This is a genomic window from Lacinutrix salivirga (assembly GCF_053604675.1).
Genome location: NZ_JBSHNP010000120.1, coordinates 1 through 57671 on the forward strand (window position 1 = coordinate 1; position 57671 = coordinate 57671).

65 protein-coding genes (1 of these 65 running past the window's edge) are annotated in these 57671 nt (G+C 32.6%); 43 read left to right on the forward strand and 22 right to left on the reverse strand.

The genetic code is table 11. The features are described from left to right. Nucleotides 1-203: 203 nt before the first annotated feature. The 3 genes from ACVC5O_RS10640 to ACVC5O_RS10650 form a co-directional block, all read right to left on the reverse strand. Nucleotides 204-1640: a SusD/RagB family nutrient-binding outer membrane lipoprotein gene (locus tag ACVC5O_RS10640; protein ID WP_452221466.1), complete on the reverse strand. Its 1437-nt coding sequence runs from the start codon at nt 1638-1640 to the stop codon at nt 204-206. An 11-nt stretch (nt 1641-1651) separates the two neighbouring features. Continuing rightward, nucleotides 1652-4879 (reverse strand): SusC/RagA family TonB-linked outer membrane protein, encoded by a 3228-nt coding sequence (locus ACVC5O_RS10645; RefSeq protein WP_452221467.1) that lies wholly within the window; start codon nt 4877-4879, stop codon nt 1652-1654. A 120-nt stretch (nt 4880-4999) separates the two neighbouring features. Further along, complete coding sequence (locus ACVC5O_RS10650; RefSeq protein ID WP_452221468.1) at nt 5000-6694, reverse strand: POTRA domain-containing protein; 1695 nt, start codon at nt 6692-6694, stop codon at nt 5000-5002. A gap of 178 nt (nt 6695-6872) precedes the next feature. On the opposite strand from ACVC5O_RS10650, the gene rpsL reads away from it, so the two are divergent. The 39 genes from rpsL to ACVC5O_RS10845 all read left to right on the forward strand — a co-directional run bounded on the left by rpsL (nt 6873) and on the right by ACVC5O_RS10845 (nt 32659). Next, on the forward strand, nt 6873-7247 hold the full coding sequence (gene rpsL / locus ACVC5O_RS10655; RefSeq protein WP_452221469.1) for a 30S ribosomal protein S12: 375 nt from the start codon (nt 6873-6875) through the stop codon (nt 7245-7247). A 49-nt stretch (nt 7248-7296) separates the two neighbouring features. Further along, entirely contained in the window at nt 7297-7773 is a 477-nt protein-coding gene (gene rpsG / locus ACVC5O_RS10660) for a 30S ribosomal protein S7 (protein ID WP_452221470.1), read from the forward strand. A 6-nt stretch (nt 7774-7779) separates the two neighbouring features. Beyond that, complete coding sequence (gene fusA / locus ACVC5O_RS10665) at nt 7780-9906, forward strand: elongation factor G (RefSeq protein WP_452221471.1); 2127 nt, start codon at nt 7780-7782, stop codon at nt 9904-9906. An 11-nt stretch (nt 9907-9917) separates the two neighbouring features. Continuing rightward, the gene (gene rpsJ, locus ACVC5O_RS10670) at nt 9918-10223 is read left to right on the forward strand and encodes a 30S ribosomal protein S10 (protein ID WP_010181931.1); all 306 of its coding nucleotides are present in this window, start codon (nt 9918-9920) and stop codon (nt 10221-10223) included. Nucleotides 10224-10347: 124 nt separating this feature from the next. After that, nucleotides 10348-10965 carry a 50S ribosomal protein L3 gene (gene rplC, locus ACVC5O_RS10675; RefSeq protein ID WP_452221472.1) on the forward strand — a complete coding sequence of 206 codons (618 nt, stop codon included), beginning with the start codon at nt 10348-10350 and terminating at the stop codon, nt 10963-10965. Beyond that, nucleotides 10965-11594: a 50S ribosomal protein L4 gene (gene rplD, locus ACVC5O_RS10680; RefSeq protein ID WP_452221473.1), complete on the forward strand. Its 630-nt coding sequence runs from the start codon at nt 10965-10967 to the stop codon at nt 11592-11594. The genes rplC and rplD overlap by 1 nt, the downstream gene beginning before the upstream one ends. A 7-nt stretch (nt 11595-11601) precedes the next feature. Continuing rightward, nucleotides 11602-11892, forward strand: a complete 291-nt coding sequence (gene rplW / locus ACVC5O_RS10685; protein ID WP_452221474.1) for a 50S ribosomal protein L23 — start codon at nt 11602-11604, stop codon at nt 11890-11892. Nucleotides 11893-11903: 11 nt separating this feature from the next. Then, a complete protein-coding gene (gene rplB / locus ACVC5O_RS10690; protein WP_452221475.1) occupies nt 11904-12728 on the forward strand; it encodes a 50S ribosomal protein L2 in 825 nt (274 codons plus the stop codon). A 3-nt stretch (nt 12729-12731) separates the two neighbouring features. Beyond that, nucleotides 12732-13010, forward strand: coding sequence for a 30S ribosomal protein S19 (gene rpsS, locus ACVC5O_RS10695; RefSeq protein ID WP_013869040.1), 279 nt, complete (start codon nt 12732-12734; stop codon nt 13008-13010). A gap of 6 nt (nt 13011-13016) precedes the next feature. After that, nucleotides 13017-13424 (forward strand): 50S ribosomal protein L22, encoded by a 408-nt coding sequence (rplV, locus tag ACVC5O_RS10700; protein ID WP_452221476.1) that lies wholly within the window; start codon nt 13017-13019, stop codon nt 13422-13424. A 7-nt stretch (nt 13425-13431) separates the two neighbouring features. Further along, a complete protein-coding gene (gene rpsC / locus ACVC5O_RS10705) occupies nt 13432-14151 on the forward strand; it encodes a 30S ribosomal protein S3 (protein ID WP_452221477.1) in 720 nt (239 codons plus the stop codon). 20 nt (nt 14152-14171) lie between these two features. Then, on the forward strand, nt 14172-14591 hold the full coding sequence (rplP, locus tag ACVC5O_RS10710; protein ID WP_452221478.1) for a 50S ribosomal protein L16: 420 nt from the start codon (nt 14172-14174) through the stop codon (nt 14589-14591). Nucleotides 14592-14603: 12 nt separating this feature from the next. Next, on the forward strand, nt 14604-14795 hold the full coding sequence (rpmC, locus tag ACVC5O_RS10715) for a 50S ribosomal protein L29 (protein ID WP_452221529.1): 192 nt from the start codon (nt 14604-14606) through the stop codon (nt 14793-14795). Nucleotides 14796-14807: 12 nt separating this feature from the next. Then, on the forward strand, nt 14808-15065 hold the full coding sequence (gene rpsQ, locus ACVC5O_RS10720) for a 30S ribosomal protein S17 (protein WP_013869035.1): 258 nt from the start codon (nt 14808-14810) through the stop codon (nt 15063-15065). Nucleotides 15066-15067: 2 nt separating this feature from the next. Continuing rightward, a complete protein-coding gene (rplN, locus tag ACVC5O_RS10725) occupies nt 15068-15436 on the forward strand; it encodes a 50S ribosomal protein L14 (protein ID WP_013869034.1) in 369 nt (122 codons plus the stop codon). A gap of 12 nt (nt 15437-15448) precedes the next feature. Continuing rightward, a complete protein-coding gene (gene rplX / locus ACVC5O_RS10730) occupies nt 15449-15760 on the forward strand; it encodes a 50S ribosomal protein L24 (protein ID WP_452221479.1) in 312 nt (103 codons plus the stop codon). Between the two features lie 2 nt (nt 15761-15762). Continuing rightward, on the forward strand, nt 15763-16314 hold the full coding sequence (gene rplE, locus ACVC5O_RS10735) for a 50S ribosomal protein L5 (protein WP_452221480.1): 552 nt from the start codon (nt 15763-15765) through the stop codon (nt 16312-16314). Between the two features lie 3 nt (nt 16315-16317). After that, entirely contained in the window at nt 16318-16587 is a 270-nt protein-coding gene (gene rpsN / locus ACVC5O_RS10740; RefSeq protein WP_452221481.1) for a 30S ribosomal protein S14, read from the forward strand. 66 nt (nt 16588-16653) lie between these two features. Continuing rightward, nucleotides 16654-17052: a 30S ribosomal protein S8 gene (rpsH, locus tag ACVC5O_RS10745; RefSeq protein ID WP_452221482.1), complete on the forward strand. Its 399-nt coding sequence runs from the start codon at nt 16654-16656 to the stop codon at nt 17050-17052. A 17-nt stretch (nt 17053-17069) separates the two neighbouring features. Beyond that, nucleotides 17070-17612 (forward strand): 50S ribosomal protein L6, encoded by a 543-nt coding sequence (rplF, locus tag ACVC5O_RS10750; protein ID WP_452221483.1) that lies wholly within the window; start codon nt 17070-17072, stop codon nt 17610-17612. Nucleotides 17613-17623: 11 nt separating this feature from the next. After that, complete coding sequence (gene rplR, locus ACVC5O_RS10755) at nt 17624-17980, forward strand: 50S ribosomal protein L18 (protein WP_452221484.1); 357 nt, start codon at nt 17624-17626, stop codon at nt 17978-17980. 6 nt (nt 17981-17986) lie between these two features. Then, nucleotides 17987-18511, forward strand: a complete 525-nt coding sequence (gene rpsE / locus ACVC5O_RS10760; protein WP_452221485.1) for a 30S ribosomal protein S5 — start codon at nt 17987-17989, stop codon at nt 18509-18511. Nucleotides 18512-18522: 11 nt separating this feature from the next. After that, nucleotides 18523-18705 (forward strand): 50S ribosomal protein L30, encoded by a 183-nt coding sequence (gene rpmD / locus ACVC5O_RS10765; protein ID WP_452221486.1) that lies wholly within the window; start codon nt 18523-18525, stop codon nt 18703-18705. Between the two features lie 15 nt (nt 18706-18720). Continuing rightward, nucleotides 18721-19173 carry a 50S ribosomal protein L15 gene (rplO, locus tag ACVC5O_RS10770; protein WP_452221487.1) on the forward strand — a complete coding sequence of 151 codons (453 nt, stop codon included), beginning with the start codon at nt 18721-18723 and terminating at the stop codon, nt 19171-19173. Between the two features lie 13 nt (nt 19174-19186). Continuing rightward, nucleotides 19187-20545, forward strand: coding sequence for a preprotein translocase subunit SecY (gene secY, locus ACVC5O_RS10775; RefSeq protein WP_452221488.1), 1359 nt, complete (start codon nt 19187-19189; stop codon nt 20543-20545). Nucleotides 20546-20593: 48 nt separating this feature from the next. Beyond that, the gene (gene infA, locus ACVC5O_RS10780) at nt 20594-20809 is read left to right on the forward strand and encodes a translation initiation factor IF-1 (protein WP_007094967.1); all 216 of its coding nucleotides are present in this window, start codon (nt 20594-20596) and stop codon (nt 20807-20809) included. 56 nt (nt 20810-20865) lie between these two features. Beyond that, nucleotides 20866-20982, forward strand: a complete 117-nt coding sequence (gene ykgO / locus ACVC5O_RS10785; protein ID WP_013305171.1) for a type B 50S ribosomal protein L36 — start codon at nt 20866-20868, stop codon at nt 20980-20982. 2 nt (nt 20983-20984) lie between these two features. Continuing rightward, nucleotides 20985-21359 (forward strand): 30S ribosomal protein S13, encoded by a 375-nt coding sequence (gene rpsM, locus ACVC5O_RS10790; protein ID WP_452221489.1) that lies wholly within the window; start codon nt 20985-20987, stop codon nt 21357-21359. A gap of 99 nt (nt 21360-21458) precedes the next feature. After that, on the forward strand, nt 21459-21842 hold the full coding sequence (gene rpsK, locus ACVC5O_RS10795; protein WP_452221490.1) for a 30S ribosomal protein S11: 384 nt from the start codon (nt 21459-21461) through the stop codon (nt 21840-21842). A gap of 172 nt (nt 21843-22014) precedes the next feature. Beyond that, nucleotides 22015-22620 (forward strand): 30S ribosomal protein S4, encoded by a 606-nt coding sequence (gene rpsD / locus ACVC5O_RS10800; RefSeq protein ID WP_452221491.1) that lies wholly within the window; start codon nt 22015-22017, stop codon nt 22618-22620. A gap of 93 nt (nt 22621-22713) precedes the next feature. After that, complete coding sequence (locus ACVC5O_RS10805; protein ID WP_452221492.1) at nt 22714-23706, forward strand: DNA-directed RNA polymerase subunit alpha; 993 nt, start codon at nt 22714-22716, stop codon at nt 23704-23706. A 163-nt stretch (nt 23707-23869) separates the two neighbouring features. Beyond that, on the forward strand, nt 23870-24340 hold the full coding sequence (gene rplQ / locus ACVC5O_RS10810) for a 50S ribosomal protein L17 (RefSeq protein WP_452221493.1): 471 nt from the start codon (nt 23870-23872) through the stop codon (nt 24338-24340). Between the two features lie 95 nt (nt 24341-24435). Further along, a complete protein-coding gene (gene carA / locus ACVC5O_RS10815) occupies nt 24436-25539 on the forward strand; it encodes a glutamine-hydrolyzing carbamoyl-phosphate synthase small subunit (protein WP_452221494.1) in 1104 nt (367 codons plus the stop codon). Nucleotides 25540-25689: 150 nt separating this feature from the next. Next, on the forward strand, nt 25690-26985 hold the full coding sequence (gene eno, locus ACVC5O_RS10820) for a phosphopyruvate hydratase (protein ID WP_452221495.1): 1296 nt from the start codon (nt 25690-25692) through the stop codon (nt 26983-26985). Between the two features lie 184 nt (nt 26986-27169). Further along, entirely contained in the window at nt 27170-28456 is a 1287-nt protein-coding gene (locus ACVC5O_RS10825) for a citrate synthase (protein ID WP_452221496.1), read from the forward strand. A gap of 65 nt (nt 28457-28521) precedes the next feature. After that, a complete protein-coding gene (locus ACVC5O_RS10830) occupies nt 28522-29436 on the forward strand; it encodes a dimethylarginine dimethylaminohydrolase family protein (protein WP_452221497.1) in 915 nt (304 codons plus the stop codon). A gap of 11 nt (nt 29437-29447) precedes the next feature. After that, complete coding sequence (locus ACVC5O_RS10835) at nt 29448-30047, forward strand: SprT-like domain-containing protein (RefSeq protein ID WP_452221498.1); 600 nt, start codon at nt 29448-29450, stop codon at nt 30045-30047. A 36-nt stretch (nt 30048-30083) separates the two neighbouring features. Beyond that, nucleotides 30084-31163, forward strand: coding sequence for a mannose-1-phosphate guanylyltransferase (locus ACVC5O_RS10840; protein ID WP_452221499.1), 1080 nt, complete (start codon nt 30084-30086; stop codon nt 31161-31163). Between the two features lie 2 nt (nt 31164-31165). Next, nucleotides 31166-32659 carry a DUF389 domain-containing protein gene (locus ACVC5O_RS10845; RefSeq protein ID WP_452221500.1) on the forward strand — a complete coding sequence of 498 codons (1494 nt, stop codon included), beginning with the start codon at nt 31166-31168 and terminating at the stop codon, nt 32657-32659. Nucleotide 32660: 1 nt separating this feature from the next. On the opposite strand, the gene ACVC5O_RS10850 is transcribed toward ACVC5O_RS10845, so the two are convergent. Both ACVC5O_RS10850 and ACVC5O_RS10855 read right to left on the reverse strand, forming a co-directional pair. Then, on the reverse strand, nt 32661-33428 hold the full coding sequence (locus tag ACVC5O_RS10850) for an ABC transporter ATP-binding protein (protein WP_452221501.1): 768 nt from the start codon (nt 33426-33428) through the stop codon (nt 32661-32663). Continuing rightward, nucleotides 33428-34165 (reverse strand): MlaE family ABC transporter permease, encoded by a 738-nt coding sequence (locus ACVC5O_RS10855; RefSeq protein ID WP_452221502.1) that lies wholly within the window; start codon nt 34163-34165, stop codon nt 33428-33430. Before ACVC5O_RS10855 ends, ACVC5O_RS10850 begins: the two co-directional genes overlap by 1 nt. Nucleotides 34166-34273: 108 nt before the next feature. Here ACVC5O_RS10855 and pafA point away from each other — a divergent pair, with 108 nt between their 5' ends. Further along, nucleotides 34274-35938 carry an alkaline phosphatase PafA gene (pafA, locus tag ACVC5O_RS10860; RefSeq protein ID WP_452221503.1) on the forward strand — a complete coding sequence of 555 codons (1665 nt, stop codon included), beginning with the start codon at nt 34274-34276 and terminating at the stop codon, nt 35936-35938. Between the two features lie 8 nt (nt 35939-35946). On the opposite strand, the gene ACVC5O_RS10865 is transcribed toward pafA, so the two are convergent. The 6 genes from ACVC5O_RS10865 to rsfS form a co-directional block, all read right to left on the reverse strand. Next, nucleotides 35947-36213: an acyl-CoA-binding protein gene (locus ACVC5O_RS10865; RefSeq protein ID WP_452221504.1), complete on the reverse strand. Its 267-nt coding sequence runs from the start codon at nt 36211-36213 to the stop codon at nt 35947-35949. Continuing rightward, entirely contained in the window at nt 36213-36863 is a 651-nt protein-coding gene (locus ACVC5O_RS10870) for a phosphatidylserine decarboxylase family protein (RefSeq protein ID WP_452221505.1), read from the reverse strand. Before ACVC5O_RS10870 ends, ACVC5O_RS10865 begins: the two co-directional genes overlap by 1 nt. Beyond that, on the reverse strand, nt 36853-37674 hold the full coding sequence (locus ACVC5O_RS10875) for a phosphatidate cytidylyltransferase (protein ID WP_452221506.1): 822 nt from the start codon (nt 37672-37674) through the stop codon (nt 36853-36855). Before ACVC5O_RS10875 ends, ACVC5O_RS10870 begins: the two co-directional genes overlap by 11 nt. A gap of 4 nt (nt 37675-37678) precedes the next feature. Beyond that, entirely contained in the window at nt 37679-38287 is a 609-nt protein-coding gene (locus ACVC5O_RS10880) for an LUD domain-containing protein (protein WP_452221507.1), read from the reverse strand. Between the two features lie 108 nt (nt 38288-38395). Further along, complete coding sequence (gene ftsH, locus ACVC5O_RS10885; RefSeq protein WP_452221508.1) at nt 38396-40360, reverse strand: ATP-dependent zinc metalloprotease FtsH; 1965 nt, start codon at nt 40358-40360, stop codon at nt 38396-38398. Nucleotides 40361-40370: 10 nt separating this feature from the next. Beyond that, nucleotides 40371-40742, reverse strand: coding sequence for a ribosome silencing factor (gene rsfS / locus ACVC5O_RS10890; protein WP_452221509.1), 372 nt, complete (start codon nt 40740-40742; stop codon nt 40371-40373). 94 nt (nt 40743-40836) lie between these two features. Here rsfS and ACVC5O_RS10895 point away from each other — a divergent pair, with 94 nt between their 5' ends. Further along, complete coding sequence (locus tag ACVC5O_RS10895; protein ID WP_452221510.1) at nt 40837-41568, forward strand: biotin--[acetyl-CoA-carboxylase] ligase; 732 nt, start codon at nt 40837-40839, stop codon at nt 41566-41568. On the opposite strand, the gene ACVC5O_RS10900 is transcribed toward ACVC5O_RS10895, so the two are convergent. Both ACVC5O_RS10900 and pyrE read right to left on the reverse strand, forming a co-directional pair. Further along, on the reverse strand, nt 41552-41959 hold the full coding sequence (locus tag ACVC5O_RS10900) for an SRPBCC family protein (protein ID WP_452221511.1): 408 nt from the start codon (nt 41957-41959) through the stop codon (nt 41552-41554). The genes ACVC5O_RS10895 and ACVC5O_RS10900 overlap by 17 nt on opposite strands. 25 nt (nt 41960-41984) lie before the next feature. Further along, a complete protein-coding gene (gene pyrE / locus ACVC5O_RS10905; protein ID WP_452221530.1) occupies nt 41985-42629 on the reverse strand; it encodes an orotate phosphoribosyltransferase in 645 nt (214 codons plus the stop codon). A gap of 124 nt (nt 42630-42753) precedes the next feature. On the opposite strand from pyrE, the gene ACVC5O_RS10910 reads away from it, so the two are divergent. After that, on the forward strand, nt 42754-43335 hold the full coding sequence (locus tag ACVC5O_RS10910; protein ID WP_452221512.1) for an NUDIX hydrolase: 582 nt from the start codon (nt 42754-42756) through the stop codon (nt 43333-43335). 217 nt (nt 43336-43552) lie between these two features. Here the strand turns inward: ACVC5O_RS10910 and ACVC5O_RS10915 are convergent, their stop codons facing one another. From ACVC5O_RS10915 to ACVC5O_RS10940, 6 genes are all read right to left on the reverse strand, one after another. After that, nucleotides 43553-44029 (reverse strand): YybH family protein, encoded by a 477-nt coding sequence (locus ACVC5O_RS10915; protein ID WP_452221513.1) that lies wholly within the window; start codon nt 44027-44029, stop codon nt 43553-43555. Nucleotides 44030-44071: 42 nt separating this feature from the next. Continuing rightward, entirely contained in the window at nt 44072-44611 is a 540-nt protein-coding gene (locus ACVC5O_RS10920; RefSeq protein ID WP_452221514.1) for a nuclear transport factor 2 family protein, read from the reverse strand. 198 nt (nt 44612-44809) lie between these two features. After that, complete coding sequence (locus tag ACVC5O_RS10925; RefSeq protein ID WP_452221515.1) at nt 44810-47677, reverse strand: ATP-binding protein; 2868 nt, start codon at nt 47675-47677, stop codon at nt 44810-44812. 186 nt (nt 47678-47863) lie between these two features. Further along, nucleotides 47864-48697, reverse strand: a complete 834-nt coding sequence (locus tag ACVC5O_RS10930) for a hypothetical protein (RefSeq protein ID WP_452221516.1) — start codon at nt 48695-48697, stop codon at nt 47864-47866. A gap of 86 nt (nt 48698-48783) precedes the next feature. Further along, nucleotides 48784-50640, reverse strand: a complete 1857-nt coding sequence (locus tag ACVC5O_RS10935; RefSeq protein ID WP_452221517.1) for a M1 family metallopeptidase — start codon at nt 50638-50640, stop codon at nt 48784-48786. A gap of 59 nt (nt 50641-50699) precedes the next feature. Further along, nucleotides 50700-52430: a M14 family metallopeptidase gene (locus ACVC5O_RS10940; protein ID WP_452221518.1), complete on the reverse strand. Its 1731-nt coding sequence runs from the start codon at nt 52428-52430 to the stop codon at nt 50700-50702. Between the two features lie 95 nt (nt 52431-52525). On the opposite strand from ACVC5O_RS10940, the gene ACVC5O_RS10945 reads away from it, so the two are divergent. Continuing rightward, nucleotides 52526-54139: a SulP family inorganic anion transporter gene (locus ACVC5O_RS10945; RefSeq protein WP_452221519.1), complete on the forward strand. Its 1614-nt coding sequence runs from the start codon at nt 52526-52528 to the stop codon at nt 54137-54139. Nucleotides 54140-54145: 6 nt separating this feature from the next. Here the strand turns inward: ACVC5O_RS10945 and ACVC5O_RS10950 are convergent, their stop codons facing one another. From ACVC5O_RS10950 to ACVC5O_RS10960, 3 genes are all read right to left on the reverse strand, one after another. Continuing rightward, nucleotides 54146-56254 carry a glycoside hydrolase family 9 protein gene (locus tag ACVC5O_RS10950; RefSeq protein ID WP_452221520.1) on the reverse strand — a complete coding sequence of 703 codons (2109 nt, stop codon included), beginning with the start codon at nt 56252-56254 and terminating at the stop codon, nt 54146-54148. Nucleotides 56255-56340: 86 nt separating this feature from the next. Next, the gene (gene coaD / locus ACVC5O_RS10955) at nt 56341-56796 is read right to left on the reverse strand and encodes a pantetheine-phosphate adenylyltransferase (protein ID WP_452221521.1); all 456 of its coding nucleotides are present in this window, start codon (nt 56794-56796) and stop codon (nt 56341-56343) included. Between the two features lie 3 nt (nt 56797-56799). Next, nucleotides 56800-57671: the 3' portion of a tetratricopeptide repeat protein gene (locus tag ACVC5O_RS10960; RefSeq protein WP_452221522.1), read on the reverse strand. It continues 4 nt past the right edge of the window; the window shows 872 of its 876 coding nt (coding positions 5-876); its start codon lies beyond the right edge, outside the window — the gene reads right to left on this strand; its stop codon occupies nt 56800-56802.

Here is a 57671-nt window from a genome sequence, read left to right on the forward strand (position 1 = left end):
GTGTAATTGCCTTTTTCCACCTCTGATACAAGGGCTAATTTAAAGCCTAAATTATAATCGCGTTGGGTACGTTTTACTCTTTTGGTTTCTTTGTTTTTCATAATAAGTCGATTTTGTGTCAACTTATTTCAGGACGTGACATCCTTACAAAAAAAGCCTCACAATGAGTTGTGAGGCTTTTATTTTTATTTCTTGATTTGAATTTAGTTCATATCCCAAAATAATTTTGTGGTTTGCAAGTCACCTCCAATTGCAGTTGAAGCTGCGTTCCAATTTGTTTCATTTAAATTTTGTTCATTTACAGGATATGTATATCTCGTAGGAACAGGGTTTCCTGAAACAGCAGGCAGGTTAAATGTTGGAGCATCGTATTTTCTCCAAACTGTCCAACCTTCAAATCCTCTATTATACATAGCTAACCAAAATTGAGTTCCAATTTTTTGTCTCCAATCTCCAGCAGCAGTAGCATAAGCCACAGCAGGATCTGCTAAATAAGTAGCTACATCAGAAGCGCCCCAATAATCAAAAGACGCAGTTATACCATTTTCATAGTGTTGTGCTGCTGTTCCTCCAACAGACCAAGTTCTGTGGGCTGCTTCGGCTAAGTAAAAAGAGACTTCAGCAAAATCCATTAATACACCTGGTAATTCTGGACTGTGTATATCAGATCCATCATCATAACCAGCGATATGAGAATAGTTTCCAAAAGTATTATTATCTCCATAAATTCCTCCATCATAAATTCCAGCTCCTAAATTTTCATCAAAATACTCAGATCTTCTTGGATCATCTAAAGTATTCATAACATCTACTAGAGTATTTGCAGGAACAAAATCCGTACGATTAGATTGTACTAAATCTAACCATAATGGGTTTGTATTTGGCGTAACACTTTCGTAAACTAATAATGCATTATCTGCATTAGAAGAAAATACACCAGCACTAAATGCTGATTCTACTATTCCTTGTGCCATACCTGTATTGAAATCAGACATGCGGATTCCTAATCTTAATTTAACCGAGTTTCCAAATTTACTCCAAGCTCCCATGTCTCCACCATAAATGGCATCTGCACTAGAAAATCCGGAACCCGTAAGGTTAGGAATTGCAGCGTTTATTCTTTCAATTAAGTCTAAATAAATTGTAGCCGCATCGTCATAAGCTGGTAATGTTATGTCAGTTAATGCTTCAGCATAAGGGATATCTCCAAAAGAATCTACCATTTGCTGCCAAGCATAAACACTTAACACTTCAATTTGAGCTATTCTTGCATCTTTTTCAGGTTGTGTTAAAGTTCCGTCAGCGTTTACAACTTCTTTAGCGGTTTTAAAATCTAATAACACATCTCTATACATTTCAGACCAGTGATTTTCAGGTATATTACGTCCAGTAAAATCATAATTGGATTCGTCTGTATAGGTTGTTTCTGTCCAATATTGTCCAAGTAAACGATAAATATTTCTATTTACATTTGTGCTAGTTATTTGATCAACTAAACTTTTGGTTGCTGCATTGTATAAAAAATCAGCATCCACTTGAGTAGGACTCTTTGGATCTCTGTTAAGGTTTTCGTATTGCTCATCTGTTTGACAAGAGAACAATATTCCTAACGATAAAATCGTGATAAATATTTTTTTCATTTTTTTCATTTTTAGAACTGTAGTTTTAATGTTGCTCCTATTTCTCTAATAGAAGGATAAGCTCCAGATTGGTATCCTTGGATATTACCAGAACTTAAACCAGCTTCTGGATCTGAATACGGAGTACTTTTGTCTATTATCCAAAGGTTTCTTCCGATAATTGAAATTGTAGCTCCTGTAAATGGACTTCTATCTAAAATCTTATCGTTAAATGTATATGTAAGACTTACTTCTCTTAATTTAACAAATCCTGCATCATATACGTGTTGGCTGTTAGCGGATCTTACATAACCCCACGGATTAGCGTAGTTACTTGCACTAGCTCTTACTGTATTAGGTGTTCCATTTGCTTGTACTCCTGGTAAAATTACACCTCCACTAGTCGCGTCGTTTGTTACAGGGTTTCTAACCGGGTTTCCTAAATCATTTGTGCCTGCGGTAAAATCATAAACACCTGTTGCGTAACCATACCAAGTATCTAAAGAGAATACATCTCCTCCTTTTTGTATATCTATTAAGAAGCTTAGGTTTAAGTTTTTGTATGTAAAACTATTATTTATACCTGCAGTCCAATCTGGATTGATATCTCCAATAATTTGATTATTATTAGGAGTCGTTTCATAGTAGCCATTAGATTGTACAATAGGTTGCCCGTTTTCATGATAAACAAGGTCTGTACCTCTAATAGTACCAAATGGTTGTCCTGGAGTTGCATTTAAAGAAACACCACCTTGAAAAGATCCTAGTTGTAAGTTGTCAATACCTTTATCTAAAGAGATTACTAAGCTTTCGTTTTTAGCCCAGTTTAAATTTACGTCCCATTTAAAATCATCTGTTTTTAAAGGCGTAGCATTTATTGAGACTTCAAACCCTTTATTTGAAATTTCACCAGCATTTAATAAAAAGCTACTGTACCCAGTTGCATTAGATACCGGAACAGATGTAATTTGATTAATGTTTAAAGCATCATAATAAGATACATCAAATCCAAAACGTCTGTTAAACATTTGCATCTCTAATCCAATCTCCCAGTTTTCTTGTCTTTCTGGCTTTAAATTTAAATTATTTTTAGCTCCAGGGTTAGAAGCAATTCCTGTACCGTAAAAAGGAGTACCAATATCATAGGTGTTAAATACTCTATAAGGATTTGTGTCATTACCTACCTCTCCATAATTACCTCTTATTTTTCCAAAATTAAGCCAATCTGCCTCAATTAGTTTAGAGAATAATAAACTTCCTGTTACAGAAAAGTACTTAAATGTATTTTCTTCTTTTGGAAGGGTAGAGGAGCGATCAATTCTATATGTTCCTTCTAAATAAGCAAAACCGTCATAACCTAAACTTGCTCTACCATATAGACCATCTCTTTTTGCAGTAAATTCAGCTTCTGAAGGTGCATTTAATGGATTAACAGTATTAGATAACGCATAAAGTCCTGGTAAATTTAATCCACCATTTGTAGTTGCGTAGATACTATTTCTTTTATTAATTCTTAAGTTAAAACCAAGGTTAGCATCTAAATTTAATTTTTCAGTTATATCATGGTTTGCACTTAAAATAAAATCGTAATTGTATTCAGCAACATTATTATTGTATCTACTATATTTAGATACGTTTGCACTACCTACGTTTGTACGTTCTTCCTGTAGTTCCGAAAACGTATCAAAAGTAAACCTTCCTAAAACACCTAACCAATCGTTAATTTCATAATCTAATGCAAAATTTCCGAAATATCTATTACGCTCATCTGTTTGAAAGTTTTCGTAAAAGGTCCAAAATGGATTATCAGAGTATATTGGTTGTAAATTTGTAGCTGATGTTGTATTCCAAGTTATATTATCTCCAGTTGCGAAATATGCAGCTTCTTGAGCAGCAAAGTCAACATTGGTTTGGAACCATTGTCTAAACTGTTGCATGATGTTATTCGCATCGTAACCAGTACCATATCTACCTTTACCGCCTGTTCTTGTGTAAGTAAACGCAGAAGAGGCTGTGAGTTTTTCATTTAAATCATGAGAACCAGAAAAAGTTATAGTGTTTCTTTTAATTTCACTATTAGGTAAGTTTCCTTCTTGTAGTAAATTGGTAACACCTAGTCTGAAAGAACTTGATTCTGTTCCACCATCTAAAGCAAAAGAATTCACTCTGTTTGCTCCAGCTTGCCAAACATAATTTGGATCGTTAGCTCCAGCTACCCAAGGGGATGCTTGTTGGTACGTACCTGGTAATTGTGGATATATTGAATTCCATTGAAAAACTTGTAAATTAGGATCGAAAGCAGCACCATAAGAAGCATCTTCTGTGAATGGTGTTGTTAAGTCTGGGTTTCCATCACCATCAATATCTTCATATCCGAAGTAACCAGATGGATCATCGTAAAACTGACCATAACCTGCTCCGTATTTCTTTTGATATACAGGAAGTGTCTCTTTATCTGCACTTGTTACTGTATAGCTAGAACTAACTGTTACACCAATGCCTTTTCTTTTTTTACCTCTTTTTGTAGTAATCATTATTACACCATTTGCGGCTCTAGAACCATATAGTGCACTTGCGGCAGCACCTTTAAGCACGTTAATAGATTCTATATCCTCTGGGTTAATGTCTGAAGCAGCATTACCGTAATCGTAACCTCCACGACCTGTTCTCTGATCACTACTATTTGTCACTCCATTATCTACAGGAGTACCATCAATAACAAACAAAGCTTGGTTGTTACCAAGGATAGACGCGTTACCTCTAATTACTACGTTGGTAGAACCTCCTAAGGTACCAGAAGACTTAATGTCTAAACCAGCAACTTTACCAGATAATGCATTTACAAAATTAGGCGTTTTAATTTTAGAGACTTGTTCTCCTTCAACTTTTTGAGTTGCATACCCTAAACTTTTCTTTTCTCTTTTAATTCCTAAAGCAGTTACAACTACTTCATCTAAAGCAGCTACATCTGGTTCCATAGCAAAACTCATAGTGTTTGAGTTTCCAACTGTCATTTCTTTATTGGTGTAACCAACAAAAGAATAAGTTAATACCTGACCAGTGCTTGCAGTAATAGAATAATTACCATCGAAATCTGTCTGAGTTCCGTTATTTGTGCCTTTTACAATAATGTTGACTCCAGGTAAAGGCAATCCGCTCTCATCGGATATTGTACCTGAAATTGTCTTTTCTTGTGCGAAAGTGAATTGCACAACAAACGCTAATAGTAGCGTTAAAATTCCACTGAACTTTGTTTTCATGTTTATATTTATTTGAATTAGTCTATACCAAAAATCTTAATAAAAACTTAATTAAACAATATTTATAGGTTAAATTTTAAAATTTTATTTAATTTATTTGGTGTAATGTTGTGTAACCCCTTAAAAAACAGTGGTTAAGCTAAGGTGTATTTTTGAGTTAGAAAGTTTGAATTTTTGTCTTTCATTTTTCCCATTGGCATAGTTAAAACGCAATAAACCAGCTTTTGTTAGAATGCCTAGTCCAAGTCCATATCCATAAAGTTTTTCTTTTTGACCTATTAAATTATTTTCAACATAAGCAATGTCAATAATACTATGTGCGTAAATGGACTTACTTAAAGTATATCTGTATTCTGAATTTATAAGTCCGTATGTGGATGCTAATATGCTATTTTCATCAAAACCTCTTAATGAGTTTATACCACCAAAACGTGCTAACTCATTTTCTAAAAAATTATCTGATAATAATTTATAACCATTAAGTCTTACAAAAAAGCTGTTCGTTTCATTAAGAGTGAATATTTTGGAAGATTCTAATTTTATAAGTTTTTGAGCAGTGTTTACTGTTTCGAAAGACCTATCTCCATAGCTTAATTGTAAATTTAACTGGCTTTTAATTTGGTATAGAGGGTTGTGATTGTTTCTATCTATATATTCATAGTTTAGTGTGTAAAATTCTGAATTAAAGTCCTTGATAGTCAATGCTTCTGTGTTTTCTAATAAGTTGCTTGATTCGGTGCTTGTTATGCCTAAAGAAAGAGTGTTTTTGTAGTTGACTTGATAGTATATTTTTGCAGATTGATTTGTTGTTGTAAAACTACTATCTTTTTTAAAAATATTTAATTCAAATTCTGATCCTAATGGAGAATTAAATAAAAAGGGAGTATTGACTAAGGCATTAAATGTTTTTTGTTCGTTTTGATCACTTTTGTATAATAGTCTAAAAGATTCTCCAAAGTTTAAATTGTTATTTAAATCTAAATTCAAGTACCCATTAAAAGTTAATTTAGAATCTGTTTCGTTGTTGCCAAATCCTATAAACCCATCAAAAGCATTGCTTTTGTTTTTTTCTATGTATAAATATAGTGCAGTTGAGTCTTTTGTAAAAAGTATTTCGGGCTCTTTTATATTATTGGCAAAGCGTAAATTATTTAAAGTGTTAACCTTTTTTCTAATTTCAGCAATATTAAATGTAGTGTTTGTTTTTAATTTCAAATAATGTTTAATGTAAGATTTGGGAAATTTTTTATACCCTTTAATAACTATATTGTCTAGTCGTCTAGCTGCTTTGTTCTTTTTTAAAACTAATTTTGCCTCTAAGGTGTTTTTGTTAGTTATTTTTATTTCTATAAGCTTTAATTGACTAAAGGGAAATCCGTTTTTTAGTGTTTCGTTATTAATTCTGTTTAAAGTAGATTCTGTTTTTTCAATTGGTAAAATAAAGTAAGAATCGTTTACGTTTTTGGCTAATGACGTTAGTAAGTTCTTACTTATTAAATCTTTTGTAAAGTGGATTTTTATGCTGGATATTTTTTTCTGCAAATGTATAGTCGCTAGGACCAACGAATCATTCTCTTTTCTTAAGTCAATTAATTTATTTTCTATAAAACCTTTAAGAATAAGTTTTTCTTTTATTATAGACAATTCTTTATTAATGGATTCAAAATTAGTATGATTAGAATTGTAGTTTAAAGAATCAATAATAGCAGTTTCTTTTTTATTTAGACCTAAAACTGAAAGGTTTAAATTTTGAGCTAAGCCATCAAAATAAAAAGTAAAAACAATAAGTAGGACTGTAAGTTTAATTTTGGACACGATAATTCATATAATTTATATTGTAAAACTAACGTAAAAACACGGTGTTTAATATCTAAAAAAACACTTTTTTAAAAGTTGAAGAAAAATAAATGTATAATGATTTGAAAATATAATATTAATTCCTACATTTGCACCCCTCTTAAATAGAGGTTTAATAAATATTATATAGAAATATATGCCAACAATTTCACAATTAGTACGAAAAGGAAGAGCCAAAATAACCAAGAAGAGTAAATCGGCTGCTTTAGATTCGTATCCACAAAGACGTGGTGTATGTACTCGTGTTTACACAACAACTCCTAAAAAACCAAACTCAGCAATGCGTAAGGTGGCAAGGGTTCGTTTAACAAACGGTAACGAGGTGAATGCATACATTGGCGGAGAAGGTCACAACCTACAAGAGCACTCGATAGTATTGGTTAGAGGTGGAAGGGTAAAAGATTTGCCAGGAGTTAGATATCACATTGTTCGTGGTGCTTTAGATACAGCAGGTGTATCAGGAAGAACACAACGTAGATCTAAGTATGGTGCAAAACGCCCTAAAAAGTAATTAAAGCTAAAGGCTAAAAGCTAACAGCTAAAAAAACTAAAAAGAAGACATGAGAAAAAGAGCAGCGAAAAAAAGACCGCTTTTACCAGATCCACGTTTTAACGATCAGTTAGTAACTCGTTTTGTTAATATGATGATGTGGGATGGAAAAAAGTCGGTAGCGTTTAAAGTGTTTTACGATGCAATTGATATTGTTGACACAAAAAAGACAGACGAAGAAAAGACAGCTTTAGAGGTCTGGAAAGATGCTTTATCTAACGTTATGCCTCACGTAGAAGTACGTAGTCGTAGGGTAGGTGGTGCAACATTTCAGATTCCTAATCAAATACGCCCAGATAGAAAAGTTTCTACAGCAATGAAATGGTTAATTAGCTTTTCAAGAAAGAGAAACGAAAAATCAATGGCACAACGTTTAGCATCAGAAATTTTAGCAGCAGCTAAAGAAGAAGGTGCAGCAGTTAAGAAAAGAGTAGATACTCACAAAATGGCAGAAGCTAATAAAGCATTCTCACACTTTAGATTTTAATAAGAAATGGCAAGAGATTTAAAACTTACTAGAAATATTGGGATTGCAGCACATATTGATGCTGGAAAAACCACTACAACAGAACGTATCTTGTTTTATACAGGTGTGTCTCACAAAATTGGAGAAGTACACGATGGAGCTTCAACAATGGATTGGATGGAGCAAGAAGCAGAAAGAGGTATTACAATTACCTCTGCAGCAACTACGTGTGATTGGACATTTCCTATGGAGAATGGAGAGCCAACAGCCGATGCGCAAGATTATCATTTTAATATTATTGATACTCCTGGTCACGTAGATTTTACTGTAGAAGTAAATCGCTCATTACGTGTATTAGACGGTTTAGTGTTTTTGTTTAGTGCAGTTGATGGTGTAGAGCCACAATCTGAAACTAACTGGAGGCTAGCAGATAATTATAAAGTGCCTCGTATTGGTTTTGTAAATAAAATGGATCGTCAAGGATCTAATTTTTTAGGTGTTTGTCAACAAGTTAAAGACATGCTAAAGTCTAATGCAGTGCCAATTGTTTTAAATATTGGTGATGAAGCAGACTTTAAGGGGATTGTAGATTTAGTTAAAAACAGAGCTATTGTATGGCATGATGATAACTATGGTTCTACTTTCGATGTTGTTGATATTCCAGAAGATATGAAAGATGAAGTACGTAAATATCGTGCTTTATTAATAGAAGAAGTAGCAAGTTACGATGAGAATTTGTTAGAAAAATTTATGGAAGATGAAGACTCTATTACAGAAGAAGAAGTGCACACTGCCCTTAGAGCTGCTGTAATGGATATGGCTATTATACCAATGGTATGTGGTTCTTCTTTTAAAAATAAAGGAGTACAATTTTTATTGGATGCAGTTTGTCGTTATTTGCCTTCTCCAATGGATAGAGAAAGTGTAATTGGTACAAACCCAAATACTGGTGATGAAGAAAGACGTAAGCCAAGTGTACAAGACCCTTTTTCAGCATTAGCATTTAAAATTGCTACAGATCCATTTGTTGGTCGATTAGCTTTCTTTAGAGCTTATTCTGGAAGATTAAATGCTGGATCATATATTCTAAATAACCGTTCAGGTAAAAAAGAACGTATCTCTCGTATTTATCAAATGCACTCTAATAAACAAAATGCAATCGATTTTATTGAAGCAGGAGATATTGGAGCAGCTGTAGGTTTTAAAGATATTAAAACTGGAGATACAATGTCGGATGAAAAGCATCCTATTGTATTAGAGTCAATGGACTTCCCTGATCCAGTAATTGGTATCGCTGTAGAGCCTAAAACTAAAGCTGACGTTGATAAATTAGGTATGGCTTTAGCTAAATTAGCCGAAGAAGATCCAACATTTACAGCAAGAACAGACGAAGCTTCAGGACAGACAATTATTTCTGGAATGGGAGAGCTACACTTAGATATTATTGTAGATCGTTTAAAGCGTGAGTTTAAAGTAGAAGTAAACCAAGGGCAACCACAAGTTGAGTATAAGGAAGCTATTACTGCATCTGCAGACCATAGAGAAGTTTACAAAAAACAATCTGGAGGACGTGGTAAATTCGCAGATATCGTATTTACTATCGAACCAGCAGACGAAGGAGTGGAAGGTCTTCAGTTTGAATCTGTAATTAAAGGTGGTAACATTCCAAAAGAATTTATACCATCAGTAGAAAAAGGATTTAAAATGGCAATGGTAAATGGACCATTAGCAGGTTTCGAAGTAGATTCCATGAAGATTACATTAAAAGATGGATCTTATCACGATGTCGATTCAGATCAATTATCTTTCGAATTAGCAGCTAAATTAGGTTTTAAAAATGTTGCAAAAGCAGCAAAAGCTGTTATTATGGAACCAATTATGAAGCTTGAAGTTATTACACCTGAAGAAAATATGGGTGATATAGTTGGAGATTTAAACAGAAGAAGAGGTCAAGTAAGTGATATGGGAGATAGAGCTGGAGCAAAAACTGTAAAAGCAACCGTTCCATTATCAGAAATGTTTGGTTATGTTACCACATTAAGAACATTATCTTCTGGACGTGCAACATCAACAATGGAATTTTCACATTATGCTGAAACACCTTCAAATATTTCAGAAGAAGTAATTAAAGCAGCAAAAGGAGTTGAATCGTAAATCTTAATATAATGAGTCAAAAAATCAGAATAAAATTAAAATCTTACGATCACAACTTAGTAGATAAGTCTGCTGAAAAGATTGTAAAAACTGTAAAAAGTACAGGTGCTGTTGTAACTGGACCAATTCCTTTACCAACACACAAAAAAATCTTTACTGTATTGCGTTCACCACACGTTAACAAGAAGTCTAGAGAACAATTTCAATTAAGCTCTTACAAGAGGTTATTAGATATTTACTCTTCTTCTTCTAAAACAATTGACGCTTTAATGAAATTAGAGTTGCCAAGTGGAGTTGAAGTAGAAATTAAAGTTTAGTAATATAAACTTACATGTCCTGAGCTGCGTGCGAAGGAAAAACGGATAAAAATACAATTCAAAGCTGAAACGTATTTTCAGCTTTGAATGTTTTTAATAAATAATAATAATAAATAATAAAATTATGTCTGGGTTAATTGGAAAAAAAATCGGTATGACCAGCATTTTCGACGAAAATGGAAAAAATATTCCATGTACAGTAATCGAAGCTGGACCATGTATCGTTACCCAAGTCAGAACTGAAGAAGTTGACGGCTATAATGCTGTACAACTTGGTTTCGATGACGCGACAGAAAAAAGTGCTACTAAAGCGGACTTAGGTCACGTTAAAAAAGCAGGAACTTCTGTAAAACGCAAAATCGTTGAATTCAAAGGTTTTGATGAGGAGTACAAATTAGGAGATGCTATTACAGTAGATCACTTTACAGAAGGTGAATTTGTAGATGTAGCAGGAACATCAAAAGGAAAAGGTTTCCAAGGTGTTGTAAAACGTCATGGTTTTGGTGGTGTAGGTCAAGCTACTCACGGTCAACATAACCGTTTAAGAGCTCCTGGTTCTATTGGAGCAGCTTCATATCCTGCGAGAGTATTCAAAGGGATGAAAATGGCAGGAAGAATGGGTGGAGACACAGTAAAAGTTCAAAATTTAAGAGTTTTAAAAGTAGTTTCAGATAAAAACTTACTTGTAGTGAAAGGATGTGTTCCTGGACATAAAAACGCTTATGTAATTATTAGAAAATAATGAAAGTAGCAGTTGTAGATATTAACGGAAAAGACACAGGACGAAAGGTAGACCTTTCTAAAGATGTGTTTGCTATTGAACCTAATAATCATGCAGTGTATTTGGATGTTAAACAATATTTAGCAAACCAAAGACAAGGTACTCACAAATCTAAAGAAAGAGCTGAGATTACTGGAAGTACACGTAAGATTAAAAAGCAAAAAGGTACAGGTACTGCAAGAGCAGGATCAATTAAATCTGGAGTTTTTAGAGGAGGAGGTCGTATGTTCGGTCCAAGACCAAGAAATTACAGTTTTAAATTAAATAAAAATTTAAAGCGTTTGGCAAGAAAATCAGCCTTAAGTATTAAAGCAAACGAAAAGTCAATTGTAGTGTTAGAAGATTTTAATTTTGATACTGTAAAGACTAAAAATTTTACTTCAATATTAAAAGCTTTAGGTTTAGAAAACAAAAAATCCCTCTTTGTGTTGGGCGCATCAAATAATAATGTATATTTGTCGTCACGCAATTTAAAAAGCTCTGAAGTTGTAATTAACTCAGAATTAAGCACTTATAAGATTTTAAATGCAAATCAAGTAGTGCTTTTAGAGAGCTCTTTAGAAGGAATTGAGTCGAATTTAAGTAAATAAAGAAACAATGAGTATCTTAATTAAACCTATTATCACAGAAAAAGCAACTGCAAGTAGTGAATTAAACAACACTTACAGTTTCTTTGTGAATACAAAGGCGAACAAGGTAGAAATTAAAAAAGCGGTCGAAGCTGCTTATGGAGTTTCTGTTGAAAAAGTTCGTACTATAAATGTCCGTCCAGATAGAAGTACTAAGTTTACAAAAACTGGTATTCAACATGGTAAAACAAATGCTAAGAAAAAGGCAATTGTACAACTGGCGGAAGGTGAAATGATTGATTTATACAGTAACATGTAATTAAAAGACAAATGTCAGTAAGAAAATTAAAACCAATCACACCAGGACAGCGATTTAGAGTTGTTAATGGATTTGACGCCATTACAACTGATAAGCCGGAGAAGTCACTATTAGCTCCGAAAAAACGTTCAGGTGGTAGAAACAGTCAAGGTCGTATGACTATGCGCTACAAAGGTGGTGGTCATAAGAAGAGGTATCGTATTATAGATTTTAAAAGAACTAAAGCAGGGATTCCTGCAGAAGTTAAATCTATACAGTACGATCCAAACAGAACCGCATTCATAGCGTTATTAAATTACCAAGATGGTGAGAAAACTTATATCATTGCTCAAAATGGTTTAAAAGTTGGACAAACTATAGTTTCAGGTGAAAATGTAGCTCCAGAGATTGGAAATGCAATGCCTTTAGCTAATATTCCTCTAGGTACAATAATATCATGTGTAGAGTTGCGTCCTGGTCAAGGAGCTGTTATGGCTCGTAGTGCAGGTGCTTTTGCGCAATTAATGGCAAGAGATGGTAAGTTTGCAACTATTAAATTACCTTCAGGAGAAACAAGATTAGTCTTGGTTACTTGTATGGCTACTATTGGAGTTGTTTCTAATTCAGATCATCAATTGCTTGTTTCGGGTAAAGCAGGTAGATCTAGATGGTTAGGAAGACGTCCAAGAACTAGACCAGTAGTAATGAATCCAGTTGATCACCCAATGGGAGGTGGTGAAGGAAAATCTTCAGGAGGACATCCTCGTTCTAGAAATGGTATACCTGCTAAAGGTTATAGAACCCGTTCTAAAACAAAAGCGAGTAATAAATATATTGTAGAACGTAGAAAGAAATAAGACATGGCAAGATCACTAAAAAAAGGACCTTACGTTCATTATAAATTAGAGAGAAAAGTAGCTGCTAATGTTGAAGCTAACAAGAAAACAGTAATTAAAACTTGGTCTAGAGCCAGTATGATTACTCCAGATTTTGTTGGTCAAACAATTGCAGTACACAATGGAAGGCAGTTTGTTCCAGTATATGTTACTGAGAATATGGTAGGACATAAGTTAGGAGAATTTTCACCAACACGATCGTTTAGAGGTCATGCAGGTGCTAAAAATAAAGGAAAAAAATAATAAGCTATGGGAAGTCGTAAAAAACAAATGGCAGACGCTATTAAGGAAAGTAAAAAGCAAATTGCTTTTGCAAAACTTAATAACTGTCCTACGTCACCAAGGAAAATGCGTTTAGTAGCCGATTTAGTAAGAGGTGAACGCGTAGAAAAAGCGCTTAATATTTTAAAATTTAGCCAAAAAGAAGCCTCTAATCGTTTAGAGAAGTTGTTGCTTTCAGCAATTGCTAATTGGCAAGCTAAAAATGAAGAAGCAAGCATTGAAGACGCTCAGCTCTTTGTAAAAGAGATTAGAGTAGATGGCGGATCAATGTTAAAAAGATTACGTCCAGCACCACAAGGTCGCGCACACAGAATAAGAAAACGCTCAAATCACGTCACATTAGTGTTAGGAGCAAAAAATAATACACAAAGCTAAGATAGATATGGGACAAAAGACAAATCCAATCGGAAATCGCTTAGGAATTATCAGAGGATGGGAATCTAACTGGTACGGAGGAAACGATTATGGTGACAAACTTGCCGAAGACGATAAGATTAGAAAATACGTTCACGCGCGTTTATCTAAAGCTAGTGTAAGTAGAGTAATTATTGAGCGTACACTTAAACTTGTAACCGTTACTATCACTACTGCTAGACCTGGTATAATTATCGGTAAAGGTGGCCAAGAGGTAGACAAGTTAAAAGAAGAGCTTAAAAAAATTACAGGTAAAGAGGTTCAAATAAATATTTTTGAAATCAAAAGACCAGAACTTGATGCATTTTTAGTAGCTTCAAGTATTGCTCGTCAAATTGAAAATCGTATTTCATATAGACGTGCAATCAAAATGGCTATTGCTGCTACAATGCGTATGAATGCTGAAGGAATTAAAATTCAAATTAGTGGGCGTTTAAATGGTGCTGAAATGGCACGTAGCGAACATTATAAAGAAGGGCGTATTCCTTTATCAACTTTTAGAGCCGACATTGATTATGCTTTAGTTGAGGCACATACTACTTATGGTAGATTAGGTGTAAAAGTATGGATCATGAAAGGCGAAGTATATGGTAAAAGAGAACTTTCTCCTCTAGTTGGTTTATCTAAACAAAAAGGAAAAGGTGGACGTGGTGGAAACAGAGACAACAAATCACGTCGTAGAAAGTAATTTTTTAAAGAAAACAAAAGATGTTACAGCCTAAAAGAACAAAATTTAGAAAACAACAAAAAGGACGCATGAAAGGAAATGCTGGTAGAGGAAACCAGTTATCTAGCGGAACTTTTGGAATAAAATCACTAGACTCGAATTTTTTAACATCGCGTCAAATAGAAGCAGCTCGTATTGCAGCCACTCGTTACATGAAAAGAGAAGGACAACTTTGGATTAAAATATTTCCAGATAAGCCTATTACAAAGAAACCTCTTGAAGTACGTATGGGTAAGGGTAAAGGTGCTGTAGAATATTGGGCAGCTGTCGTTAAACCAGGAAGAGTCCTTTTTGAAGTAGGAGGAGTATCTCTAGAAGTAGCGCAAGAAGCACTACGTTTAGCAGCACAAAAACTACCAGTTAAAACTAAGTTTGTAATTGCGAGAGATTATCAAGCATAATAATTTAAGATGATGAAACAATCAGAAATTAAAGAATTATCTGTAGCTGAGTTACAAGAGAAGCTTAGTGAAACTAAAAAAAGTTATGCAGACCTAAAAATGGCGCATGCAGTCTCTCCTTTAGAGAACCCAATTCAATTACGTTCTGTTAGAAGAACAGTAGCAAGAATTGCGTCTGAATTAACTAAAAGAGAATTACAATAATTCTGCCAAAAGATGGAAAAAAGAAACTTAAGAAAAGAACGTATAGGAGTTGTTACTAGTAACAAAATGATGAAATCAATCGTTGTTGCCGAAGTAAAAAAAGTAAAACATCCTATGTATGGAAAATTCGTTTTAAAAACGAAGAAGTACGTTGCACACGACGAAACAAACGACTGTAACATTGGAGATACAGTAAAGATCATGGAAACACGACCTTTATCTAAATCTAAATGTTGGAGATTAGTAGAAATTATTGAAAGAGCGAAGTAATTATGGTACAACAAGAATCAAGAATCAAAGTAGCAGATAATACTGGAGCAAAAGAAGTTTTAGTTATCCGCGTTTTAGGAGGTACTAAAAGAAGATATGCTTCTGTAGGTGACAAAGTTGTTGTTTCTGTTAAAGACGCAACACCTAATGGAAACATTAAGAAAAAAGCAGTTTCTACAGCAGTTGTTGTACGTACTAAAAAAGAAGTTAGACGTCCAGATGGATCTTATATAAGATTCGACGATAATGCTTGTGTACTTTTAAACCCAACGGGTGAAATGAGAGGAACACGTGTATTTGGACCTGTAGCTAGAGAACTTCGTGATAAACAATTCATGAAAATTGTATCATTAGCACCAGAAGTGCTTTAATTGATAAACAAAATGACAAAGCTTAAAATTAAATCAGGAGATACAGTAAAAGTAATAGCTGGAGATCATAAAGGATCAGAAGGTAAAGTACTAAAAGTATTAACCGATAAGAACAAAGCGATAGTTGAGGCTGTAAACATGGTGAAGAAACACACTAAACCAAGTGCACAAAATCCTCAAGGTGGTATCGTAGAAAAAGAAGCGCCAATTCAAATCTCTAACTTATCATTGTTAACTTCTAAAGGAGAAACAACAAGAGTTGGATTTAGAATGGAAGGCGATAAGAAAGTAAGATTTTCTAAAAAATCTAATGAAGTAATATAGTTATGGCATATTCACCTAGACTTAAAGAAGAGTATAAAAGCAAAGTAATTGCAGCTCTTACAGAAGAATTTGGTTACAGTAATGTAATGCAAGTACCAAAACTTAATAAGATAGTAGTATCTAAAGGTGTTGGTGCAGCAGTTGCAGACAAAAAGTTAATCGACTACGCAGTAGAAGAATTAACCACTATAACTGGTCAAAAAGCAATAGCAACACTGTCTAAAAAAGACGTTGCATCTTTTAAATTACGTAAAGGAATGCCAATAGGTGTTAAAGTTACCTTACGTGGAGAAAGAATGTACGAGTTTTTAGATCGTTTAGTGACAACAGCACTTCCTCGTGTTAGAGACTTTAGTGGTATTAAAGCTAAAGGTTTTGATGGAAGAGGAAATTACAACTTAGGAATTACTGAACAAATCATTTTCCCAGAAATTGATATTGATAAAGTAAATAAAATATCTGGTATGGATATTACTTTTGTAACTTCTGCTGAAACAGATAAAGAAGCAAAATCATTATTAACAGAATTAGGATTACCTTTTCAAAAGAACTAAGATATGGCTAAAGAATCAATGAAAGCTCGTGAGGTAAAAAGAGCAAAAATGGTAGCTAAGTATGCTGAAAAACGTAAAGCTTTAAAAGAAGCTGGAGACTATGAAGGTTTACAAAAATTACCTAAAGATGCCTCTCCTGTTCGTCAGCACAACCGTTGTAAATTAACAGGAAGACCAAAAGGGTATATGAGAACTTTTGGTATATCTCGTGTTACTTTTAGAGAAATGGCTAACCAAGGTCTTATTCCAGGAGTAAGAAAAGCAAGTTGGTAATAATATAAACAGGTTTTAGGTTTGAAAATATAGTTTTTCGAAAACCGAAATCGTAAATCAATAATTATGTATACAGATCCAATAGCGGATTATTTAACAAGAATTAGAAACGCAGTGCGTGCTAACCACAGAGTGGTTGAGATACCAGCATCTAATCTTAAAAAAGACATTACTAAAATATTATTCGATCAAGGATATATTTTAAGTTACAAGTTCGAAGACTCTAAAGTACAAGGGACTATTAAAATAGCACTTAAGTACAATAAAGAAACAAAAGAGCCTGTAATCAGAAAAATTCAAAGAATAAGTAAACCAGGTTTACGTAAATATTCAAGTTCAACAGAATTACCACGTATTCTTAACGGTCTTGGTATTGCAATAGTTTCTACTTCTCATGGAGTAATGACTGGCAAGCAAGCACAAAGAGAAAATGTTGGTGGTGAAGTATTATGTTACGTTTACTAATTTAAAGCCCAAAAGAAATGTCAAGAATAGGAAACAATCCAATAGCAATTCCAGAAGGCGTAACTGTAGATATCAAAGATAATACAGTTACAGTTAAAGGTAAATTAGGAGAATTAACACAAAACTTTGATACAATAGATATTAAAGTTGAAGGTACAGATATATTAGTAACTCGCTCATCAGATTCTAAAGATCAAAAAGCAAAACACGGTTTATACAGATCGTTAATGCATAATATGGTTGAAGGTGTATCTAAAGGATGGACTAAAGAATTAGAGTTAGTAGGAGTAGGATACAGAGCCAGTAATCAAGGACAGAAATTAGAGTTAGCACTTGGTTTTTCTCATAATATTGTTATGAGTTTAGCAGAAGAAGTTAAACTAGAAACAGTTTCTGAAAAAGGTAAAAACCCTATAATCAAACTAACATCTCATGATAAACAATTAGTTGGTCAGGTTGCTGCGAAGATTAGAGGATTTAGACCACCAGAGCCTTATAAAGGTAAAGGAATTAAATTCGTAGGAGAAGAATTAAGAAGAAAAGCAGGTAAATCAGCTTAATAATTAAGGTTATGGCGTTAACAAAGAACGAAAGAAGAATAAGAATAAAAAGCAGAATTCGTAAGATTGTTTCTGGTACAGAATCTAGACCTAGATTATCTGTTTTTAGAAGTAATAAAGAAATTTATGCTCAAATAGTTGATGATGTTACTGGTAAAACAATAGCAGCAGCATCTTCAAGAGATAAAGACATTAGTGCTGCAAAAGGCAACAAATCAGAAATAGCAACATTAGTTGGTAAAGCTGTTGCTGACAAGGCTAAAAAAGCAGGTGTAGATACTATCTCTTTTGATAGAGGAGGATATTTATACCATGGTAGAGTAAAATCATTAGCTGAAGGAGCTAGAGAAGCAGGACTTAAATTCTAAGAAATTATGTATCAAAAATACAAAAGCGTAGAGCTAGTAAAGCCAAGTGGATTAGATCTTAAAGATCGTTTAGTTGGTGTGCAAAGAGTTACTAAAGTAACAAAAGGTGGTAGAGCATTTGGTTTTTCAGCAATCGTAGTGGTTGGTGACGAAGCAGGTGTAGTAGGACAAGGATTAGGAAAATCTAAAGATGTAGCAAGTGCTATTGCAAAAGCAGTAGAAGATGCTAAGAAAAATTTAGTACGTATTCCTATCGTTAAAGGAACCTTACCACACGAACAAAAAGGGAAATATGGTGGAGCAAGAGTAAACATTATTCCTGCAGCTCCTGGTACAGGAGTAATTGCTGGTGGTGCTGTGAGAACAGTATTAGAAGCCGTTGGAGTACATGATGTATTATCAAAATCTCAAGGTTCATCAAACCCTCATAATGTAGTAAAAGCAACTTTTGATGCTTTATTACAATTAAGAGACGCTAGAACAATAGCACGTGATAGAGGCGTTTCTCTTGAAAAAGTTTTTAAAGGATAAATCGAAGAGAGATGGCAAAAATAAAAGTAACTAAAGTTAAAAGTGCAATCAATCGTACAAAAAGACAAAAGCTAACATTATTAGCTTTAGGTCTAAAAAAGATTGGTCAAACTATTGAGCACGAAGACACTCCTAATATCTTAGGAATGATTAGAAAAGTTAATCACTTAGTTTCTGTAGAAGAAACAAAATAATACATACTGAAAAAAATGGATTTAAGTAATTTAAAACCTGCAGAAGGTTCAGTTAAAAATCAAGGTAAGCGTATAGGACGTGGACAAGGAACCGGAAAAGGTGGTACTGCAACACGTGGTCACAAAGGAGCTAAGTCTCGTTCTGGTTATTCTAAGAAAATAGGATTTGAAGGTGGCCAAATGCCAATTCAAAGACGTGTACCTAAATTTGGTTTTACAAACATCAACCGTATAGAGCATCAAGGTATTAATTTAGATACAATACAACAATTAGTTGATGATAAGAAAATTAAAGACACATTAGATTTTGATACAATGGTTTCTTTAGGTTTAGCTGGAAAAAATGAACTAGTTAAAATATTAGGAAGAGGCGAATTAAAAGCAAAACTAAACGTAACAGCTCATAAATTTACTGCTACTGCAAAAGCTGCAATTGAAGCTGCTGGTGGTGAAGCTGTAACTTTATAAGATAACAAAGCACATGAAATTTATAGAGACATTAAAAAATGTTTGGAAAATTGAAGAACTAAAAAATAGAATCATTGTTACTATTGGTTTATTATTAGTTTATCGTTTTGGTGCTCAGGTTACCTTACCAAGTATAGATGCATCACAATTAACTGGACTTCAATCAGGAACTGAAGATGGTATTTTAGGAATTCTAAATGCCTTTACTGGAGGAGCTTTTGCTAATGCTTCAGTATTTGCTTTAGGTATTATGCCATACATTTCTGCTTCTATTGTAGTACAATTAATGGGAATAGCTATTCCTTATTTACAGAAATTACAAAAAGAAGGAGCAAGCGGACAGAAAAAAATCACTCAAATAACTAGGTGGTTAACTATTGTTATTTGTTTATTTCAAGCTCCAGGATATTTAGCAAGTTTACAACCTGCTTTTGGTATTCCTTCCTCTGCATTCTTATTAGGTACAGGACCAACGTTCTATATATCTTCAGTAATCATATTAGTAACAGGATGTATTTTTGCAATGTGGTTAGGAGAAAAAATAACAGATAAAGGAATTGGTAATGGTATCTCATTATTAATTATGGTTGGTATTATTGCAACATTACCTTCAGCATTTATAACAAATGCAGCCTCTAGGTTAGCAGGAAGTGGAAATGGAGGATTTATGATGATTTTAATAGAAATCGTTATTTGGTTCATCATCATTTTAGCATCTGTAATGTTAGTAATGGCAGTACGTAAAATAGCTGTACAATATGCTAGACGTTCTGCAACTGGTGGTTACGAGAAAAATGCTTTTGGAGGATCTAGACAGTTTTTACCTTTAAAACTTAACGCCTCTGGTGTAATGCCAATTATATTTGCGCAAGCAATAATGTTTGTGCCAAGTCTAATAGGTGGATCGTCTTTACTTAAAGAAACAGCAGCAGGACAATGGATGCAAACTAATTTTCAAGATATATTTGGATTTTGGTATAATTTAGTATTTGCTTTATTAATTATAATATTTACTTATTTCTACACAGCAATCACAGTGCCTACTAATAAAATGGCAGATGATTTAAAACGTAGTGGTGGTTTTATTCCAGGTATTAGACCAGGAACAGAAACCTCTGAGTATTTAGATAAAATAATGTCTCAAATTACATTACCAGGTTCTATATTCCTTGCTTTAATTGCTATATTCCCAGCATTTATTGTAAAATTATTAAATGTACAGTCTGGTTGGGCATTGTTCTTTGGTGGTACTTCATTATTAATTATGGTAGGCGTTGCAATTGACACTATGCAACAAATAAATTCTTATTTGTTAAATAGACACTATGATGGCTTAATGAAAACTGGTAAGAACAGAAAAGCAAGCGCGTAGTTAAATTTTAGGCAAGGTATTTGCTTAGCTGAATAGTAAAAAGAATACATGGCAAAACAAGCAGCAATTGAACAAGACGGAACAATTATAGAAGCATTATCAAATGCAATGTTTCGTGTAGAATTAGAAAACGGTCACATAGTGACAGCACATATCTCTGGTAAGATGCGTATGCATTATATTAAGTTACTACCAGGAGATAAAGTTAAATTAGAAATGAGTCCTTACGATTTGACTAAGGCTCGTATAACTTATAGATACTAATAAGTTAAAATCATACGATTTTAATTTACAGTAATATATATAATAACAACGACAAGATGAAAGTAAGAGCATCAGTTAAAAAAAGAAGTGCAGATTGCAAAATCGTGCGCAGAAAAGGCAGACTTTACGTCATTAACAAAAAGAATCCTAGATTCAAACAAAGACAAGGATAATTATGGCAAGAATTGCAGGTGTAGACATACCGAAACAAAAAAGAGGAGTAGTCTCATTGACTTATATCTACGGAATAGGATCAAGTAGAGCACAAGAAATTTTAGCAACAGCTAAAGTTGACGAAAGTATTAAAGTCCAAGATTGGGACGATGATCAAATAGCAGCCATTCGTGAAGCTGTTGGTTCATTTACAATCGAAGGAGAATTACGTTCTGAAACACAATTAAACATTAAGCGATTAATGGATATTGGATGTTACAGAGGTATTCGTCACAGAGCTGGCTTACCGTTAAGAGGTCAACGTACTAAAAACAACTCTAGAACAAGAAAAGGTAGAAGAAAAACTGTTGCTAATAAGAAAAAAGCAACTAAATAATAAATAGTCTTTAGTCTTTAGACGTTGGAAAGAATCTGTTTGAAATTTAACGGTTTAGGATTCTAGCGACTATTAACTAAAACTAAAAGCTAAATAATTATGGCAAAAACAAGTACAAAAAAACGTAAAGTTATAGTGGACTCTGTTGGAGAAGCACATATTACTGCTTCATTTAACAACATTATTATTTCACTTACCAACAAAAAAGGAGATGTGATCTCTTGGTCATCTGCTGGTAAAATGGGATTTAGAGGGTCTAAAAAGAATACACCTTATGCTGCTCAATTAGCTGCTGAAGATGCTGCAGGAGTAGCAAGTGAGGCTGGTTTGAAAAAAGTAAAAGTGTACGTTAAAGGACCAGGAAATGGTAGAGAATCTGCTATCCGTTCTATTCATAATGCTGGTATAGAAGTAACAGAAATTATCGATGTTACTCCATTACCACACAATGGATGTAGGCCTCCAAAACGTAGAAGAGTATAATTTATATATTTTATAGAAAATTAATATCAGCTATTATAAAATAGCTGATGTTAATTTTTTTATGTAAATTTGCAAACTGAAAAAATAATAACAAGTATCAACAAGAGATCAACGATTATCGAAGGATAAGATTAAGACCTTAATTCATAATCACTCTTAAAAACAATTAAAAATGGCAAGATATACTGGTCCTAAAACTAAAATAGCACGTAAATTTGGCGAAGCTATATTTGGAGACGATAAGTCTTTTGAAAAAAGAAATTATCCTCCAGGACAACACGGAAACACAAGAAGACGTGGAAAAAAATCTGAATATGCAATCCAATTAATGGAAAAGCAAAAAGCTAAATATACTTATGGTATTTTAGAAAAGCAGTTCAGAAACATGTTTAAAAGAGCAACAGCTGCTCCAGGAATTACAGGTGAAGTTTTACTTCAATTATGTGAATCTCGTTTAGATAATGTTGTGTATAGAATGGGTTTATCTCCTTCTAGAAGTGGCGCTAGACAATTAGTGTCTCACAGACATATTACAGTAAATGGTGAGTTAGTAAACATACCTTCTTATCAATTAAAAGCTGGCGATGTTGTAGCTGTAAGAGAAAAATCTAAATCTTTAGATGCTATTCAATCTTCATTAGCTAACTCTAGCAATGTGTATGAGTGGATTACATGGAATAACGATACCAAACAAGGAACTTATGTATCTGTTCCTGCAAGAATTCAAATTCCAGAAAACATCAACGAGCAATTCATCGTAGAATTATACTCTAAATAATAATTAATCATATTGGTATTTAGCCAAAGGATTTATTAGTGATCTTCAAGCTCTTAAATCGCGCAACTAAATAACAATTAAAACGAAGACAATATGGCAGTATTTAATTTTCAGAAACCAGATAAAGTAATCATGATTGATTCTACTGATTTCGAAGGTAAATTCGAATTCAGACCACTAGAACCAGGTTACGGATTAACAGTAGGAAATGCTTTAAGAAGAGTATTATTATCTTCTTTAGAAGGATTTGCAATTACTTCAGTAAGGATTGAAGGTGTAGATCATGAATTTTCCACAATTCCTGGCGTAGTAGAAGATGTAACAGAAATCATTTTAAGTTTAAAACAAATGCGTTTTAAGCGTCAAATCGAAGATGTAGATAACGAGTCTGTTTCTATTTCTATTTCTGGTCAAGATCAAATAAAAGCTGGTGATTTTCAAAAGTTTATTTCAGGATTTCAAGTATTAAATCCAGATTTAGTAATCTGTAACTTAGATTCTAAAGTAAACATAAACATGGAAATTACAATTGAAAAAGGAAGAGGTTATGTTCCTGCTGAAGAAAACAAAAAAGCTTCAGCTCCAATCGGAACCATCTTTACAGATTCAATTTACACACCTATAAAAAATGTTAAGTATAGCATTGAAAACTTTCGTGTAGAACAAAAAACAGATTACGAGAAATTAGTTTTCGAAATTATTTCTGATGGTTCAATTACACCACAAGATGCCTTAACAGAAGCTGCAAAAACATTAATTCACCATTTTATGTTATTCTCTGATGAGCGTATAACATTAGAAGCAGATGAAATTGCACAAACTGAAACTTATGATGAAGAATCTCTTCACATGCGTCAGTTACTTAAAACTAAGTTAGTAGATATGGATTTATCTGTACGTGCACTTAATTGTTTAAAAGCAGCAGAAGTTGATACTTTAGGAGACTTAGTATCTTTCAATAAAAACGATTTAATGAAGTTCCGTAACTTTGGTAAAAAATCTTTAACAGAGCTTGAAGAGCTTGTAAATGTTAAAGGCCTTAATTTCGGAATGGACTTATCAAAATATAAACTAGATAAAGACTAAAGATTTTCGATATCAGATTTTCGAATCTCGATTTTAAAATCGTAACTCAAAAATCGTAACTCAAAAATCGTCAATCGTAAATTAATAATAACCATCATATTTTGCTCTCTCTTCTTTAAAATAAAAAAAAGGGATTTGGTAGCAAGATGATAATTTAAAAGTCATGAGACACGGAAAAAAAGTAAACCACTTAGGAAGACAAACTGCACACAGAAAAGCTATGCTTGCTAATATGGCTTGTTCTTTAATAGAGCATAAACGTATTAATACTACTGTTGCAAAAGCGAAAGCGTTAAAACAATTTGTAGAACCTATGATTACAAAATCTAAGGAAGATACAACACATAACAGACGTATTGTAATGTCTAGATTAAGACAAAAAGATGCTGTTACAGAATTGTTTAGAGATGTAGCAACAAAAGTTGGTGATCGTCCAGGAGGTTATACTCGTATAATCAAATTAGGAAATCGTTTAGGAGATAATGCAGATATGGCAATGATAGAGCTTGTTGATTACAATGAAATCTACAATGCAGATAAGAAAGCTAAGAAAACGACGCGTAGAAGTAGAAGAGGTAAGAGTAAAACGGTTACTCCACCTGTAGATACTAAAGCTACTAACGAAGAAGAATAAATGTTAATAAGCATTTAATATATAAAGGATAAACTATTTTTAGTTTATCCTTTTTTTATGCAATTTTGTCAAACTTATTTACAAAACCAAAAGGTATGAAATACCAAAAATTAAAAAAAGCACTAATTTTATTAGAGGATGGCACCATTTTTCATGGCAAAGCTGTAGGTAGAGAAGGCACTGCTTATGGAGAAGTATGTTTTAATACTGGGATGACTGGCTATCAAGAAATCTTTACAGACCCTTCCTATTTCGGTCAACTTATGGTAACTACAAACGCTCATATAGGAAATTATGGTGTTAATGATAACGAGGTAGAATCCGACTCTATTAAAATTGCAGGATTAATTTGTAAAAACTTTAGCTACGAATATTCAAGAGATGACTCCAATGGCTCACTAGAAGATTTTTTAAATAAAAATAATCTCCTAGCAATCTCAGATGTAGATACTCGTGCATTAGTAAGCTATATTAGAGATAATGGAGCAATGAATGCAGTAATTTCTACAGACGTTGAAAATATTGAAACGCTTAAAAAGCAATTAGCCAAAGTGCCATCCATGAATGGTTTAGAATTAGCCTCTAAAGTCTCTACAAAAGAACCTTATTTTGTAGGAGATGAAAATGCTTCAGTTAAAATCGCAGCTTTAGATATTGGTATTAAAAAGAATATTTTAAGAAACTTCGTCAAAAGAGACGCTTACGTAAAAGTGTTTCCGTATAACTCTAAGTTCGAAGATTTAGAAGCGTTTAAACCAGATGGCTATTTCTTATCTAATGGTCCTGGTGATCCAGAACCATTGAAAGATGCACAAAATTTAGCTAAAGAAATTATTAAACGCAATTTACCGTTATTTGGAATCTGTTTAGGTCACCAAGTGATAGCGTTAGCCAACGGTATTTCAACATTTAAAATGCATAATGGACATAGAGGCATTAATCATCCTGTAAAAAATCTCGAAACAGGAAAAGGAGAAATTACCTCTCAAAATCATGGGTTTGCAGTAAACAGAGAGCAAGCAGAAGCACATTCAGATATAGAAATTACACACGTACATTTAAATGATGATACAGTTGCAGGTTTAAAAATGAAATCTAAAAACGTATTTTCTGTGCAGTATCATCCTGAAGCCAGTCCAGGACCTCACGATTCTTCTTACTTATTTGATCAATTTATAAATACTATCAAATCAAAATAATATTAAAAAGACAATGAATTTTAACTTTCATTGTCTTTTTTCTTTTACTAAAACGTTATCGATAGAATTTTATGTATTTCTTCCGTAAAACCTATATATAGCTGAAAATTAAACCTTAAATTTGAAATTAATAAACCAAAAACAACAAATATGAGTATTATAATTAATGTTCACGCAAGACAAATTTTTGATTCCAGAGGAAACCCAACAGTAGAAGTAGATGTTGAAACAGAAAATGGTTACCTTGGTAGATCTGCAGTACCATCTGGAGCATCAACAGGAGAGCATGAAGCAGTAGAATTACGTGATGGAGGGAAAAAGTACATGGGAAAAGGCGTAATGAAAGCTGTAGAAAATGTAAACTCTATTTTAGCAGAAGAGTTATTAGGAGTTAATGTTTTTGAGCAAAATTATATAGATACTTTAATGTGCGAAATAGATGGCACAGCAAACAAATCTAAATTAGGCGCTAATGCTATTTTAGGTGTTTCACTAGCTGTAGCAAAAGCAGCAGCAGCAGAATTAGGAATGCCACTTTACAGATACGTTGGAGGAGTGAGTGCAAATACACTTCCTGTTCCAATGATGAATATAATTAATGGAGGCTCGCATAGTGATGCTCCTATTGCATTCCAAGAGTTTATGGTAATGCCAGTAAAAGCTAAAAACTTTACACACGCTATGCAAATGGGTAGCGAAATTTTTCATAACCTTAAAAACGTATTGCACGATAGGAATTTAAGCACTGCAGTAGGTGACGAAGGAGGTTTTGCACCTAATCTTGAAGGCGGAACAGAAGATGCTTTAGATACTATTAAAAAAGCCGTAGATAACGCAGGTTATAAACTAGGAGACGATGTAATGATTGCTTTAGATTGTGCTGCTGCAGAATTTTTTGTAGATGGAAAATATGATTATACTAAATTCGAAGGTAAATCGGGTAAAATAAGAACAAGTAAAGAGCAAGCAGATTATCTGGCAGAATTATCTCGTAACTATCCAATTATTTCTATTGAAGATGGAATGGATGAAAACGATTGGGAAGGATGGAAGTATCTTACAGAGCAAATAGGAGACAAAGTGCAATTAGTTGGTGACGATTTATTTGTAACCAATGTAGAGCGTTTATCTAAAGGAATTGAAACAAATACAGCAAATTCAATTTTAATTAAAGTTAACCAAATAGGCACCTTAACCGAAACCATTGCAGCAGTTAATATGGCTCATAATTCTGGGTACACTTCTGTAATGTCTCACAGATCTGGTGAAACCGAAGACAATACAATTGCAGATTTAGCAGTTGCCTTAAACTGCGGTCAAATTAAAACAGGGTCTGCATCACGTAGCGATCGTATGGCTAAATACAACCAATTACTTCGTATAGAAGAAGAACTGGGTGAAGTCGCTTATTACCCAAAAGAAAAAGCTTTTAAAGTAAATCCATAAATAATAACATTAATCAAAAAAATAAAAAAGCCTTTTAGAATTCTCTAAAAGGCTTTTTTATTTAAGAGTAACACATAAATTTTACCTATAATAAAATTGTTAAAACCATTATAAATACACTTTCTAAATCGTTATAGTTTTTGTAAATTTACAATCCAAATTAATATAAAATAAATCAATATATATGTCAAACAAAGCAACACTAGAAATTAATGGACAAAAACATGATTTTCCATTAGTTGTAGGTACTGAAAATGAAGTAGGAATAGATATAAAAACGCTTAGAGCTGTCACTGGTGGAGTAACCACAATAGATCCTGGTTATAAAAACACAGGAGCTTGTGAAAGCGCAATTACATTTTTAAATGGAGAAGAAGGTATTTTACGTTACAGAGGTTATGCTATTGAAGATTTAGCTGAAAAAGCAGATTTCTTAGAAGTTGCCTATTTATTGATATTTGGAGAATTACCAACCCAAGAACAATTAGATAAGTTTCATGCAGATATTAAAGCACAATCTGTAGTCGATGAAGATATAAAGAAAATTTTAGATGCGTTTCCAAAATCGGCTCATCCAATGGGTGTGTTGTCTTCATTAACAAGTGCTTTAACAGCTTTTAACCCTTCTTCTGTAAATGTAGAATCCGAAGAAGATATGTACAAAGCAATCGTTAAAATATTAGGAAAATTTCCTGTGTTAGTCGCTTGGACACTTCGTAAAAAACAAGGTTTACCATTAGATTATGGAGATCAAAATTTAGGATATGTAGAAAACATTTTAAAAATGATGTTTAAGCAACCTAACGGAGATTATACGCAAAATCCAATATTGGTAAATGCATTAGATAAATTATTAATTTTACATGCAGATCACGAACAAAACTGTTCTACATCTACAGTACGTATTGTAGGTTCTGCTCACACAGGATTATTTGCTTCAATTTCTTCTGGTATTTCTGCACTTTGGGGACCATTACATGGTGGAGCAAACCAAGCCGTTTTAGAAATGCTTGAGGCTATAAAAGAAGATGGAGGAGATACTCAAAAATTTATGGCTAAAGCTAAGGACAAAGAAGATCCTTTCCGTTTAATGGGATTTGGTCATAGAGTGTATAAAAATTTCGATCCTAGAGCTAAAATTATTAAAAAAGCGGCAGACGAAGTATTATCGGATTTAGGTGTTGAAGATCCTGTATTAGATATTGCTAAAGGATTAGCTTCAGAAGCATTAAGCGACGATTATTTTGTTAAACGTAAATTATATCCAAACGTAGATTTCTATTCAGGAATTATATACAGATCAATGGGAATTCCTGTAGAAATGTTTACAGTAATGTTTGCACTAGGTCGTTTGCCTGGCTGGATTGCACAATGGAAAGAAATGCGTATGCGCAAAGAACCAATTGGACGTCCAAGACAAATTTATATTGGAGAAAATCACAGAAATTTTAAAACAATTGATAAAAGATAAAAATTAAATAGTGCTATTATAAAAGCTTCATAAACAATTTATGAAGCTTTTTTATATATTTCTTTATGCTAAAACTTAACATAAAAAACGAAACATCTAGACTACGAGCAGTTGTATTAGGTACAGCAGTTAGTAATGGTCCAACACCAAAATTAGAGGAGGCTTACGATCCTAAGTCTATGCAACACATAAAAGCAGGAACCTATCCTAAAGAAGCAGATATGGTTAAAGAAATGGAAGCTGTAGCAGCCGTTTTTGAAAAATATGATGTTAAAGTATTTAGACCAGAGTTAATTAAAGACTGTAATCAAATATTTGCAAGAGATATTGCTTTTGTGATTGATGATGTATTTGTAAAAGCAAACATCCTTCCTGATAGAGAAAACGAATTGGATGCTATTCAATATATTATAGATAAAATAGATCCCAAAAAAGTAATTAGACCTCCAGAAGAAGCACATATCGAAGGAGGAGATGTAATGCCTTGGAACGATTATGTTTTTGTAGGTACCTATAGAGGTGAGGATTATTCAGATTATATTGTTGCCAGAACTAATGAAGCTGGTGTAAATTATATTAAAGAAAAATTTCCGCACAAAAAGGTTAAAAGTTTCGATTTAAACAAATCGCAAACCAACCCTTACGATAATGCTTTGCATTTAGATTGTTGCTTTCAACCTATAGGAACCAATAAAGCCATATTACATAAAGAAGGATTTAGAGATGAAACGGAATATAAATGGTTACTAAATTACTTCGGAAAAGACAATTGTTTTATAATCACTAAAGAAGAAATGTATAATATGAATAGTAACGTTTTTAGTATTTCTGAAAACGTCATAATTTCAGAAAAAAACTTTACACGTTTAAATAGTTGGCTAAGAGCAAATGGTTTTACTGTAGAAGAAGTGCCTTATGCAGAAATTGCTAAACAAGAAGGGTTATTACGTTGCAGTACAATGCCTTTAATTAGAGATTAATTCGTGTTAGTATGCTTAACGCGATTAAAAAACAAATTCCTGAATCTGCTATTTCTAAAGTAGAAGAATTATTAATACACGGTAATCTTACTGTTTTAATTAAAAAAGAACGAAAAACCAGACATGGAGATTATAGACCTTTGCCAAACGGAAAGCATCAAATCACTATAAATTCTAATTTAAATAAGTTTCGCTTCTTAATTACTCTCATACATGAGATTGCACATTTTGAAGCATACCAACGTTACGGAAAATCTATAAAGCCTCATGGAAAGGAGTGGAAGAGAACCTTTCAGCATTTAATGTTACCCTTTATTAATCCTTCAATTTTCCCAAATGCACTTTTGCCTTTATTAGCCAATCATTTTAAAAACCCAAAGGCAAGTAGTGATACAGATACTAAACTTTCATTTGCTTTAAAGCAATTTGATGCAGATAACGATAAAACTTATGTGTTCCAAATCCCAATAGGCAATTACTTTAAGTTATATAATGGTCGTATATTTAAACAAGGAAATAAACGTGTTAAACGTTATGAGTGTACAGAAGTAAAAACAGGTAAAGTATATTTGTTTAATCCAAATGCAGAAGTAGAATTAATACAAAATTAATTTTTATTAATTTTAAAATCATAAACTCAACAGTTAATGAATAAAAATTATTATGCCATTTTAATGGCAGGAGGAGTAGGATCAAGGTTTTGGCCAGTAAGTACAGCTGGTTTCCCAAAACAGTTTCACGATATGCTTGGCACTGGCGAAACACTTATACAAAAAACATTTAAAAGGTTAAGCACTATTATTCCAAAAGAAAACATTTTTATTCTTACTAACTCACGCTATAACGATTTGGTTTTTGAGCAATTACCAGAACTCACCAAAAGGCAAGTTGTACTAGAACCTGCAATGCGAAACACAGCGCCTTGTATTTTGTACGCCTCGCTAAAAATTAAAAAAGAAAATAAAAACGCTTTGATGTTAGTAGCACCAAGCGACCATTGGATAGAAAACGAGGATGCTTTTGCAACAAATGTGGAGCAAGCATTTGACTTTTGTAAGCAAAACAATGCCTTAATGACACTTGGCATAAAACCAACATTCCCAAATACAGGATATGGTTATATTGAGTTTGATAAAACATCAAATGAGAGTATAAAAAAAGTAAACCAATTTAGAGAAAAACCAGATTACGAGACCGCAAAAAGATTTATAAGCCAAGGCAATTTTTTATGGAATGCTGGTATTTTTATGTGGAGTGTGAGTAGTGTGATAGATGCATTTAAAAATAATCAATCGCAACTATATGCGCTTTTCGAAAAAGGATATGATGCTTATAATACAGATTTTGAAGACGATTTTATAAGAGATAATTACGCTAAAGCGGAAAACATTTCGGTAGATTACGCTATTATGGAACAGTCTAAAAACGTGTATGTGTTACCAGCTACTTTTGATTGGAATGACCTAGGAACTTGGGGAAGTCTATACGATAAATTAGAAAAAGACGAGAATGATAATGCTATAGTAAATACACGTATTTTAACTGAAGACGCTTCGGGAAATATGATTAAAACCAAAAACAATAAAATTGTAGTTGTAGATGGACTAGAAAATTATATTATTGTAGATCAAGACGAAGTTTTACTTATCTTTCCTAAAGATAAAGAACAAGATATTAAAAAGGTGCTTCAAAACGTAAAAAGCAAGTTTGGAGAACATTACGGATAATTATGAGCGAAGAGAATAAATTTAATTTTTCTGAAGAGGAAGCTGAAAAAGATCAAATAGCAAAAAACGAAGCGGCAAAAGACGAAGCTGTTGCACAATCTAAAGAAGCAGTAAAAAAAGAAGCTAAAGGACTTGTAGAAAGTGTAAAAAAGTTTCTAAACGAGTTGCTAGACTTTAGAGAAGACACAGATAGAGACGCTACTATAGAAGCTATTAAAGCGGATATTCCATTTAAAGGCGCTACAGCTTGGATTTTAGTATGCTCAATATTTGTAGCCTCTGTTGGTTTAAATGCTAACTCAACAGCTGTAGTTATTGGAGCCATGTTAATTTCTCCATTAATGGGTCCAATTTTAGGTGTTGGACTCTCTATTGCAATAAATGATATTGATACGCTTAAACGCTCTTTTATAAACCTAGCAATTATGATTGTGCTAAGTTTATTAACAGCATTTTTATTTTTTAGATTTTTTCCTTTAAGCGAAGATACATCAGAGTTATTGGGTCGCGTAAAACCAGATATTAGAGATGTACTTATTGCCTTTTTTGGTGGTTTAGCTTTAATTATAGCACGTACAAAAAAAGGGACTATTGCCTCTGTAATATTTGGAGTTGCAATTGCAACAGCCTTAATGCCACCTTTGTGTACAGCAGGTTATGGCTTAGCAAAAGGAAACTGGTCTTACTTTGGTCAAGCGATGTACCTATTTACTATTAACACCATATTTATTGCTTTAGCAACATTTTTAGTGTTAAAAGTTTTACGATTTCCAATGCTTAAATACGCTAATTCTGCCAAGCGTAAACGTATTGCTCGTTTAGCATCTTTATTAGCAATTATAGTTATGATTCCTGCATTTATGACATTTATTAGTGTTTTAGGAGAAAGCAGGTTTGATAGGGATGCGGCTTTATTTTTAGATAATGAAATTGGTGCTTTACCGCATTCAGATTATATAAGAAAGAATACTATATATAAATACGGAAAAGATAAGTCTATTATCGAATTTAATTCTTTTGGTTTAGACGAGATTCCAGAAGCAACGATTTCTTTATTAAAAAATAAATTAAGTAAATACCCTTCTCTCTCTAATACAGAGTTGATTTTTAATCAAAATAGTAATTCTAATTTCGATAATTTTAAATATATGGAAGAGTTACGATCTAGAGACTCTTTAGACTTATTATCGCAACAACAGAAAATAGTATTTTTAGAAGATAAAGTAAGAGAGCTTTCTAAGTACGAACAAAATTACATTCCTTTCGAAGATATTGTTAAAGAGGTAAAGATTAATTATGAGGATTTAGAATCCTTGTCTTATTCTAAGGTTGTAAGATCAAATTTTTCTAAACTAGACACGTTAACAGTGTTTACTGCAAAGTGGAACGACTCTTTAGTAGATAATGCTAGTAAGTTAAAACAGAAGCAAAAATTGGAAGCTTGGCTAAAAGTAAAATTAAAACTCGATAAGCTTCAGGTAAAAGAAATGGACTAGATTAAGGATGTTCTTCAATATACATTTTACGTACTTTTTTAAATAATTCTGAAGAATATACAAAGTCTGTAACCACTTCGTTATCTGTTCTAAAAATTGTGTTTTTAGAGCCTTCCCAAGCTTTTAAGCCATCTTTAAGGAATACAATCTTCTCGCCAATTTCCATTACAGAATTCATATCATGAGAATTTATTACTGTAGTAATATTATATTCTTCGGTAATTTCTTTTATTAAGTTATCAATTACAATTGCTGTTTTAGGGTCTAAACCAGAATTAGGTTCATCACAAAACAAATACATAGGTTTATTTACAATAGCTCTAGCAATAGCAACACGTTTTTGCATTCCACCAGAAGCTTCACTCGGCATTTTGTTATGTGCATCGTCTAAATTAACACGTTGTAACACAAAATCAACACGATCTTGCATTTCACTTTTACTTTGGGTAGTAAACATTTTTAGAGGGAACATAACGTTCTCGGCAATCGTCATAGAATCAAACAAAGCACTGCCTTGAAAAACCATGCCAATCTGAGCTCTTATGTTTCTTTTTTCAGCTTCTGTTAATTTAGAAAAAATCTTTCCATCGTAAGCTATACTTCCTTCTTCATAATCAAACAAGCCTAATAAGCACTTTAAAAACACTGTTTTTCCAGAGCCACTTTGTCCTATTATAAGGTTGGTTTTTCCTTTTTCGAATGTCGTAGTAATGCCTTTTAAAACATGAGTGTCTCCAAACGATTTGTTTAAGTTTTTAACTTCTATCATTAGCTTAATAGCATTTGAGTTAGGAAATAGTTTAAAATAATAATGGTTACACTAGTCCAAACAAAAGAGGTTGTACTGGCTTTACCAACTTCTAAGGCACCACCTTTCATGTAATAACCATGATAACTTGGGATGGTAGCTAAAATAAAAGCAAACAAAAACGTTTTTATAAAGGCATATACAATATGAAAAGGTACAAAATCTTGCTGAACACCAATTATAAAATCATCTAAAGAAGAATAACCACCATAAACACAAGCCGCTAAACCTCCCATTATACCCAAAAACATTGCAATAGAAATTACAAAAGGGTAGAGTAGTAAGGCAATAAATTTTGGAAACACTAAATAATTTAATGAGTTAATTCCCATAACCTCCAAAGCATCTATTTGCTCAGTTACACGCATTGTACCTATACTAGAGGTTATAAACGACCCTACTTTTCCTGCCATAATAATAGAAATAAAAGTAGGAGCAAACTCTAAAATAATAGACTGTCTGGTTGCGAAACCTACCAAGTATTTAGGAATTAAAGGATTATCTATATTTAAAGCGGTTTGTATTGTGACAACACCACCAACAAAAAATGAAATAAAGGCAACGATACCTAACGAGCCTATAATGAGATCGTCTATATCTTTTAAAATAAGCTGTTTCATCACAGTCCATTTAGTAGGTTTGCGAAACATCTCAGCAATCATTAAAAAATAGGTGCCAATATTGTGTAAGTATGTCATGTATAAATTTGTTACTGCTAAAGTAAAAAAACTATGGCTTATTTAACGTTAAAATTAACCAAGAATCTTTTAAATCCTTATTTTTGAAATGTATTTAATAAAAACATTATGAGGTTACTATTTCCACTACTATTTTTAGCACTATTATTTGGTTGTAAATCGCAACAAGAAATTGCTACTACTAAAATAACGCCATCCAAATCGTCTATTAGTGTTAGGCCAAAGCTTGTTGTTGGTATTGTGGTAGATCAAATGAGATACGATTATATTACTCGGTTTTACTCTAAATATTCCGAAGGTGGTTTTAAGCGCTTAGTTAACGAAGGGTTTAATTGTAAAAACAATCATTATAATTATGTGCCTACTTATACAGGACCTGGCCATGCTTCTGTATATACAGGTACAACACCAAAATATCATGGTATTATTGGTAATAACTGGTATGATAAGACTATAAAATCTTCGGTTTATGTTGCTGGAGACGATACTGTAACTCCTGTTGGAACCGAAAATAAAGCAGGTTTGATGTCGCCTCGAAGAATGAAAACTACCAGTTTTGCAGACGAAAACAGGTTGTTTACACAAATGCGAGGAAAAACTATTGGCATATCGATTAAAGATAGAGGCGCAATTTTGCCAGCAGGTCACACAGCAAATGGTGCGTATTGGTTTCATGGAAAGGATGAAGGGCGATTTATTACAAGTTCGTTTTACAGGAACGATTTACCAAATTGGGTTAGTAATTTTAATGCTTCAACAGCAGCAGAGAGTTATTTAAAAGAATGGAATACCTTATGCGATATTAATACTTACACCGAAAGCGGAAGCGATTTAAATACATTTGAAGGTGGTTTTAAAGGTAAAGACACTGCTACTTTTCCTTACGATTTAAAAGCATTAAGCGAAAAAAATGGAGGCTTTGATATCTTAAAAGCTACTGCTTATGGTAACTCTATTGTTACCGATTTTGCCATTGCTGCTATTGATGGAGAGCAACTAGGACAAGATAATATTACAGATGTTTTAGCTGTTAGTTACTCGAGTACAGATTATGTTGGTCATAATTTTGGTGTAAACTCAAAAGAAATACAAGACACTTATTTGCGCTTGGATAAAGATTTAGAACGATTACTTAATACTTTAGATGCTAAAGTAGGAAAAGGAAATTACACGTTGTTTTTAACTTCCGATCATGGTGCTGTAGATGTGCCTTCTTATTTACAAAGTGTTAATATTCCTGCAGGATATGTTAGTACGAGAGGTTTAAAAGAAAAACTAAGCGAATTTTTAGTTGGAAAGTTTCAGTTTGATCATCTAATAGAAAACATAAGTAATAATCAAATCTTTTTAAATAAAGACACTATTTCAGATTATAACCTTAATATTTACGATATACAAGATGCTTTAGTCGAAGAAATTATAACCTATAAAAACGTAGATAAAGCCTACACTGCTAAAACGATGCAATTAGGTGCATTTACCACTGGAATAGAAAAATTAGTGCAGAATGGCTATAACCAAAACCGCTCTGGAGATGTACTTGTTGTTTTTGATCCTGCAGTTATTTCTTATAGTAAAACAGGATCTACACATGGCTCTGGATTAAATTACGATACTCACGTACCACTATTATTTTTTGGTCAAGGTATTACACAAGGAGATACTTTACAAAAAACCGAAATTACAGACATCGCTCCAACTATGTCAGCACTTTTAGGAATTAGCTTTCCAAATGGCTCAATTGGCAAGCCTTTAGAGTTTGTTTTAGAGTAAATTTGAGACTATTTTCTGTATAAAAAATAGTTGTTCACTAAATCTATGTAAGTTTGTTTAGCTTCAGCTTCAGTGATATCCTTAATTTGAAATAAAGCATTGGTTTTAAAAGCATTAATTATTTGCTTTTTGCTACTAGGCCTATTGTAATTATTAGTAGCTTTTTTATAGTATGCATAAAGTCTTAACAAAAAGTCTGCAGGAAAGGGTTCTGTATGCGCATTAATTCGCTTTACAGCTTCATTAAAAGTGATATCTAATTCTTCCGAAGTCATTATTTTTCAGCAATTATACTTTCTCCTCCTTTAACTTTTTGGTTAAGTTCTACTTTAATTTTGGTGTCTAAAGGTAAATATAAATCTACTCTAGACCCAAATTTAATAAATCCAGAATCTGCACCTTGTATGGCATCCTGATGTTTTACAGCATAGTTAACAATACGTTTTGCTAATGCTCCTGCAATTTGTCTGTACAAGACTTGACCATAGTTTTTATTCTCTACAACAACTGTAGTGCGCTCGTTTTCTTCACTAGCTTTTGGATGCCAAGCTACTAAATATTTACCAGGATGGTATTTGCTATACGTTACTTTACCACCAATAGGAAAGCGTGTAACATGTACATTTATTGGCGACATAAATACGCTTACTTGTAAGCGTTTGTCTTTAAAAAATTCTTTTTCGAAAACCTCTTCAATTACTACTACTTTTCCATCTACAGGAGAAACTACATTAGCATCGTTTAGAATTGTATTTCGTTTTGGATTTCTAAAAAACTGAAGAATTAATATTAAAAACACAAATAGAGTTGTAAATATTAAAATCTGAAGCCAATTATAATGTATAAACTTATCGGTTACAAGTATTAATACTACAGTAATAATAAATGTTATTAGTATAATTTTATGGCCTTCTTTATGAAACATAGTTTAAAATTCTTAAAAATAAATAAATAAATGGCGCAGCAAATATAATGCTATCTAAACGGTCTAATAAGCCTCCATGTCCTGGCATAATTACACCACTGTCTTTAACACCAGCCTGACGTTTAAACTTAGACTCTATAAGGTCTCCCAAGGTACCAAACACGCTAACAATAATACTTAAAATTAACCATTGGTTAAAGTTTAACGTTTCTGTAAAGATAGCTATAAAATAGCTAGAAATACAGGCAAAAAGCAAACCTCCTAAAAATCCTTCTACTGTTTTTTTAGGCGAAATACTTGGAAATAATTTTTGTTTACCAAAATTTTTACCGACTAAAAATGCTGCAGTATCATTAATCCACACCAGAATAAATGCGCCTAATAGTATAGCTGGTTTAAACTCATTATTAAAATTTGCTATAAGAATTAAAAACACGAAAGCACTCGACAAATAAAACGTTGTTAAAATATAACGTTTGGTTACAAATAGTGGAATTGTTTTTTCTGAGAATAAATCTTTAATTAAAAGCAATTGAACAAATATAGTAATCACTTGAAGGATTTGAGTAGCCTCATCTAAGCCATCGTTAGATTTTAATACTAATTGCCAATACCCAAAAACAAAGTAAAGCACAGAAAATAGTATATATGGAATGATGCTTTTAAGTTGAATAAGCTTCATAAACTCGGCAAGCGAAATGATACCAAAAATATAAAAAAGAGCCATTAATGCATGCTCGTTAAACAACGATACTACAAATAATGCAACATACAATAAGCCTGAAAACCCTCTGGTAAGAATTTCTTTCATAATTTTATAAATCTTCTAAAAGGAGTAAATATAGGTTTTTAGAAGTACTACCATAAGATAAAAAGTCTTTTTCATCATTAGATTTAAAGTGTTTTATAGTAGTAATGTTTGTAGGTATTTTTTTTAAGTTTTTATTTTTAATTAATCGTAAGCCTTCTCCAATGTTTTGTGTAATTTGGCTTGTGGTTGCAAAAACAATAAAACTACTTGGTAATTCGTGTAATTTTTTTTCTGCAATTTGATTAGATGAAATAAGAATAGACCCATCGTCTGCAATAAGATTTTCGCAAGTGGTTAAAAAATAGCTTGCTTCTGTGCAAGATAGAGTGGAGTTTAGACCATTGTGTTTAAACTGGTCTTTTAAATTATCATCAATAAGCAATACGTTTTTGTCTTGCCAATTATTTTCGTCTATTATATTATTAAAGGCTTCAAAAATTTCGTTGAGGTTATCACAGTATAAAAATTTACCGCCATTAGACTTAAAGTTAAGAGTAAATTTTTCGTCAACAGGAATATTAATTTCAGGCATATATTTCCCTCTATCGTCAGATTGTATGTCATCTTTTGATTTATCTGATTTAGAACCAAAAATTTTTCTAAACAGGCTCATTAATATGCTATTTTCAACAGTTTTTATAGGGATTTCTTCAAATATAAAAAAATCTTAAATCAACTTGCGCTAATTTAAGATTTTTTAATAGTTTAATAGAAAAAGAATCTATTCTTCTTCGTCTTTTATAACTGCTTCTTCTTTTATAACAGGAGTGTCATGATTATCAAATGGTCTTTTTCCTAAAATTTCTTCAAGGTCATCTTTAAAAATAACTTCTCGTTCTATTAGTCTGTTTGCTAACTTATCTAATACATCGCGTTTAGATTCTAATAAGTCTAAAGCACGTTTGTATTGCGTTTCGATAATGTTTTTAATTTCGTTATCTATAAGCTCTGCAGTAGTTTCACTGTAAGGTTTTACAAAGCCATTTTCGCCAGCAGGATCATAAAACGTTACGTTTCCAACTTTTTCGTTTAGACCGTAAATCATAACCATAGCTTTTGCTTTTTTGGTAACGTTTTCTAAATCGCTTAAAGCTCCTGTAGAAATTTGGTTGAAAATAATTTTTTCGGCAGCACGTCCTCCCATAGTTACGCAAATTTCGTCTAAAAATTTACTTGTTCTGGTAATATATGCTTCTTGTGGTAAGTACCAAGCAGCACCAAGAGAACGTCCTCTAGGTACAATAGTTACTTTTACTAACGGATCTGCATGCTCTAAAAACCAACTTACAGTGGCATGACCAGCTTCGTGGTAAGCAATAGTTTTCTTTTCTTCAACAGAAAATAAATTACTACGCTTTTCTAGTCCACCAACAATTCTATCTACAGCATCTAAAAAGTCTTGCTTTTCAACAGCTTTTTTATTTGTTCTTGCAGCAATTAAAGCCGCTTCGTTACAAAGGTTGGCTATATCTGCACCAGAAAATCCTGGAGTTTGTTTTGCTAAAAAATCAACATCTAAGCCTTCTACTTTTTTAAGTGGTCTTAAATGCACTTCAAAAATAGCTCTACGCTCTGTTAGGTTTGGTAAATCAACATAAATTTGTCTATCAAAACGTCCAGCACGCATTAAGGCTTTGTCTAAAATATCTGCTCTGTTTGTTGCAGCAAGTACAATTACGTTTGTGTTTGTACCAAAACCATCCATCTCTGTAAGTAGTTGGTTTAAGGTATTCTCACGCTCGTCATTACTACCAGACATGGCGTTTTTACCTCTTGCACGCCCAATAGCATCAATCTCATCAATAAATATAATTGCTGGCGATTTTTCTTTTGCTTGTTTAAATAAGTCTCTTACACGAGAGGCTCCAACACCAACAAACATTTCTACGAAATCTGAACCAGAAAGCGAAAAGAAAGGTACTTTTGCTTCTCCTGCTACAGCTTTTGCTAATAAGGTTTTACCTGTTCCTGGAGGACCAACTAATAAAGCACCTTTAGGGATTTTACCTCCTAAGTTTGTGTATTTATCTGGGTTTTTCAAGAAATCTACAATTTCTTGAACTTCTTCTTTTGCACCTTCTAAACCAGCAACATCTTTAAAGCTTGTTTTAACCTTAGTGTTTTCGTCAAAAAGCTTGGCTTTAGATTTTCCGATATTAAAAATCTGTCCTCCAGCTCCTCCACCAGCTCCTCCAGACATACGTTTCATAATAAATATCCATACTCCAATTAATAATATAAAAGGAAGAAAACTTATAAAAAGGTCTGTTAACGTGCTACTTTCTTTCTCAAAAGTTATTTCTGGTTTTGTGGTTAAGGTTTGATTAATTTCGTCAATTTTTTTCTGAAAAAGCTCTTGGTTACCAAATTCAAACACATAGTTTGGCAACTTTGCAGTTGAAAACGGGAATGAGGTTGGTTTAGAGTTTTTATGCGAAGCACTCTCTTGTGCTTCTTTTTTTAGAAAGACTTTTGCTGTATTTGTATTGCTTACAATTATAACTCTATCAACATCTCCATTTTCTAAATATTGAAAGAATTTTGCTGGTGTAGTTTTGTTTTTACTACTTACATCGCTACCTCCAAAAAACTGCATCGCAATAAATAAAGCGATAATACCACCATAAACCCAATACATATTGAATTTTGGTTTTTTAGGTGTTGTATTTTTATTATTATCTGCCATTTATATGTTCTTAATAATTTGTTTCTATTACAGTTGTTTTTGCATCTCCCCAAAGACTCTCAATGTCGTAGTATTCTCTAATATGTTTTTGGAATACATGTACAACCACGTTAACGTAGTCCATTAAAACCCACTCTGCATTATCTTCTCCTTCTATATGCCAAGGATTGTCTTTTAATGCTTTACTTACTTTTTTCTGGATAGAGTTAACTATGGCATTTACTTGTGTGTTGGAGCTCCCTTCACAAATAATAAAATAGTCGCAAACTGTGTTTTCTATTTCTCTTAAATCTAAGATGTTTATGTCTTTTCCTTTAACATCTTCAATGCCGCTTATTATTGTTGCAATAAGCTCGTCTGCATTAGTTTGTTTTTTTGCCATTAACTTGTTTAAATTTGTGCAAAGTTATTATTTTTTAGTTCTTTATGCTTTAAAAAAATCATAAGATTTTATAATACTGTTTTACACCTTGTTAATGCCTATAATCAAACTTAATGCCATCGACTCCACTAATGCCTTTTTAAAGCAACTATGCAGTGATGGATTTGTTGAAGATTATACAGTAGTGGTTGCTAAAAACCAAACTAATGGACGCGGACAAATGGGAACGGCTTGGAGCTCTCAAGATGCTAAGAATCTAACCTTTAGTGTGTTTAAAGCGTTAACTTATTTTAAGTTTAGAGACCAATTTTATCTAAATATTGTGGTGTCTTTAGCGATGATTAAAACGCTAGAATACTATAAAATACCCAAGTTAAGTGTGAAATGGCCAAACGACATTTTGTCAGCAGATAAGAAGATTGCAGGTATTTTAATAGAAAATGTCATTAAACAACAGGATTTAAGTTCTTCTGTTATTGGTATTGGGTTAAATGTAAACCAAACGGAATTTGAGAATTTACCAAAAGCGTCTTCATTACAATTAATTACAGGAGAAGTTTTTGATTTAGACAAGATTTTAAACCGTTTCCTCATCCATTTAAAAGCATGCTTTTTTAAATTAGAAACTAAAGCGCTAGCAGAATTAAAAGCAGAATATGAAGCGTTATTGTTTAAAAAAAATAAACCTTCTACATTTAAAAATGAAGAAGGTTTAATGTTTTCTGGCTTTATAAAAGGTGTTACAGAAACAGGACATTTAAAAGTCTTGCTCGAAGATAACATTTTAAAAACCTATGATTTAAAGCAAATTACGCTGTTGTATTAATTGCTTTTGGAATATTTACAGCTAAGGTTTCAATAAATTTGCTTATTGGGCCTTTTATCATCATCGCCATCATTGCATTAAATTCGCCATCAAAAACAAGCTGTACTTCGCTTTTCTGCGCTTCAACTTCTGTAATATTTGCGGTTAAAGAGAAATCTAATTTCCCGCCAGCAGCACCTAAAACAATTTTGTTTGGCGCAATAGCTTCTTTCTTTTTTAATATTATTTCTGGCATTCCTTTTAAAGCAAAAAGAAATTTATCGTTTTCTAAGACTTCAAATTTGCTAATGTTTTCAGGCATTAACGCTTCAAAATTCTTTACATCGCTTAAAAAATTAAACGTGTCTTCTGCAGAGGTTTCAACAGTAGTTTTTGGAGATTCTAAATTCATGTGTTTATTATTTTTTAAGCATATATCAAATAGCGTTCCATTCGCTTGGATTGGCATTCCATTTCGATAATGTGTCTAATTCTATTTTAGAAATATAGTTGGTTTCTAATGCTTGTTCTAAAAGACTTTCGTAATTGCTTAAAGTATGTAATGTAATGTGTTCTTTCTCAAAATTTTGTTTGGCAAGTTCAAAGCCATAGGTAAAAATGGCAACCATACCTTTAACATTTAGCCCAGCTTCTTTTAAGGCTTTTACAGCATTTAAGCTACTTTTTCCTGTGCTTATTAAATCTTCTATTACCACAACGTTTTGTCCAGACTCTACAAACCCTTCAATTTGATTTTGGCGACCATGGCTTTTTGCTTCTGGTCTCACATAAATAAAAGGGAGGCCTAAATACTCTGCCACCAAAACACCAATACCAATAGCACCTGTAGCTACACCAGCAATAACGTCTGGTTTACCATACTGTTGGTCGATAAATTTTGCCATTTCCTCTCTAATGTAATTACGAATAGGAGGAAAGGATAAGGTAATGCGATTATCGCAATAGATTGGTGATTTCCATCCAGAAGCCCAAGTAAAAGGGTCTTGTGGTTGAAGTTTTATAGCATTAACTTGCAATAAAATTTCGGCTGTTTGTTTAGCGATGTGTTTATCCAAAATCATAGCACAAAAGTACATATTTATTTAATTTTAGGTTATAGATTATTCTCTAAAAATTAATTTATTATAAACACGCTGTTAACCAAATTTTGATATTTTTACACCGCTTAATAACTTAACCCATATTATGTACCACGTTTTTGTAAACGATAAGCCTATAATTTTAACCACTTTGGTTGAAAAGGAAACCGACTTTAAGAATTTTTTACTTAAAGGTGTAGATATAGAAACGGTTATAAAAACGTTGTCTAAAAAGAAATACAAATCGGTTAGACTAATTCACCACAACGAAAAAAGTTTACTAAAAAACTTTTTAAAATTATTGCCAAACGTTATTGCTGGTGGCGGAAAAGTATATAACGACAACAGCGAGATTCTTTTTATTTACAGAAACGATAAATGGGACTTGCCAAAAGGCAAAACAGAAAAGCACGAAAGTATTGAAACTACAGCACTACGAGAAGTAGAAGAAGAAACTGGTGTTGCAAAGCTAAAAATAGTTAAACCCTTACCAACGACTTACCATATTTTTAAACGCAACGGAAGATTAAAAATTAAAATCACCTATTGGTTTGAAATGAAAACCACTTTTAAAGGTAAATTGTATCCTCAAGAAAATGAAGGGATTACTAAAGTCGCTTGGCTTAATCCTGCTCAAATTGAAGAAGCTATGAGTAATAGCTATGCTAATATTAGGATTTTGGTTTAGGTTTTGTTGTTGGAAGTTGGAAGTTGTTTTGGGAGGTTCATGGGTTCTGTTTAATGCGAGCGTAGCCGAGTATTAACCAGAATGTGTTCGTGTATGAGTAGTAGCGAATTATAAACGCTATAACTTTCTGAAAGAAGTTTACAAAATAAAAAGTAATAGCGACTTGGATTAAAACTCAAATCACTATTACTTAAAAACGTTGTTGTAGCACGTTTTTTTACTTTTTTAAAGGAGAATGGTGTTCATGTACTAACTTCCATCCATCAATTGTTTTAGCAAATATTAAAGATATTTGATCGTTTACAAAAACAGAATCTTCCCCAAATTTTAGATGAAAATCTGAATGAAACGTTACAATAGAAACATCTCCATAAACAGCTATTTTCATATCTTTTGCATCAAATTTTACAACTTCTGCAGATCCAAAAACATTGCGCTCATGTGTTTCATTTGCTTTGCTTCCAACTCGAGGTTCACCATTTTTGAATTCGGTAAACTTTGGACTGTATGCATGAAATGAAATAAGTTTTTCAACATCTCCATCTTTTATACTTTGTACAATAGCTCCCATGGTTTCAGCAACTTCTTGCTGTGCTTCTGGGAATTCATTGTTAATAAGGTCAACTTGTGTTTTGCAACTACTAAAGAAAAGAGTAATTGTTATAATTAATGTAAATACTAATTTTGTTTTCATAATAATAAATTTTATTGATTAGAATTGTTTTGTGATACTTTATTATATAGATGGAGAATGATGTTCGTGAACCATTTTCCAACCAGTATTTGTTTTAACAAATAATAATGTAATTAGATTATTGACTACATGTAGATTTCCGTCAATCATTAAATGAAAATCTGAGATAAAGGTTAAATTAGCTACATTTCCATATACGGCAATTTTCAAAGTTCCTTCCACAGGCGCAAATTGTACAACTCCTCCTGGATCTACTGTTTCGCCAAAAAACATACGTTCATTTGCTTCATTGCCAGCGCTATCAAAAGCTTGACCATCATTGAATTCGGTAAACTTTGGTCCATATGCATGAAAAGAGATAAGCTGATCCATATCCATACTGTTGGCACCACTTCCGGCTCCAGCCGTTATAGCTTGTGCAATTTCACCAAAGGTTGCCATGACCTCTTGTTGTTCTTCAGGAAAAGTAGGATTTATTAAATCCGCGATTGTTTCTGTTTGAACACTGTCGTCGTCGTCTGAACACCCAGTAAAAAGAATAAAGGATGTAAGAATTACTGCTAATACTAATTTTGTTTTCATAATATTAAGTTTTAATGATTAATAGTTTCGGCCTTTATTAAGTGGCTGATTTTGTTTGTGTTACAATGATAATTTAATATCAAAACACATACGTGTACTATTTTATTAAAAACTTGAAGTATTTATGAAAAGCAATTTTTTTGTTGCACTATTATTGCATAATGATGAAGAAATAATGAAAATAAGTAGTTTATGGTGCTATTTTGAAGCTGTACTAGGAGAACAACCAAATTCAACTTTATAAGCACGACTAAACCATGAAGGATTGTTAAAACCAACTTCGTAAGCTACTTCTGATACTGTTTTGTTATTAGTTAATAACAATTCTTTTGCATATTGTAATCGGATTGAGCGAATAAATACAGCGGTAGATTTTTCTGTAATTGCTTTAATTTTTCTATATAATTGAGATTCGCTAATGAGTAAGTTTTTTGCTAACTCATGAGACCCAAATTCAGAATCACTTATGTTCTTATGAATTAGTTTTACGACTTTTTTAAGAAATTGTAATTTAGGATCTTCAGTTCGCTTTTTCAATAAGGTATTAAATCCATCATCTTGAATTTTATGGATTAATTTTTTGCGTAATAAAACCAATTGATCTAATCGTGTAAATAGTTCTTCTCTATTAAATGGTTTTGCTAAATAGGCGTCTGCTCCATGAGATAATCCTGTTAATCGATCTTCTGTAGTCACTTTTGCAGTTAAAATAATAATAGGAATATGATCTGATCGTTCATCAGTTTTTAAAGTTTCACAAACTTCAAAACCATCTTTCTCAGGCATCATGACATCACAAACAATAATATCAGGGATTTTTTCTAAAGCCATTTTAATGCCTTCAATTCCATTTACCGCATGTATAGTTTCATATTTATTTATAAGGCATGTTTTTAAATAATGTGCAACATCCATATTATCCTCGATAATGAGCACTAATGGTAATTCAGAATTTGCTTCATGGATTTGTTCAGTTTTTTTAGATGAAGTCTTTACAACAGGAGATATGGCAATAGTATCAATTTGAGCCTCTGTTGCTTTTGGTGCATTTCTTGTAATTGGAATCATAACACTAAATTCACTTCCTTTATCAAGCGTACTATTTACTTTAATAGTTCCTTGCATTAATTCTACAAGCTCCTTTGTTAATGCGAGCCCTATTCCTGTTCCTTCATGTTTTCTTATGGTAGATGCATCTGTTTGATAGAACCGATTAAAAATGTTTGGAAGTTCTTCTTTTGGTATACCAATACCACTGTCTTTTATTTTAATAAATAAATAGGATTCATCTTTTTGTTTAACCTCATTAATATGTACTATTATTTTACCATATTCAGATGTGAATTTAATAGCATTGTAAAGTAAGTTAGAAATAACCGAAGTGATCTTGTTGCCATCAAAATCCATTATTAATGAGTCAATTTCAGAATAAATAGTTAGATTAATTTGATTTTCTTCAGCGAAGGAACTAAAACTCTCACTTAAATATTTTAAGAATGGAATGACATCAGATTGAACTAATTGTAATTCCATATTTCCACTTTCAATTTTGGATAAATCCAACATTTCATTCACTAAATGCAATAGGTTGTCGCTATTGCGTTCTATCATTTCTAATGACTTTTCAATATCTTCAGTTTTGTTGTTTTTAAAATTTGATTTCACAGTATCTGTCATACCTTTAATAACAGTAAGTGGTGTTCTAAATTCATGAGTAATATTAGTAAATAGTGCGTTTTTTAATTGGTTAATTTCTTGAAGTCTTTTTCTTTTTGAAGCCTCTATTTTTCGTGAAATTAAAAAATAGGCTATTGCAGATAAAAGTACAAGCAGTCCTATTACCAAAAACAAATTCTTTTCTCTATTTTTTTTACGTAAGCCTTCTTGATAAGTTATATTTAGTAATTGATTTTCTTGGTCTTGAGCAATGCTATCTGAGATGATTTGATTTTTAAAAACAATATTTTGAATTTCAGTTCTTGCTTTATCTTCTTTTTCATCATCTATGGCAATTTGATATTTTTCAAAATAATCAAGAGCAGTACCATGCCGATTCAGTTTTTTATTAACTTCATATAGACTTTTTAATAGATCAGAATCAGGATCCCAATTATTGGCTATATGGATTTTTAAGCAATCTTCACATTCTTTTAAAGCTTTTGTGTAATTGCTTAGTCCATAATCTATTTGGCATTGCCACAAATGAACTTTCAAAGCGAAGTTTTTTGTGTATTTTAGTGTAGCAAATTGTTTTGTAACGGCTTTGTATTCCTCTAAATATTTGGTGGCTTCTACATAATTTTTTTCGTTAATATATATGTTTATAAGATTACCTGTTCCAACGGAAGCATATTCTGGAAGACCTAGTTCCTTAGATTGTCTAATGCCTTCTTTCCAGTATTTTATTGATTTTGGAACATCTCCCATTTCGTAATAAATTCTTCCTAAATTACCATTTGCTCCAGATATACTGCGCTTAATATTATATTTTTTACTTAATTGTAAATGGTGTAAGTGGCATTTTTCTGCTTCTCTGTAATCGCCTAAATCCTTGTAAATAAAACCTTGATAGGCAACACTCCAACCTTCATTTAATCCATCTCCTAATTCTTTGTAAAGTTTTTGAGTTTGTTGGTATGTTTTAAAGGCATTTGTATAATCATCATACTCGTAATATGAATGTCCTAAATCAAATAGTTGATCAACATAAAGTAAACTATCACTTTCAGTCTTGGCTAATTCTAATGCTTCATAGTAAATTTTTTCTCCGTTAGAAAACTCTCCAAGCTCAAAATTTACTCTACCAATTAAGGCTTTAGCTTGAATTTGAAACTTTATATGCTTTTTGTTTTTTGCTAAGTTTAGCATTTGTTTTCCTAAAACAAGAGCACTATCGGTTTTTGTATATAAATAATGATCTTCAATTAATTCTCGCATCGCTTCAAACCTAGTAGAATCTTGTAGTTTTATATTATGCCAAATATTATTAAGAGAATCCTTTTGTTTTTGGGCGAAAACATTAGTAATAAAAAATAGTAGAAATATGAATGTGCAAACTATTTTCATAAGTTAATTATTAAAATGTTTTCTTTAAATTAATTCAAACGATGACTAATTCAGGCGCTTGGTTCATTTAATGTGCCACAATGTGCTCTTGATATCAAACGTTTCAATGTATAATATCACTCGTTAAACGAAGCTAGCGATTTTTAAGTTTAGAAACAAACCAAACTATTGTTGCAATAAGTTTTCTTATAAGTGTATAATTAAAGGTAGTTCTGGTCTTAAATCAAATGTTTTTCCTTGTACATTATTATCAAAATAAAGTTCCATTAGATGTTCCTTTCCGTTTTTAATAGTTAGGTTATCGATAGCATTAACAGCTTTAATGGTTTTTGTAGTTACGTCTAAATCTGTTGAGGTAATTGTAATGTTTGTAAGTTGTTCTGCTCCATTGGAATGCTTAAAAAAGGTTTTCCAAAGGGAATCTTCACTTGGTGTGTTTTCTAACGCAGTAATGGACTCGAATACATTGGCTTCAATTTCGGGATAAACTACAAAAATAGAAGGTTCTTTAAGATGTGTTTTTGAGTTTTTAGCCGAATAGATACTTCCATTATCTTCCATCCAACTTTGGTGGTATTTTACTTTTTCAAACAGAATACCTTCTACCTTATAGTCTTTTAGTTTTAATGCGATACTAAAAGGCGACGCTCCATTATTTTTAAAATTAGCACGTTCTGTAAAATCTAAATCTTTGTTTTTAATGGCGTTTTGTTTAAACTCTTTTTGATCGTAAACAAAAACTAACTCGAGATATGTGTTTAAAAAATTAAAATACCTGCCAGAAGTGCCTTGTCCTTTATGGATTACCGACAGTGAATCTGGTACAGCAGTGAATCCGATATCGATTAATTTTTGTTTGGTTTTTTTTGGATCTTTAATCCAAATGTTAACATGGTCAACCTGTAAATTGGAAGATGTATTTTTGGTTTCTGATTTTGTGTTTTTTGTGCCCCTTACCTCTTTACAGGACGAAAAACCAACTAATAAAACTAGAATTATGAAGTAGTTTTGGATATTCATTTTAAAGGTTTTGTACTATAAAATTTTTCAACATTTAATACAATTTTTTAACAAAGCTTAGGTTTTAAACTGAATAATAAACAAATTTATTCCACCTCAAACTCCAACAACTCATCAATAGTATTTACAGTAACAGCGTGATAATTAGCTCTAGATTTTTTGTAAATATTTAGTGCTTCCTCTGTACGATTATTACGTTTAAAGGCTTTAAAAATAGTGTTAACATACCAACGTCTGCCAACGTTTGTTAAAAAGTTTTCAATTTTGGCATCAACGTTATTGCCATGATAATCGTGGTTTATGGCTTGCTCGTACCAAACCATTGCGATGTAAGAATTGCTGCTATCCGAAAGCGTAAAAGTATTATCTAATACTTGCATTTGTTGAGCAGTCATATCTGCTGGGAAATTACGAATAAAATGAACCCATTCTTGTGGTGTCCAATCGCTAGTTGCACTTTTATTGATAGTATTAGTTTTTACAAACTCTTGTAACGTTTCTTCTACTTTAGTAAATGCATTTGAAGTGATTTTTGCTTGATTCTCTGGGATGCCAGGTTTGTAAATCCACTCTTCGGCATTAAAGGTGACGTTGTTGTTTTTTAATAGATTAGTATTTAAATGCTCTACAAATTTTTCGGTAGTCATTGTTTTAAACGCATGACTTGTAAAGTAGTTTTTTAAGAAGGCATCAAATTTATCTCGTCCTACTTTTTCTTCTAAAGTACGTAAAAAGAGATAGCCTTTATCGTAGGCAATACTATTCATTCCATCGTCTGGATTGGCGCCTTTTAAATCTAATTTTAATTGAGTTCTTTCTGGTTCGTTTTCAAAACCTTCTAGTTCTTCAGTTAAATCTTGTCGGCTAATTAAGGCAAGCATATTGGCGCGTTCTTTTCCGTAGAGCGCTTCCATAATTCGCATTTCGAAATACACAGTAAATCCTTCATTTAGCCAAAAATCGTCCCAAGTGGCATTGGTTACTAAGTTCCCAGACCAGGAATGTGCCAACTCGTGAGCAATTAAAGAGGTTAAACTTTTATCGCCTGCAATTACTGTTGGAGTCGCAAAGGTTAAACGTGGATTTTCCATGCCACCAAAAGGAAAACTTGGTGGTAGTACAATAACATCAAACTGATCCCAAGCGTATGTTCCATATAAATTCTCTGCAGCAGCAACCATTTTTTCCATATCAGAAAATTCGTTGTGAACTTTGTTTAGCATCGATTTTTCGGCATATACTCCAGTACGATTGCTAATGGCTTTATACTCAAAATCTCCAATAGCCAAAGCGATTAAATAGGGAGGAATTGGCTGTTCCATTTTAAAACTATAAAAACCGTCTGCAGATTTTTGCTTAGGATTTTCGGCACTCATTACAGCCATAAGTTCTTTTGGGACTTGTGCTGTGGCATTGTAGGTAATTCTAATTTGCGGACTATCTTGTATTGGAATCCATGTACGCGTTAAAATCGCTTGACCTTGAGTTAATAAAAAGGGATGCGTTTTATCTGCTGTTTGCTGAGGATCTAACCATTGTAAGGCTTCAGTTTTACTTGTAGTTTCGTAAAAAACGGTAATGGTTTTAGTGTCTTCTTTAATGTTAATAGTTAAGGGTTGACCTAACATCTCATCAAAGTCTCCAAGTTTAAACGTGGTTGGCTGTCCGTTTGCCAATACATTATATATATCTAAAAACTTGCTGTCTAATATTATTTGCGACGCGTTATTGTTTTCGATTGTATATTTTGCAATTCCTTTTATGGTTTTTGTAACAAAATTAGCTTCGAAATTAAAATCTAAATGTGTTATTACAGCATCGTTAGGTTGTGCGTAGGAGTGTGGTTCTTCAACATATTTAGCCATTGTGATTTCCTTTTTTTCTTCGTTACAGCTAGATAATAATAGTGTTAAGCTGAAAATTAGAACGTGTTTTAGTTTCATATAATATTTATTTTTTAAGACACATAGACTGCGCTCAGTGAGACATTTTTTTAAGATTTTTATTTTATTCTATACACAGGATATTGCAGGTGTGCTTTTTCGTAATTAGTGCTTTGTTTGTGTAGCCAATCTAATTGTGCATACCAATTATTTGCAAAATCTTGCTCTGTGTTTTTTTTAGTTTCAAAAGCTACTTTTAATTTAGGATTAGTATTTAATAACTCTATTGCTTTGTCTTCCCAAACATAAGGAGAAAATCCTTCTTTTTGTTGTAAAATGGTATCGAAAAAATTCCAATTAAAAAATGAATCTGGCGCTTGAGGCTCTAAAGTTTCTAAAAGATATCGAAATGCGTTTTGATTGGTGTTTATTATGTAATCTCCTTTTTTAAAGGTTATCTTTTTAATTGAAGACTTTATAGTAGTATTATAATGCTGGTAGTGACCTTCGTAAGCCGATTTTCGAGTATCGAAGGTGTTTATTTTGTAGCTTTCTACTTCGATTATAGAATCGGTTTTAAGAGGATGCATTTCAACTTTATTTAGTTTTAATAAGTTTAAAACTTGCCAGTGACCTTGAGGAATAATATAGGCTTTTGGAATACTAACTTCACGACTTGGTGTAAAATAATTTTTATAGTTAACAGGTTTAGTAAAGGGTTTGGACGTGTCGTATTGTAAACGTTGTTTACCTGTAAGATCACTAGCAATCATTTTGCCTTCGTAACCTTTAAAATTTAGAGTTGTAGATTTTGTGGTGTCTATTTCCCAAGCTAAAGGATATTTAGTTTTAGCCATTAGATTTTTATTGGCATTATCACGTAGTGTTTTTATTGCTTCGTGGTCTTCTTCAATAATATCTAACATACTTTTCATTAGCTCGTAAGTGCCTTCCACTCTTGGTTTGTATGGTTTTAACATGTGTGTTTCTACCATCATTCCTAAAGTGTTAAAAAGTGTAGTATAACCTGTAGAATAACGTGGCGAATCCATAAATTGCGAAAACCCTTTGTCTGGAACGCTATTAAACACATTAACATAAGGTGTAATGTCCCATTGTTTTGCTTCTAATTTTTGTTCTAAATTAGGTCTCATTTTAGTGTGTAAATAGTTGCCTAATTCACCACCAAGTTTATTGTGCTGCGTAAATAAATGCGTTAGTGTATATTGGTAATCTGCACCATTACTCACGTGATTGTCTATAAAAACATCTGGTTGCACTAAATGAAAAATTTCTGCAAATGCTCTCGCATTTTTAGTATCACTTTTTATAAAATCTCTATTCAAATCATAGTTGCGTGCATTACCTCTAAAACCATACTCTTTTGGTCCGTTTTGGTTGGTTCTTGTAGTTGAATTTCGGTTTAAACTTCCACCAACATTATAAATAGGAATAGTGACTAAAACAGTATGTTGAGGTGTTTTAATTTTTTCTTGTGCGAGATCCCTAAATAATAGCATTGTAGCATCAATACCATCGGATTCTCCAGGATGAATGCCATTATTTATTAGTAAAATACGTTTTTTTTGTTTTACTTCTGAAAAATTAAAATTTGCATCAGGATTAAGTGTAATTATATGTAAGGGTTTACCAGAATCTGTAGTGCCAACAGAATCCATTTTTACAGTTGAAAACGCTTCAGCTAAATCTCTATAAAACTGAATAGTTTGTTGGTAAGTAGCAGTTTCTAATCCTTTAGAAGTTTCGAAAACAGTAGTAAAATCGTATTCTTTTTTAGATGAAGATTGACAAGAAACTATTAATAATAAAAGAATTAGTGTTTTTTTCATCGTAAAGATTTTCAGTTAAATAGACACAAATATACTAATAATCACTTGGCATTACTTGTAATTAGGTGTACTTTTGCGCACTCAAAAAAAATAAAATGACAGCATTTTTCAGAAAACAAACAGCAAACGCTAAAAACGATATTTTAAGTGGTTTAACAGTTGCTCTGGCTTTAGTGCCAGAAGCTGTGGCCTTTGCTTTTGTTGCAGGTGTAGATCCTTTAGTTGGTTTGTATGCAGCCTTTATGGTAGGTTTAATCACGTCTATTTTTGGAGGCAGACCCGGAATGATTAGTGGAGCAACAGGAGCCTTAGCAGTAGTTATGGTAGCTTTGGTTGCTAAAGGAAACGCAATGGGAGCTCCAGGCGAAGAACTTGGTTTGTACTATTTATTTGCCACTGTTATTTTAATGGGTATTATACAAATGCTGGCTGGTGTTTTTAAACTTGGTAAGTTTGTACGTTTAATTCCGCATCCAGTAATGATGGGATTTGTAAATGGTTTAGCTATTGTAATTTTTTTATCGCAATTAGGTATGTTTAGGGATGCCAATGGCGATTTGTTTACAGGCTCACAATTATGGATTATGATTGGATTAGTTGTGTTAACTATGGGAATTATGTTTGGTTTGCCTAAACTTACCAAAAAATTACCAGAAGCCTTAATCGCTATTTTAGTAGTCTCTGCAATTGTTATTTTTGGAAATTTAGATGTCGCTACAGTAGGAAGTTTTATTAGAGATGGAGGAGGAGAAGGATTAAAAGGTGGATTGCCAGATTTCCAGTGGGCAATTTTTGAGAAAGTACCTTTTAATTTAGAGACTTTAAAGTTTATTGCACCTTATGCCTTTATACTTGCTGCTATTGGTTTAATAGAATCTTTAATGACGCTTAATTTAGTAGATGAATTAACCGAAACTAGAGGAAATACTAATAGAGAATGTTTGGCTCAAGGAGGAGCAAATATTGTGACTGGTCTTTTTGGAGGAATGGGAGGTTGCGCCATGATTGGTCAATCTTTAATAAACATAAAAGGTGGAGGACGAGGCAGATTGTCTGGTATTGTTGCAGCATTAGCTTTATTGTTCTTTATTTTATTTGCCTCAGGCCTTATTGAGCAAGTGCCAATTGCTGCTTTAGTTGGAGTTATGTTTATGGTAGTAATAGGAACTTTTGCATGGTCTAGTTTTAGAATAATGAATAAAATCCCGTTAAGTGATGTATTTGTACTTATTTTAGTCTCTAGTTTAACTGTGTTTTTTGATTTAGCTATTGCTGTTATTGCAGGAGTTATTGTAAGTGCTTTGGTTTTTGCTTGGGAAAATGCAAAACGTATTCGTGCAAGAAAACGCATAAAAGACGATGGTACTAAAGTTTACGAAATTTGGGGACCATTATTTTTTGGAAGCATACAAGCTTTTAACGAAAAATTTGATGCAAAAAACGATCCTGAAAATGTAGTTATAGATTTTGTGGAATCTCGTGTTAGTGACCACTCTGCCTTAGAAGCTGTTTTTAATTTAGTAAATAAATACGAAGCTGAAGGTAAAACAATTAAGCTGAAGCATTTGAGTGAAGACTGTAAGGCGTTACTTTATAAAGCTCATCCAAAATTTAGTAGCGTTATTATTGAAGATATCGACGATCCAAGATACCATTTGGCTGCTAACCCTGAAGATTTTCCGAAACCTTTAGGTGAGTACAAACTATAGTAAAAATTATAAGCTAGTTTTAATTAGTTTAAAGGTTTTAATCATACTATTTCTGTTAACTTTTAAAAAGTAAACTCCAGATTGTAAGTTTGTGACATCTATGTTTTTATTGGTTAAAGTGTCTTCGGTATTAATTAATTTTCCACTAATATCATAAATGGATACCGTTATGGTTTCATTAGTATTTGAAGCAATAGCAACTTGAGTTGAAGTAGGATTAGGATATATTTTGTAATCTGTAGTATTACTTGTAAACTCTTCGACAGTTAAGGTGTTTTCATTAAGGTTAACAAGTCTAGATAATAGCCTAACATAAGCCGCTTGGTAGTAAATAGCAGGTTCGCTAATCTCCCAAGAATTATCAGGAAACCCTGTATTAAAATCTAAGTAACTTTTTTGAAGCGGTTGATTGTAAGGCGGACTTAAAGTTGTGTTCGCAGTATAATTAGAATTGCAACCACCAGTTACAAATCCTGGAGCTGGACCATAAGTTGAGGTCACAGCATTATCCCAAATAGTACCATCATAAAACCAATTATGATAAAGTTGATTAACACTATTTTCTGCTCCATAACTATACATATTGCTTAAATGTACCATGCCTAAAGGGTTTACACCATGAAAATAATGGAGGTTTTCTTTAGCTTTTAAAATGTAACTTGGGTTAGCAGAAGCATTAATAGTATAATATTCAAAAATAAGATTTAGATTTCCCATATTTGCTTTTGGCAGATTACTTCCCCAATGATACGTCCAATCGTTAGTGTAACCACGATATAAATCTAATGTATTAAACTCAAAATAATTATTCCAATTATTAGTGGCATCTGTTGTAGCAGAATTAGTAATAGTAGTTTGTAAAGCGCTATTACCATTGCTTAACGTGGTATAATGTAAAAGCGCATCGATATGCGAAATATTATAATTACTCCATTGGTTATTTGTAAGCGCATCAGAGTCGTTGGTATTATTAATCAGGTATTGGTGGTATTGGTTATCTCCAGTTAAATCGAACAAATATATTGCGGCATTAAGCGCTAGTTTTCGTTGTTCAGCATTAGTTCTATCTGCATCTCCAGCAACTACAGAAATATCATCACAATTTTCTTGTAACGAATTAGAATTTAAATAAGGTAAAACCCAATCCCAAGCTAATATAGCATGGTCTTCTAATTCTTGCGAGTAGCTACTTAACGAAGGATACTGCTCAAAAACCTTTGCAGCATGTGCTAACATACTTGCTGCTGCTAAAGCCGATGATGTACACACTGGAGCGTAATATCGTGTTTCTGTATTGCTACTTGGTGGTGAAGCTGCATTTTCAGAATAATTTCTGGCTCCCATTTTTATATGTACAGAACCATCTGTATTAACCATTTTAAGTAGCCAATCGGTTTCCCATTTTATTTCATCTAAAATATCTGGAATTCCATTATTAGATTCCGGAATATTCCAATTATCTCCAAAAACAGTTGGATTTTGTTGGTAAGCCCAAAGTAGATTATGTACTGCAGACTCAGCAAACGTGACGTATTTATTGTAATCTCCTGCATCAAACCATCCACCACTCATGTCTTTAGTTGTTGCAGTGTTGGTTTGGTCGTAAACATCGTAGGTATTAGCGTCTTGTAAAAAACTAACACTATCCTCATATCCTGGTAATACAAAAGGAGTCGTTTTAGAAATACCACAACGGTTGTAATAAAACATTTTTGTAGCAGCTCTCAAAATGGGTTCATAAACATTATCTTGGATTGCAAAGACTGCCGAAGCTTCATTATTAGCAACATCATAAATATAATACTCGCCAGCTTGTGTAACACTTGTAAAATCAAACCACCAGCCTTTATCACCAGATTGATTATGAGTGCTTCCATTATTCCAAACGGTTGGAGTTCCTGTAAAAACTACGCTATTTGTTGTCGCATTTCTTACTTCTAATGTTGTACTTGGTGTGAAATTTTGAGACGCATTAAAACCAACTTGCGGATTACTAATTACAGCCACTTTTGTACTTGATAATCGATAACCAAATTGATCCACATGAATAAAATCTGAAGTTTGCGATGCCACTAAAAACGGAAAGCAAATAAGGAGTAAAATTTTTTTTATCATGAAGCAGAATTTATTTGGTTAACTAACTACTAATCTAAAACAATAAAAAGTAGTTTAATATATACGTAGGCATTAACCCAAAAAGATTATTTTACACGCACACTTTTAGGTACTAACAAGGTGTAATCTCCATCGTTTCTAATAACATCTCTTACAATAGATGAAGAAATATAGCTTGTTTTTGCTGCGGTTAATAAAAACACAGTTTCGATTGGCGCTAAATCACGATTGGTATGTGCAATGGCTTTTTCAAATTCAAAATCACCAGGATTTCTTAAACCACGTAAAATAAAATCTACTCCGATTTCTTTACAAAAATGTACAGTTAATCCTTTATAAGTTACCACTTTTACTTTTGGTTCGTCTTTAAAGGTTTCTTCAATAAACTGTTTGCGTTCTTCTAAAGAAAACATATATTTTTTATCTGCATTGACTCCAATGGCAACAATTATTTCGTCAAAAAGGGAAACGCCACGTTTTATAATATCGTAATGGCCTAATGTAATTGGATCGAAAGAACCTGGAAATATGGCTTTTTTCATGGTTTAGTTGTTTTGTAATTCTTTTTCAAAATAGTCAATATACTTTAAATATTGTGGTGTTTTACTACCATACTTTCTAGTTATTGCTGCCCATTTTTTAAATTTCTTTTTATTTTTTAGATTAAAAAATAATTGAGACATATTAACTGCCATTTCACATTTAATGGCTTCATTTTCGGATATTTTAATCCCTTTAGTATAGACTTTTTCAGCATTTTTTGCATCCTTTAAAAAGGTGTAAGCATAGCCTAATTCTTTATATAGTAAATGATTTTTTTCACTGTTTTTTATTGCTTTTTCTAAAACAGGAATCGCCTTTTCAAATTGTTGTAACGCATTATAGGCAAAGCCTAATTCAAACTCTAAACCTTCGTAATGTGGTTCTAAAGCATAGGCTTTTAATAAAGGTTTTAAGGCATTATGGCTAGCTCCAATGTGGTTGTAGTGGTAACCTAATTGCTTTAAATATTCTACATCATCATCTGCTTTTTTATAAATCCCTAACCAGTCTGGCTCTTTAGGAAGCTTTAGGTCTTTTCTGTGTTTTTCTGTTAAAATGTAAACATTGCTAGTTTTTGCGCTTAATCGGTTTTTAATAATGCTAGATCCCTTATTAATAGTATCTAAACCTACAAGTATGTCGTTTTTAAGTTTGAAAAAATCTTCAAGCTGAAATGTCAATCCTGCCACTTCATCAATATAAATAAATCCATAGGCATAAATAGAATCTTTTGTTTGTTTAGGGAAGGCAATCCACTTATCTACAGCATCATAATATTTGGTGTCAAACTTAATTTTAGTGCTGTTTTCTTGTGCGAAAACTGTAGTTTGAAAACCTATAAAAAATAGGATTAGTGTGGCTTGTACGTATTTCT

Coding starts and splice junctions, on each gene's coding strand:
- ACVC5O_RS10830 (WP_452221497.1), top strand. CDS start 28,522: ATGCTAAAACTTAACATAAAAAACGAAACATCTAGACTACGAGCAGTT.
- infA (WP_007094967.1), top strand. CDS start 20,594: ATGGCAAAACAAGCAGCAATTGAACAAGACGGAACAATTATAGAAGCA.
- ACVC5O_RS10910 (WP_452221512.1), top strand. CDS start 42,754: ATGTACCACGTTTTTGTAAACGATAAGCCTATAATTTTAACCACTTTG.
- ACVC5O_RS10875 (WP_452221506.1), bottom strand. CDS start 37,674: ATGAAAGAAATTCTTACCAGAGGGTTTTCAGGCTTATTGTATGTTGCA.
- rpsL (WP_452221469.1), top strand. CDS start 6,873: ATGCCAACAATTTCACAATTAGTACGAAAAGGAAGAGCCAAAATAACC.
- secY (WP_452221488.1), top strand. CDS start 19,187: ATGAAATTTATAGAGACATTAAAAAATGTTTGGAAAATTGAAGAACTA.
- rpsC (WP_452221477.1), top strand. CDS start 13,432: ATGGGACAAAAGACAAATCCAATCGGAAATCGCTTAGGAATTATCAGA.
- ACVC5O_RS10935 (WP_452221517.1), bottom strand. CDS start 50,640: ATGAAACTAAAACACGTTCTAATTTTCAGCTTAACACTATTATTATCT.
- ACVC5O_RS10915 (WP_452221513.1), bottom strand. CDS start 44,029: ATGAAAACAAAATTAGTATTTACATTAATTATAACAATTACTCTTTTC.
- rpmC (WP_452221529.1), top strand. CDS start 14,604: ATGAAACAATCAGAAATTAAAGAATTATCTGTAGCTGAGTTACAAGAG.
- ACVC5O_RS10940 (WP_452221518.1), bottom strand. CDS start 52,430: ATGAAAAAAACACTAATTCTTTTATTATTAATAGTTTCTTGTCAATCT.
- rpsK (WP_452221490.1), top strand. CDS start 21,459: ATGGCAAAAACAAGTACAAAAAAACGTAAAGTTATAGTGGACTCTGTT.
- ftsH (WP_452221508.1), bottom strand. CDS start 40,360: ATGGCAGATAATAATAAAAATACAACACCTAAAAAACCAAAATTCAAT.
- rplX (WP_452221479.1), top strand. CDS start 15,449: ATGACAAAGCTTAAAATTAAATCAGGAGATACAGTAAAAGTAATAGCT.
- rpsH (WP_452221482.1), top strand. CDS start 16,654: ATGTATACAGATCCAATAGCGGATTATTTAACAAGAATTAGAAACGCA.
- rpsM (WP_452221489.1), top strand. CDS start 20,985: ATGGCAAGAATTGCAGGTGTAGACATACCGAAACAAAAAAGAGGAGTA.
- eno (WP_452221495.1), top strand. CDS start 25,690: ATGAGTATTATAATTAATGTTCACGCAAGACAAATTTTTGATTCCAGA.
- ACVC5O_RS10930 (WP_452221516.1), bottom strand. CDS start 48,697: ATGAATATCCAAAACTACTTCATAATTCTAGTTTTATTAGTTGGTTTT.
- ACVC5O_RS10850 (WP_452221501.1), bottom strand. CDS start 33,428: ATGATAGAAGTTAAAAACTTAAACAAATCGTTTGGAGACACTCATGTT.
- ACVC5O_RS10870 (WP_452221505.1), bottom strand. CDS start 36,863: ATGTTTCATAAAGAAGGCCATAAAATTATACTAATAACATTTATTATT.
- rpsD (WP_452221491.1), top strand. CDS start 22,015: ATGGCAAGATATACTGGTCCTAAAACTAAAATAGCACGTAAATTTGGC.
- rplN (WP_013869034.1), top strand. CDS start 15,068: ATGGTACAACAAGAATCAAGAATCAAAGTAGCAGATAATACTGGAGCA.
- rplE (WP_452221480.1), top strand. CDS start 15,763: ATGGCATATTCACCTAGACTTAAAGAAGAGTATAAAAGCAAAGTAATT.
- ACVC5O_RS10640 (WP_452221466.1), bottom strand. CDS start 1,640: ATGAAAAAAATATTTATCACGATTTTATCGTTAGGAATATTGTTCTCT.
- ykgO (WP_013305171.1), top strand. CDS start 20,866: ATGAAAGTAAGAGCATCAGTTAAAAAAAGAAGTGCAGATTGCAAAATC.
- ACVC5O_RS10840 (WP_452221499.1), top strand. CDS start 30,084: ATGAATAAAAATTATTATGCCATTTTAATGGCAGGAGGAGTAGGATCA.
- rpsE (WP_452221485.1), top strand. CDS start 17,987: ATGTATCAAAAATACAAAAGCGTAGAGCTAGTAAAGCCAAGTGGATTA.
- ACVC5O_RS10900 (WP_452221511.1), bottom strand. CDS start 41,959: ATGAATTTAGAATCTCCAAAAACTACTGTTGAAACCTCTGCAGAAGAC.
- rsfS (WP_452221509.1), bottom strand. CDS start 40,742: ATGGCAAAAAAACAAACTAATGCAGACGAGCTTATTGCAACAATAATA.
- ACVC5O_RS10825 (WP_452221496.1), top strand. CDS start 27,170: ATGTCAAACAAAGCAACACTAGAAATTAATGGACAAAAACATGATTTT.
- ACVC5O_RS10945 (WP_452221519.1), top strand. CDS start 52,526: ATGACAGCATTTTTCAGAAAACAAACAGCAAACGCTAAAAACGATATT.
- rpsG (WP_452221470.1), top strand. CDS start 7,297: ATGAGAAAAAGAGCAGCGAAAAAAAGACCGCTTTTACCAGATCCACGT.
- rplB (WP_452221475.1), top strand. CDS start 11,904: ATGTCAGTAAGAAAATTAAAACCAATCACACCAGGACAGCGATTTAGA.
- ACVC5O_RS10845 (WP_452221500.1), top strand. CDS start 31,166: ATGAGCGAAGAGAATAAATTTAATTTTTCTGAAGAGGAAGCTGAAAAA.
- ACVC5O_RS10645 (WP_452221467.1), bottom strand. CDS start 4,879: ATGAAAACAAAGTTCAGTGGAATTTTAACGCTACTATTAGCGTTTGTT.
- rplD (WP_452221473.1), top strand. CDS start 10,965: ATGAAAGTAGCAGTTGTAGATATTAACGGAAAAGACACAGGACGAAAG.
- ACVC5O_RS10805 (WP_452221492.1), top strand. CDS start 22,714: ATGGCAGTATTTAATTTTCAGAAACCAGATAAAGTAATCATGATTGAT.
- ACVC5O_RS10855 (WP_452221502.1), bottom strand. CDS start 34,165: ATGACATACTTACACAATATTGGCACCTATTTTTTAATGATTGCTGAG.
- rplR (WP_452221484.1), top strand. CDS start 17,624: ATGGCGTTAACAAAGAACGAAAGAAGAATAAGAATAAAAAGCAGAATT.
- rplV (WP_452221476.1), top strand. CDS start 13,017: ATGGGAAGTCGTAAAAAACAAATGGCAGACGCTATTAAGGAAAGTAAA.
- rplO (WP_452221487.1), top strand. CDS start 18,721: ATGGATTTAAGTAATTTAAAACCTGCAGAAGGTTCAGTTAAAAATCAA.
- pafA (WP_452221503.1), top strand. CDS start 34,274: ATGAGGTTACTATTTCCACTACTATTTTTAGCACTATTATTTGGTTGT.
- pyrE (WP_452221530.1), bottom strand. CDS start 42,629: ATGATTTTGGATAAACACATCGCTAAACAAACAGCCGAAATTTTATTG.
- rpsQ (WP_013869035.1), top strand. CDS start 14,808: ATGGAAAAAAGAAACTTAAGAAAAGAACGTATAGGAGTTGTTACTAGT.
- rplC (WP_452221472.1), top strand. CDS start 10,348: ATGTCTGGGTTAATTGGAAAAAAAATCGGTATGACCAGCATTTTCGAC.
- rplQ (WP_452221493.1), top strand. CDS start 23,870: ATGAGACACGGAAAAAAAGTAAACCACTTAGGAAGACAAACTGCACAC.
- rplW (WP_452221474.1), top strand. CDS start 11,602: ATGAGTATCTTAATTAAACCTATTATCACAGAAAAAGCAACTGCAAGT.
- coaD (WP_452221521.1), bottom strand. CDS start 56,796: ATGAAAAAAGCCATATTTCCAGGTTCTTTCGATCCAATTACATTAGGC.
- fusA (WP_452221471.1), top strand. CDS start 7,780: ATGGCAAGAGATTTAAAACTTACTAGAAATATTGGGATTGCAGCACAT.
- rplP (WP_452221478.1), top strand. CDS start 14,172: ATGTTACAGCCTAAAAGAACAAAATTTAGAAAACAACAAAAAGGACGC.
- rpsS (WP_013869040.1), top strand. CDS start 12,732: ATGGCAAGATCACTAAAAAAAGGACCTTACGTTCATTATAAATTAGAG.
- ACVC5O_RS10950 (WP_452221520.1), bottom strand. CDS start 56,254: ATGATAAAAAAAATTTTACTCCTTATTTGCTTTCCGTTTTTAGTGGCA.
- ACVC5O_RS10895 (WP_452221510.1), top strand. CDS start 40,837: ATGCCTATAATCAAACTTAATGCCATCGACTCCACTAATGCCTTTTTA.
- rpsN (WP_452221481.1), top strand. CDS start 16,318: ATGGCTAAAGAATCAATGAAAGCTCGTGAGGTAAAAAGAGCAAAAATG.
- rplF (WP_452221483.1), top strand. CDS start 17,070: ATGTCAAGAATAGGAAACAATCCAATAGCAATTCCAGAAGGCGTAACT.
- rpsJ (WP_010181931.1), top strand. CDS start 9,918: ATGAGTCAAAAAATCAGAATAAAATTAAAATCTTACGATCACAACTTA.
- rpmD (WP_452221486.1), top strand. CDS start 18,523: ATGGCAAAAATAAAAGTAACTAAAGTTAAAAGTGCAATCAATCGTACA.
- ACVC5O_RS10865 (WP_452221504.1), bottom strand. CDS start 36,213: ATGACTTCGGAAGAATTAGATATCACTTTTAATGAAGCTGTAAAGCGA.
- ACVC5O_RS10880 (WP_452221507.1), bottom strand. CDS start 38,287: ATGAGCCTGTTTAGAAAAATTTTTGGTTCTAAATCAGATAAATCAAAA.
- carA (WP_452221494.1), top strand. CDS start 24,436: ATGAAATACCAAAAATTAAAAAAAGCACTAATTTTATTAGAGGATGGC.
- ACVC5O_RS10925 (WP_452221515.1), bottom strand. CDS start 47,677: ATGAAAATAGTTTGCACATTCATATTTCTACTATTTTTTATTACTAAT.
- ACVC5O_RS10920 (WP_452221514.1), bottom strand. CDS start 44,611: ATGAAAACAAAATTAGTATTAGCAGTAATTCTTACATCCTTTATTCTT.
- ACVC5O_RS10835 (WP_452221498.1), top strand. CDS start 29,448: ATGCTTAACGCGATTAAAAAACAAATTCCTGAATCTGCTATTTCTAAA.